This window comes from Aeromonas sp. SER (genome assembly GCF_038739615.1).
GTDB lineage: Bacteria > Pseudomonadota > Gammaproteobacteria > Enterobacterales > Aeromonadaceae > Aeromonas > Aeromonas jandaei.
Genome location: NZ_JBCGFC010000008.1, coordinates 170,120 through 225,183 on the forward strand (window position 1 = coordinate 170,120; position 55,064 = coordinate 225,183).

Annotated in this window: 49 protein-coding genes, 6 tRNA genes, 2 rRNA genes, 1 pseudogene and 1 riboswitch (1 of these 59 cut by a window edge); of the genes and pseudogenes, 26 read left to right on the forward strand and 32 right to left on the reverse strand. The window is 60.2% G+C overall.

Going from position 1 to position 55,064, the window contains the following annotated elements:
• Window positions 1–116, forward strand: the 3' portion of a protein-coding gene (locus tag AAHA41_RS13800; protein WP_323070141.1) for a hypothetical protein. The gene continues 118 nt to the left of window position 1, outside the view; the window shows 116 of its 234 coding nt (coding positions 119–234); the start codon falls outside the window, past its left edge; it ends in the stop codon at window positions 114–116.
• 145 nt (window positions 117–261) lie between these two features.
• On the opposite strand, the gene AAHA41_RS13805 is transcribed toward AAHA41_RS13800, so the two are convergent.
• From AAHA41_RS13805 to AAHA41_RS13825, 5 genes are all read right to left on the reverse strand, one after another.
• Window positions 262–576, reverse strand: coding sequence for a hypothetical protein (locus tag AAHA41_RS13805; protein ID WP_323070143.1), 315 nt, complete (start codon window positions 574–576; stop codon window positions 262–264).
• The gene (gene pgaC / locus AAHA41_RS13810; RefSeq protein ID WP_323070144.1) at window positions 563–1,813 is read right to left on the reverse strand and encodes a poly-beta-1,6-N-acetyl-D-glucosamine synthase; all 1,251 of its coding nucleotides are present in this window, start codon (window positions 1,811–1,813) and stop codon (window positions 563–565) included. Before pgaC ends, AAHA41_RS13805 begins: the two co-directional genes overlap by 14 nt.
• Window positions 1,810–3,768: a poly-beta-1,6-N-acetyl-D-glucosamine N-deacetylase PgaB gene (pgaB, locus tag AAHA41_RS13815; RefSeq protein WP_323070145.1), complete on the reverse strand. Its 1,959-nt coding sequence runs from the start codon at window positions 3,766–3,768 to the stop codon at window positions 1,810–1,812. The genes pgaC and pgaB overlap by 4 nt, the downstream gene beginning before the upstream one ends.
• A complete protein-coding gene (gene pgaA, locus AAHA41_RS13820) occupies window positions 3,768–6,152 on the reverse strand; it encodes a poly-beta-1,6 N-acetyl-D-glucosamine export porin PgaA (RefSeq protein WP_323070146.1) in 2,385 nt (794 codons plus the stop codon). The genes pgaB and pgaA overlap by 1 nt, the downstream gene beginning before the upstream one ends.
• Before the next feature lie 569 nt (window positions 6,153–6,721).
• Window positions 6,722–8,566: a M3 family metallopeptidase gene (locus AAHA41_RS13825; protein WP_323070147.1), complete on the reverse strand. Its 1,845-nt coding sequence runs from the start codon at window positions 8,564–8,566 to the stop codon at window positions 6,722–6,724.
• Window positions 8,567–8,855: 289 nt separating this feature from the next.
• Here AAHA41_RS13825 and AAHA41_RS13830 point away from each other — a divergent pair, with 289 nt between their 5' ends.
• Window positions 8,856–10,538 carry a methyl-accepting chemotaxis protein gene (locus tag AAHA41_RS13830; RefSeq protein WP_323070148.1) on the forward strand — a complete coding sequence of 561 codons (1,683 nt, stop codon included), beginning with the start codon at window positions 8,856–8,858 and terminating at the stop codon, window positions 10,536–10,538.
• Between the two features lie 264 nt (window positions 10,539–10,802).
• Window positions 10,803–10,888, forward strand: a riboswitch (cyclic di-GMP riboswitch).
• Between the two features lie 65 nt (window positions 10,889–10,953).
• Window positions 10,954–12,375 carry an N-acetylglucosamine-binding protein GbpA gene (gene gbpA, locus AAHA41_RS13835; protein ID WP_323070150.1) on the forward strand — a complete coding sequence of 474 codons (1,422 nt, stop codon included), beginning with the start codon at window positions 10,954–10,956 and terminating at the stop codon, window positions 12,373–12,375.
• 151 nt (window positions 12,376–12,526) lie between these two features.
• Here the strand turns inward: gbpA and AAHA41_RS13840 are convergent, their stop codons facing one another.
• From AAHA41_RS13840 to AAHA41_RS13890, 11 genes are all read right to left on the reverse strand, one after another.
• Window positions 12,527–13,363, reverse strand: coding sequence for a transporter substrate-binding domain-containing protein (locus tag AAHA41_RS13840; protein WP_040067363.1), 837 nt, complete (start codon window positions 13,361–13,363; stop codon window positions 12,527–12,529).
• Entirely contained in the window at window positions 13,360–14,121 is a 762-nt protein-coding gene (locus AAHA41_RS13845) for an amino acid ABC transporter ATP-binding protein (protein WP_040067361.1), read from the reverse strand. Before AAHA41_RS13845 ends, AAHA41_RS13840 begins: the two co-directional genes overlap by 4 nt.
• Complete coding sequence (locus tag AAHA41_RS13850; protein ID WP_323070152.1) at window positions 14,118–14,780, reverse strand: amino acid ABC transporter permease; 663 nt, start codon at window positions 14,778–14,780, stop codon at window positions 14,118–14,120. The genes AAHA41_RS13845 and AAHA41_RS13850 overlap by 4 nt, the downstream gene beginning before the upstream one ends.
• Window positions 14,781–14,872: 92 nt before the next feature.
• Entirely contained in the window at window positions 14,873–15,538 is a 666-nt protein-coding gene (locus tag AAHA41_RS13855; protein ID WP_323070154.1) for an amino acid ABC transporter permease, read from the reverse strand.
• Complete coding sequence (locus AAHA41_RS13860; RefSeq protein WP_323070156.1) at window positions 15,535–16,746, reverse strand: threonine synthase; 1,212 nt, start codon at window positions 16,744–16,746, stop codon at window positions 15,535–15,537. Before AAHA41_RS13860 ends, AAHA41_RS13855 begins: the two co-directional genes overlap by 4 nt.
• A 194-nt stretch (window positions 16,747–16,940) precedes the next feature.
• On the reverse strand, window positions 16,941–17,888 hold the full coding sequence (gene cbl, locus AAHA41_RS13865; RefSeq protein ID WP_124242953.1) for an HTH-type transcriptional regulator Cbl: 948 nt from the start codon (window positions 17,886–17,888) through the stop codon (window positions 16,941–16,943).
• Window positions 17,889–18,011: 123 nt separating this feature from the next.
• Complete coding sequence (locus AAHA41_RS13870) at window positions 18,012–19,079, reverse strand: sulfate ABC transporter ATP-binding protein (RefSeq protein WP_323070158.1); 1,068 nt, start codon at window positions 19,077–19,079, stop codon at window positions 18,012–18,014.
• 22 nt (window positions 19,080–19,101) lie between these two features.
• The gene (gene cysW, locus AAHA41_RS13875) at window positions 19,102–19,992 is read right to left on the reverse strand and encodes a sulfate ABC transporter permease subunit CysW (RefSeq protein ID WP_043850030.1); all 891 of its coding nucleotides are present in this window, start codon (window positions 19,990–19,992) and stop codon (window positions 19,102–19,104) included.
• Entirely contained in the window at window positions 19,989–20,828 is an 840-nt protein-coding gene (gene cysT / locus AAHA41_RS13880) for a sulfate ABC transporter permease subunit CysT (protein WP_041209035.1), read from the reverse strand. Before cysT ends, cysW begins: the two co-directional genes overlap by 4 nt.
• Before the next feature lie 252 nt (window positions 20,829–21,080).
• A complete protein-coding gene (locus tag AAHA41_RS13885; RefSeq protein ID WP_268018188.1) occupies window positions 21,081–21,662 on the reverse strand; it encodes an alpha/beta hydrolase in 582 nt (193 codons plus the stop codon).
• A gap of 62 nt (window positions 21,663–21,724) precedes the next feature.
• Window positions 21,725–22,726, reverse strand: coding sequence for a sulfate ABC transporter substrate-binding protein (locus AAHA41_RS13890; RefSeq protein ID WP_042030331.1), 1,002 nt, complete (start codon window positions 22,724–22,726; stop codon window positions 21,725–21,727).
• 215 nt (window positions 22,727–22,941) lie between these two features.
• On the opposite strand from AAHA41_RS13890, the gene AAHA41_RS13895 reads away from it, so the two are divergent.
• The 4 genes from AAHA41_RS13895 (at window position 22,942) to AAHA41_RS13910 (ending at window position 25,543) form a co-directional block, all read left to right on the forward strand.
• On the forward strand, window positions 22,942–24,204 hold the full coding sequence (locus AAHA41_RS13895) for a DUF4010 domain-containing protein (protein ID WP_139442954.1): 1,263 nt from the start codon (window positions 22,942–22,944) through the stop codon (window positions 24,202–24,204).
• An 86-nt stretch (window positions 24,205–24,290) separates the two neighbouring features.
• Window positions 24,291–24,881 (forward strand): sugar O-acetyltransferase, encoded by a 591-nt coding sequence (locus AAHA41_RS13900; RefSeq protein WP_042658060.1) that lies wholly within the window; start codon window positions 24,291–24,293, stop codon window positions 24,879–24,881.
• Window positions 24,878–25,216 carry a DUF1294 domain-containing protein gene (locus AAHA41_RS13905; RefSeq protein ID WP_043850033.1) on the forward strand — a complete coding sequence of 113 codons (339 nt, stop codon included), beginning with the start codon at window positions 24,878–24,880 and terminating at the stop codon, window positions 25,214–25,216. The genes AAHA41_RS13900 and AAHA41_RS13905 overlap by 4 nt, the downstream gene beginning before the upstream one ends.
• A 114-nt stretch (window positions 25,217–25,330) precedes the next feature.
• Entirely contained in the window at window positions 25,331–25,543 is a 213-nt protein-coding gene (locus AAHA41_RS13910) for a hypothetical protein (RefSeq protein ID WP_041209029.1), read from the forward strand.
• A gap of 67 nt (window positions 25,544–25,610) precedes the next feature.
• On the opposite strand, the gene yrfG is transcribed toward AAHA41_RS13910, so the two are convergent.
• Window positions 25,611–26,291, reverse strand: a complete 681-nt coding sequence (gene yrfG / locus AAHA41_RS13915) for a GMP/IMP nucleotidase (protein ID WP_323070161.1) — start codon at window positions 26,289–26,291, stop codon at window positions 25,611–25,613.
• A gap of 143 nt (window positions 26,292–26,434) precedes the next feature.
• On the opposite strand from yrfG, the gene nudE reads away from it, so the two are divergent.
• From nudE to AAHA41_RS13930, 3 genes are all read left to right on the forward strand, one after another.
• Window positions 26,435–27,043, forward strand: a complete 609-nt coding sequence (gene nudE / locus AAHA41_RS13920) for an ADP compounds hydrolase NudE (protein WP_323070162.1) — start codon at window positions 26,435–26,437, stop codon at window positions 27,041–27,043.
• Between the two features lie 37 nt (window positions 27,044–27,080).
• Window positions 27,081–27,893: a 3'(2'),5'-bisphosphate nucleotidase CysQ gene (cysQ, locus tag AAHA41_RS13925; RefSeq protein ID WP_005343054.1), complete on the forward strand. Its 813-nt coding sequence runs from the start codon at window positions 27,081–27,083 to the stop codon at window positions 27,891–27,893.
• Window positions 27,894–28,330: 437 nt separating this feature from the next.
• Complete coding sequence (locus tag AAHA41_RS13930) at window positions 28,331–29,602, forward strand: aromatic amino acid transport family protein (RefSeq protein WP_043850037.1); 1,272 nt, start codon at window positions 28,331–28,333, stop codon at window positions 29,600–29,602.
• A gap of 72 nt (window positions 29,603–29,674) precedes the next feature.
• On the opposite strand, the gene AAHA41_RS13935 is transcribed toward AAHA41_RS13930, so the two are convergent.
• The 3 genes from AAHA41_RS13935 to metJ form a co-directional block, all read right to left on the reverse strand.
• A complete protein-coding gene (locus tag AAHA41_RS13935) occupies window positions 29,675–30,013 on the reverse strand; it encodes a tRNA-binding protein (RefSeq protein ID WP_033113988.1) in 339 nt (112 codons plus the stop codon).
• A gap of 84 nt (window positions 30,014–30,097) precedes the next feature.
• Window positions 30,098–30,820 carry an AraC family transcriptional regulator gene (locus AAHA41_RS13940; protein ID WP_323070163.1) on the reverse strand — a complete coding sequence of 241 codons (723 nt, stop codon included), beginning with the start codon at window positions 30,818–30,820 and terminating at the stop codon, window positions 30,098–30,100.
• Between the two features lie 41 nt (window positions 30,821–30,861).
• Window positions 30,862–31,185, reverse strand: a complete 324-nt coding sequence (gene metJ / locus AAHA41_RS13945) for a met regulon transcriptional regulator MetJ (RefSeq protein ID WP_005343046.1) — start codon at window positions 31,183–31,185, stop codon at window positions 30,862–30,864.
• A 220-nt stretch (window positions 31,186–31,405) separates the two neighbouring features.
• Between metJ and metB the strand changes: the two genes are divergently transcribed.
• Both metB and AAHA41_RS13955 read left to right on the forward strand, forming a co-directional pair.
• Window positions 31,406–32,578: a cystathionine gamma-synthase gene (gene metB / locus AAHA41_RS13950; RefSeq protein WP_323070165.1), complete on the forward strand. Its 1,173-nt coding sequence runs from the start codon at window positions 31,406–31,408 to the stop codon at window positions 32,576–32,578.
• Window positions 32,578–35,034, forward strand: a complete 2,457-nt coding sequence (locus AAHA41_RS13955) for a bifunctional aspartate kinase/homoserine dehydrogenase II (RefSeq protein ID WP_323070166.1) — start codon at window positions 32,578–32,580, stop codon at window positions 35,032–35,034. Before metB ends, AAHA41_RS13955 begins: the two co-directional genes overlap by 1 nt.
• 70 nt (window positions 35,035–35,104) lie before the next feature.
• On the opposite strand, the gene AAHA41_RS13960 is transcribed toward AAHA41_RS13955, so the two are convergent.
• Both AAHA41_RS13960 and AAHA41_RS13965 read right to left on the reverse strand, forming a co-directional pair.
• A complete protein-coding gene (locus AAHA41_RS13960) occupies window positions 35,105–36,370 on the reverse strand; it encodes an inorganic phosphate transporter (protein ID WP_041209023.1) in 1,266 nt (421 codons plus the stop codon).
• A 25-nt stretch (window positions 36,371–36,395) separates the two neighbouring features.
• Complete coding sequence (locus AAHA41_RS13965) at window positions 36,396–37,076, reverse strand: TIGR00153 family protein (protein ID WP_033113984.1); 681 nt, start codon at window positions 37,074–37,076, stop codon at window positions 36,396–36,398.
• Window positions 37,077–37,245: 169 nt separating this feature from the next.
• Between AAHA41_RS13965 and AAHA41_RS13970 the strand changes: the two genes are divergently transcribed.
• On the forward strand, window positions 37,246–38,214 hold the full coding sequence (locus tag AAHA41_RS13970) for a CYTH domain-containing protein (protein ID WP_323070168.1): 969 nt from the start codon (window positions 37,246–37,248) through the stop codon (window positions 38,212–38,214).
• Window positions 38,215–38,270: 56 nt separating this feature from the next.
• Here AAHA41_RS13970 and dapA read toward each other — a convergent pair whose 3' ends face one another.
• On the reverse strand, window positions 38,271–39,143 hold the full coding sequence (gene dapA, locus AAHA41_RS13975) for a 4-hydroxy-tetrahydrodipicolinate synthase (protein WP_323070170.1): 873 nt from the start codon (window positions 39,141–39,143) through the stop codon (window positions 38,271–38,273).
• Between the two features lie 280 nt (window positions 39,144–39,423).
• Between dapA and rsmC the strand changes: the two genes are divergently transcribed.
• The 8 genes from rsmC to AAHA41_RS14015 all read left to right on the forward strand — a co-directional run bounded on the left by rsmC (window position 39,424) and on the right by AAHA41_RS14015 (window position 44,295).
• On the forward strand, window positions 39,424–40,452 hold the full coding sequence (rsmC, locus tag AAHA41_RS13980) for a 16S rRNA (guanine(1207)-N(2))-methyltransferase RsmC (protein ID WP_323070171.1): 1,029 nt from the start codon (window positions 39,424–39,426) through the stop codon (window positions 40,450–40,452).
• 151 nt (window positions 40,453–40,603) lie between these two features.
• Window positions 40,604–41,821 (forward strand): glucose-1-phosphate adenylyltransferase, encoded by a 1,218-nt coding sequence (gene glgC / locus AAHA41_RS13985; protein WP_033113980.1) that lies wholly within the window; start codon window positions 40,604–40,606, stop codon window positions 41,819–41,821.
• The gene (glgA, locus tag AAHA41_RS13990; RefSeq protein WP_043850045.1) at window positions 41,811–43,271 is read left to right on the forward strand and encodes a glycogen synthase GlgA; all 1,461 of its coding nucleotides are present in this window, start codon (window positions 41,811–41,813) and stop codon (window positions 43,269–43,271) included. Before glgC ends, glgA begins: the two co-directional genes overlap by 11 nt.
• 128 nt (window positions 43,272–43,399) lie before the next feature.
• Window positions 43,400–43,485 (forward strand) — tRNA-Leu (locus AAHA41_RS13995).
• Window positions 43,486–43,539: 54 nt separating this feature from the next.
• Window positions 43,540–43,625: transfer RNA gene (locus tag AAHA41_RS14000), tRNA-Leu, on the forward strand.
• Window positions 43,626–43,670: 45 nt separating this feature from the next.
• Window positions 43,671–43,756: transfer RNA gene (locus AAHA41_RS14005), tRNA-Leu, on the forward strand.
• A 71-nt stretch (window positions 43,757–43,827) separates the two neighbouring features.
• Window positions 43,828–43,913: transfer RNA gene (locus AAHA41_RS14010), tRNA-Leu, on the forward strand.
• A gap of 109 nt (window positions 43,914–44,022) precedes the next feature.
• Window positions 44,023–44,295, forward strand: coding sequence for a late competence development ComFB family protein (locus AAHA41_RS14015; RefSeq protein WP_033113978.1), 273 nt, complete (start codon window positions 44,023–44,025; stop codon window positions 44,293–44,295).
• 6 nt (window positions 44,296–44,301) lie between these two features.
• On the opposite strand, the gene AAHA41_RS14020 is transcribed toward AAHA41_RS14015, so the two are convergent.
• Window positions 44,302–44,508, reverse strand: a complete 207-nt coding sequence (locus AAHA41_RS14020; protein WP_033114083.1) for a hypothetical protein — start codon at window positions 44,506–44,508, stop codon at window positions 44,302–44,304.
• 303 nt (window positions 44,509–44,811) lie between these two features.
• Here AAHA41_RS14020 and nhaC point away from each other — a divergent pair, with 303 nt between their 5' ends.
• On the forward strand, window positions 44,812–46,221 hold the full coding sequence (nhaC, locus tag AAHA41_RS14025) for a Na+/H+ antiporter NhaC (RefSeq protein ID WP_323070173.1): 1,410 nt from the start codon (window positions 44,812–44,814) through the stop codon (window positions 46,219–46,221).
• 114 nt (window positions 46,222–46,335) lie between these two features.
• Here nhaC and erpA read toward each other — a convergent pair whose 3' ends face one another.
• The 3 genes from erpA to clcA form a co-directional block, all read right to left on the reverse strand.
• Window positions 46,336–46,686: an iron-sulfur cluster insertion protein ErpA gene (gene erpA, locus AAHA41_RS14030; protein WP_005340225.1), complete on the reverse strand. Its 351-nt coding sequence runs from the start codon at window positions 46,684–46,686 to the stop codon at window positions 46,336–46,338.
• Window positions 46,687–46,773: 87 nt separating this feature from the next.
• A complete protein-coding gene (locus AAHA41_RS14035; RefSeq protein WP_042030308.1) occupies window positions 46,774–47,469 on the reverse strand; it encodes a DUF6776 family protein in 696 nt (231 codons plus the stop codon).
• A gap of 93 nt (window positions 47,470–47,562) precedes the next feature.
• The gene (gene clcA / locus AAHA41_RS14040; RefSeq protein WP_041210899.1) at window positions 47,563–48,954 is read right to left on the reverse strand and encodes a H(+)/Cl(-) exchange transporter ClcA; all 1,392 of its coding nucleotides are present in this window, start codon (window positions 48,952–48,954) and stop codon (window positions 47,563–47,565) included.
• 244 nt (window positions 48,955–49,198) lie between these two features.
• Between clcA and hemL the strand changes: the two genes are divergently transcribed.
• Window positions 49,199–50,485: a glutamate-1-semialdehyde 2,1-aminomutase gene (gene hemL / locus AAHA41_RS14045; RefSeq protein ID WP_323070175.1), complete on the forward strand. Its 1,287-nt coding sequence runs from the start codon at window positions 49,199–49,201 to the stop codon at window positions 50,483–50,485.
• Between the two features lie 196 nt (window positions 50,486–50,681).
• On the forward strand, window positions 50,682–51,497 hold the full coding sequence (locus AAHA41_RS14050; protein WP_323070177.1) for a hypothetical protein: 816 nt from the start codon (window positions 50,682–50,684) through the stop codon (window positions 51,495–51,497).
• Here the strand turns inward: AAHA41_RS14050 and AAHA41_RS14055 are convergent.
• Window positions 51,412–52,314, reverse strand: a complete 903-nt coding sequence (locus AAHA41_RS14055) for a sulfite exporter TauE/SafE family protein (protein WP_041210896.1) — start codon at window positions 52,312–52,314, stop codon at window positions 51,412–51,414. The genes AAHA41_RS14050 and AAHA41_RS14055 overlap by 86 nt on opposite strands.
• A 276-nt stretch (window positions 52,315–52,590) precedes the next feature.
• Window positions 52,591–53,340, reverse strand: a complete 750-nt coding sequence (locus tag AAHA41_RS14060) for a DsbA family protein (protein WP_185227835.1) — start codon at window positions 53,338–53,340, stop codon at window positions 52,591–52,593.
• A 197-nt stretch (window positions 53,341–53,537) separates the two neighbouring features.
• On the opposite strand from AAHA41_RS14060, the gene AAHA41_RS14065 reads away from it, so the two are divergent.
• A tRNA-Ser gene (locus AAHA41_RS14065) sits at window positions 53,538–53,625 on the forward strand.
• Between the two features lie 168 nt (window positions 53,626–53,793).
• Window positions 53,794–53,991 (forward strand): annotated as a pseudogene (locus AAHA41_RS14070) (hypothetical protein); the annotation flags it as partial.
• A gap of 272 nt (window positions 53,992–54,263) precedes the next feature.
• On the opposite strand, the gene AAHA41_RS14075 reads toward AAHA41_RS14070, so the two are convergent.
• The 3 genes from AAHA41_RS14075 to AAHA41_RS14085 all read right to left on the reverse strand — a co-directional run.
• Window positions 54,264–54,340 (reverse strand) — tRNA-Asp (locus AAHA41_RS14075).
• 29 nt (window positions 54,341–54,369) lie between these two features.
• Window positions 54,370–54,484, reverse strand: a 5S ribosomal RNA gene (rrf, locus tag AAHA41_RS14080).
• An 82-nt stretch (window positions 54,485–54,566) separates the two neighbouring features.
• A 23S ribosomal RNA gene (locus AAHA41_RS14085) occupies window positions 54,567–55,064 on the reverse strand; the annotation flags it as partial.

Genomic DNA, 55,064 nt, shown 5'->3' on the forward strand with positions numbered 1-55,064 from the left:
CCTTTATCAAGGACTTCATTACCGGCTGGGCCGCCGGCCCCTTTCTGGCCAACATGGATCGCTTTGAACGCCATATCATCTGTGAAAATTGTGGAAATAAAGTCATTGATGAATGAAGAATAAGGAGCAAAACGACTGGTTTTTTGAGAGGGCGGCGACATCAGGATGACAAACCGGCCCGGAAAAATGCTCAGGATACTCCGCCCGCTTCGCAGCCCGTGACCGGTGATGAAAAGTGAGGGGCCGACTGGCCCCTCATGCTCACGGCGATTTCGGGGCTGCTTGCTTGCCCACCAGCCGGTGCAGCAGCTTGTTGTATTTTGCCCAGGAGTGGATCAGCAGGAAGATACCGAACAACAGGGCCAGAAACAGTTGCCCCACCTCGATGGCATCCAGCGAACCGATAAAGCTCTCATCCTCCTCCGTCTCCAGATAGTTGAGCCAGGGTTGCAGCGCCAGAAACAACCAGCCCCCCCAGGTCACCAGCAGGATCAGCAGATCCCGCAGCCGGTACTTCCAGCTGCGCCGGGCGCCGTTGCTGATGATCATCTCGTTCGCCAGCTTATGTTTTGTCACGGAACGACTCTCCCCTATCAGGACTCTCCCACACCGCCAGCTGGCCACGACGACGCAGGATCGCCTTGGGCACCGCCACCACCACGGTCACCAGATTGAGCAACCAGTAGATAAGCGGATACCAGACACACCAGATAAAGCTGCGGGCCATGCGCTTGTCGTAATGGTTGTCGATAAGGATGCTGACCCCGAACTGCACCAGACAAATCGCGGTCATCATCACCCCGCTCCACTGGAACAGGTGGCCCACCGCCAGCCCGCTCACATCAGGCTCAATCAGCCAGATCAGCGCCAGCAGCAACATGCTGTAGCACCAGGCAACACTGGAGAGATACTCCAGCAGCAGCAGCCAGAAGCGGCGGTTGCGCCAGCGCATCGCCTGCAACCCGTAGCGCAGAAACACCTCGGCGCCACCCTGCGCCCAGCGCAGCCGCTGCTTGTAGAGACCGCGCACCGTCTCCGGCATCAGCACCCAGCAGAGCGCCTGCGGCTGATAGTGGATGAGCCAGCCGGCCAGCTGCAGCTTCCAGCTGATGTCGATGTCCTCGGTCACCATGTCATTGCTCCAACCGCCGACCGCCTCGACCGCCTGCTTGCGAAAGGCCACCACCACCCCGGAGACGGTGAAGACAGTGCCGTAGATCCGCTGGGCCCGCTTGATGAGGCCGATGATGGAGCTGAACTCGCCGGTCTGGATCTTGCCGATGATGGTGGAGCGGGTGCGTACCCGCGGATTGCCGGTGACCGCCCCGACCCTCGGGCTCTCGATGAAGTGCTTCACCATCCAGCGCACCGCGTCATAGTCCAGCACCGCATCCCCGTCGATGCCGACCAGGATCTCCCCGCTGGCCACGGCCAGCCCGTTGTTGAGCGCCATCGCCTTGCCCTGATTGTGCTGGTGGAGCACGGTCAGGCGCGGATCCTGCTGCGCCAGCCGATCCAGCCGCGCACCTGTGTCATCCTTGCTGCCGTCGTTGATGGCCAGCACCTCGAAATCGGGATAGCGCTGGCGCAACAGGTGGCCGATGGTCTCCTCGACATTGGCCCCCTCGTTGTAGCAAGGCACCATCAAGGTCACTTTGGGGTAATAGGGGAGCTCCAGCCCCCGCCTGGCCAGCGCGATATCCCGCCGCTCCCACTGGAAGTAGTAATAGAGACCGCCACAAACCCACACCATGGCCATCAGACTGGGATAGGCCAGGGTAAAGATGGCGATCCCTTCCAGAAGCGCCGTCACCGCATCGCCTCCCCGTGGGTGGCCGCAGCGCCGCTGACAGCAACCGGCGTCGCCGGCAGCTGGGCCGGCTGAGGCTGGGTCTGCACCGAGAAGACCGGTTTGAGCACCGCCGGATCCGGCTGGTTGTTGTGAAAATCGTCCGGGTAGTAGCCAAAGTTGGTCACCCCCTTGCGCTGGATGATCTGCATCCAGCGCGCCAGCTCGGCATCGGGGATGGGCTGGTCGGTACGCCAGTTGCGGCTCTGCAGCTCGAACACCAGCCGATTGGCCGGCACCTGTGCCAGTGAATCTTCCGCCAGCCTGGCCAGCCACTCATCGGGGTTTTCTGCCTGCTCCATATAGGGCATCGCCATCACGGCGGTGTAGTCATAGGCCTTGGCAAACGCCGCCATGCTCTGGGCAAACCACTGCTGGGATTGCGGCTCGGTCACCAGCGCCGCATAGATGTTGCGGGCAGTTTTGAGGCCGTCGGATCCCCCCTGACGGTAACGGGCAGCAGCATCGCGCAGCGCCATGGTGAAATCGATCAGCAGATCGGTCTTCTGCTCCCCCTGCGCCTGCAGTGCATCCGGGGTGCGAGCCAGCGGCATCGGCCCCTCGTAATCGCTGAGGAAGGCATCGTCATGGAACAGCAGGCCATCGAACTTGGTGTAAAAACCGAGATCCTCGTAGATATCCAAAAGGATTTGACGGCTGGCAGGATCCCAGGGCGAGAGGCGCAGATACTGCCCCTTGGCCGGAGTGCCGGTACGGCTGTCGGTGACATAGGCATGGTTCGGCCCCATGTCGTAGGCCATCACCGGCATCCAGGCGAACACCTTGACCCCGGCCCGGGTCTTAAGCTGCCACGCGACCCGATTGAAGAGATCTGCTTTGACCGGCATATGACGGTTGGGGAAGTAGAGCGCCTCCGCTACCCCGTCGCCGTTGTCATCGGCATAGGCCTGCAGATAGACGGTGGTGATGCCGTAACCCTTGATCCGGTCCAGCAGCATGTCGATGTTCTTGTTCATCTGCTGCGGATCCTTGTCATAGACATAGTCCAGATCCACGTGCACCAACCGCTCCACCTGCCGCTCCCAGGTATTGCCCCCCATGATCTCGTCCAGAGTTTCGAGGCTGGTGTCCTCCTCCAGCAGATAGCGGCGCACCGTGCTGCCCGAGTCACTCAGCTTGTTGAGCCCTTCCGCCAGGGTGAAGGTGTAGGGCATCCCCGCCGCACGGGCGAGATCCAGCGCAGTCTGATTGAAGGCGCCGTAGGGCCAGACCAGGATCCGTGGTGCCCGACCGGTCTGCTCCCTGAGCTGACTGGCCGATGCGTCGAAGTCGGCTTTTATCCGGGCCCGATAGTCGGCCATGCTCTCGTAGCCATTCTGGCTCCAGCCTGCGGTGGTAACCGCCGGTTGCACGTTGCCCTGCGGGTTGGCGAGCAGCCCGTAGTGGGAGGTAAAAGTGTGGGAGGCCAGCTCCACCAGTCCGGAGTCCTGCATCTCGCGGATCTGCGGCCAGCCGACGAAGTAGCTGCGCGGCAGTTTGTCATTGCCGTACGGGACCATCTTGTCATCGGCCACATCCAGCCAGCTGCCCACCAGCGCAAAGACCGCCGGATAGTTGTAGAGCTTGAGCAGCGGATAGACCAGCCGGTAGAAGCTCTCGTAGCCATCATCGAAGCTGAGCAGGATCGCCTTCTCCGGCAGCGGTGCCTTACCCGCTTTGGCATCCAGGATCTGCTGGAAGCTGACCGGGTGATAGCCCTGCTGCTTGATCCAGTTGAAGTGGCGGATCAGGGTGTCGCGCCGGATGGTCTGGGGATAGAGCTTGAGGTTGGGGGTCAATTTCAGATCGACGATATCGTGGTAGCAGAGCACCACGTAGTCATCGGGTTGCCGGGCCGCCTGCGTCAGCGAAGGCAGCAGTGCAAGCAGCAAAACGAAAGGAGCAAGCCAGCGTTTCATCACATGAAACTCCATTGCAGATTGGCGAAGATGAAATTTCCGAACTCGGGGTTGCCGTCATAGATGGCCTGACGGCGGCCCAGGCCATAGCCCAGGCTGAGAGCAGGAGAGAGGATCCAGTCATGGCGATAGCTGAGCTGCCACCCCTGATCGCTGCCATAGCCCTGCTGCCAGTAGTGATTGCCACTCATGGTCAGGCTCTGCAGCAAAGAGCGACGCCCGTCCAGCGGCAGTCGATAGCGCCCCGCCAGCTCCAGCTCCAGATTGCGATCCTGCAGGGGGTTGAAGTAGTCGACCTCCACCGCCTCGTTGCGTGAGGTGGCGCCGCGCAAGGTGGTATCAAACCACCAGCGATCCCGGCGCCAGAGATCCTGACGCAGCCAGCCGGAGGCCGTCAGCCGCCGGTTGCCATCGCTGATATCCATCCGCTCCAGCCGCAGTGCCCCCTCGCGGGTCTCATCCTGACGCCAGCCCAGATCGAGCTGGTATTGATCGGCGTAGTTGCCGCGCGCCAATGCCCGCAGCGGGGTGTCGGCACTGTTGAGGTTGATGGCCGAGCCCAGCGTCCAGTGATCATCCAGCCGCCAGTCGAGGCGACTCCACAGATAGCCTTTGTGGTTGAGCTCACTGCCCGCCCCCCCCTCCAGCGTCAGCTGCAGCGGGTAGAAAGAAAGCTCGGCCCCCAGCCCGGTATAGGCGGCGCGTTCGGGCTGCTGGTCGAACTCGCCAAAGCTGCCCTGACGACGGACAAACAGCCGATCACCGCCATCGCTGCGAGCGCTGTAGAGGCGGCTGTCGTAGCTCCAGTCACGGCTGGCCTGCACCGAGCCCCCTTCGTTGCGGCCATGGGTCAGGTCGGTGACAAATTTCGGGGCCTGCTCCAGAGCCAGCCGCTGCTGCAACTCCTGACGATCCCGGGTCAGGTTGCCAAGGGTGCGCACGGCCTGCGGCGTGCCCTGCCAGTCCCCCTTGTCGAGCTGGGCATTGAGGCGACCCGGCTCGGCCAGCACGGTGCGACCTGCTGGCAGCCAGCGCACGGCCTGCCGATATGCCTGCTCGGCCCCGTCGGGATGGCCCCGCCAGCGGCGAATATCCCCCAGTTGCAGCCAGAGCCAGGGATTGGCTGGTGCGGTTTGCAGCCACGCTTCCAACTGAGCCTCTGCGGCGCCCGCCTGACCACGCCAGGCCTGCAGCAAGGTTTTCAGCTGCAATACCTTCTCGTAGTCGTCGTTGGCCATCCGCATGTTGCCGGTGAAATCCCAGCGAGTCGGTGGCTCCTGCCAACCGGCCAGCAGACCCTGTGCCGCACCATAGCGCTCGCCATCCGAATAGGCATAGAAGCGCTTCTCCAGCAGGCGCTTGTCTTTGGCCCGTGCCGGCGTCGCCAGTTGCTGGTAAATCACGGAAGCCTCATCCACCCGTCCCAGCCCGGCCAGCGCATCGGCGCGTGCCTCCAGCACATAGTCAGGTAATGGTCCTTCGGCCTGCAGCGTAGCGGACTCCCGTTCGGCCCGAGCAAAATCGCCAAGGGCCACCAGGGTCACCACTACATCGCGACGGGCACTGATATAGAGCACATGATCGTGGGGGGCGCGGGCCAGGATCCGCTCTTGCAGCGCCAGCGTGCGGGTAAGGGAGCGGCGGGCCAGCGCCGGATCCTCGGTCTGAGCCGAGATCCGCAGCAGATTGACCGCCTGGTAGTAGTCGAGCCAGAGCCGGTCGACCGGTTTGAACAGCTTGGGGTAACGGCCCATCAGATCCGCAGCGGCAGGCCCCGCTCCCAGGCTCACGGCTACCCGATAGAGTGCCAGCACCTGTTCGTGGTTATCCGGCTCCAGCTCCAGCCACTGCTGGCGGGCCAACAGCTCGCCCATGGGATCCTCACCCTGACGGGCGGCATAGATGCGGGCTTCGAGGATCGCCTGATCGCGGCCAAAGTTGGCCTCATATTTACCCGCAGCGTGGCGGGCCAGCTCGCGGTTGCCCTGATCACTGGCGGTGAGAAACAGCCCGCGCCAGCCATTGCGGTTGGCGGGATCGCGTCTCTGCAGGATGCGGTAATAGCTGATCGCCTCGGAGTAGCGCTTCTCGTCGCGGGCGGCACGGGCCACCCCTTCCAGCGTACTGTTGCTGATGGGGCTGATCTCGCACGGCTCACAGGCGGCCAGTGCCCCCTTGCGATCACCCCGCCACAACTGCACGGCAATCAGGTCATCGAGCACCTTGCCATCACCACTTTGTCGATAGAGAGCATCCAGCCCGTGCGCTGCCGCATCCAGCTCTCCCGCCCGGGCCTTGATCACCCAGGCTTCACGCACTCTGTCCACCTCACTGGCACACACCAGCAGGGGCAGCAGCGCCAACATCAAAAAGATGCGATTCATTCGCAACATACCACCCATAACAAACGCTGGTCGTATCGTCCCTGCACGGCCATGCGGATATACACACCCGTCCGCTCCTGCCTGACGAGCAAGAGGGCTTCCTGACTTGTGTGCTGATTTCGAGGGTGAAAGGCGGGCAGTGGGCCAGCACCTTTCCTATGTGCGGCCCAGCCATCTCCGGGCGGAGATCTGAGGCTTTCCGAACCCGATTCACATCGGGGGTGGCAAGGAGGGCGATTCTGCGACTGTGGACAATTTAGTCAACACAAGCAGATGGGAATGGTTCTCAAGCGGGTGAATAGAACAATCTTTATGCACAAAGATAACTACAGAAAACACTATTAACAAAATAAACAAAAACCCGAGGCGATAAGGTTCCATGAGCTTATGGCCTGCTCCGCACAGGCCTATTCATATGAATACATATTTAATCTGAAATCCGCATACCAAAAGCATTATGCGACAGTCTGTGTCGTCAACATTTCTGAAGCTGTACCAGCCATAGCCGCGAACATACATCAGAACCACGCCAAGAGTGCCCCCAGCTCAAGAACCGGGAGCATTCCAGCTTACGCAACAGAAGCTCGTGCGCTGTGGCTCAGGATCCACGCCTCGAAATCGGCCAGCATGCGGGTTTCCGACTCGCTGTTGTCGGCGATAAGCTCGGCGCCGTGTACCACCCGGATATGGGCGTCGAGCGGGCTTCCCTCACCCGCCGCGGGGCGCTGCTGCGCGGCGACCATGCAGGCTTGCGCCAGTTGCCACGCCTCAGCGGCGCTCAGGTTGCACGCCTCGGCCAGCGGCACGGCACTGAAGCCTTCACCGGTCAGGCTGCGCAATGTCTCATCGTGAGTCATGCCGTTGCCCGGCCCCCAGTAGTGGGCAGCCAGATCCGGCCCGATGCGCGGGTTGTCGGTGAGGTAGCCATCACGCTTGAGGAAGTAAGCGCGGGTCTGCTCCACCGCCATCAGCGCCAGCAGGTAGCCGTGATAGGCGCAAGCCGACTCCTGATTAAGAAGGTGCGGAATGGCCAGCAACGGGCGCGGGCTCTCGACCCCTAGGATCTTGCGCTCCCACTTGCGGGCCAGTGCCAGCACAACCTCGGGAGTGCGCTCGCTCTCATCCATGGCGTAGAGATCCCGCTCGAAGTAGGCCACCAGCGCGATCTGGCGTTCGTTAAAAGCGCGAAACGGCTGACGCGCTTCGATCATCTCCTTGATAAGCGCATCGGGGATCGCCTCTCCTGCCGCGTTTCTGGCGTAGCGTTTGAGCCAGTCGGCATCGTCCAGCAGGCTGTCGCAGAACATCGACTGGGTCTCGGCATAAGCCATGGAGGTGGGCGGGAACTCCTGAGAGAAGCAGGGGGCGTTGCCGGTGACATTGGCAAAGTGCGCAGCGTGGCCACCCTCGTGGAACAGGGTATTGAGGCCGTTCCAGCCGCTGCCCACCTGCGCTGGATCGGCCAGGCTGGTGAAGTTGACCACCGCAGGTATCCACTCACCCTGCTGGAAGAAGCTCGGTACCGGGCCGTGGCAGAAGCCGTTCTCGTATTTCCCCTCCCGGGTCAGCAAGTCCAGGGTGAGGGTCGCACCGCGATACTGGATGCCGAGCCTGCGGAAACTCTCGACCCAGTCCCGCAGCGCCCTCGAGAAGGGCACATAGGGGTCGAGCTGGCGGGTCACGTCGCCACTGACGAAGTAACGCAGGTTGTGGGACAACAGGGCCGCCTCCCCTTTGGCCGCTGTCAGTTCGACCAGACTCTGCTGCAGCCGGGCGTCGGTACGGGCGATGAAGTCATCGAGGATGGCGAACAGCTGATCCGGGCTCATCTGTTCGTTCTTGCGCACCTTATAGGCGAAGTAGTCGCGATAGCCCATGGCGCGGGCAAAGCGGTTGCGCAGCGCCACCACCTCGAGAAAGCCGTTGCCGACCACCCACTGCTCCAGGGTGTGGAACATGGCGATGGCGCTTTGTCGCACCGCCTCGTTCGAGCTGGCGGCCAGCGAGGTGCTGGCGGCGGGCAGGCTGCCAACCACCTGCTGGCCCTGCTCATCCAGCAGGGTCAGTTTCAGCCCTTTGCGGCGGGCAAACAGATCCGCCTCGGCAGCCACCAGCTTATCCATCAGGGCGGCGGCAGCGGGATCCTCGATGACGTTGCACTCGAAAAAGGCGATCCAGCCCGCCAGACCCCGTTTTAACTCCTCATCTTCGGCAAGGGCGTGCATCTTGCGCAGTTCCGGCAACCGCTCCGGATTGGCGCAAAAGGCCTTGTAGGCCTGCTCGGCTGCGGTAAATCCGGCCTGATCGTCGCTGGTGCCCATATAGGTGGCCCAGAACAGATCCTCCTTGCGTCTGTGAACCTGCAGATAGTCGCGATTGAGCTGGTCAAAATACTCTCTGGCAATCGAACTCATAAATTCCCTCTTGTCGCAGGAGCGCTCCGGATGGCCCCTGTTCTGGTTGGTGAAATGCCAAGCTATTCACATTTTTCGGCAAATCGTGCGAAGAAACCCTTTTCAACATGCTACCCGAAAGCGGGCTGTAACCTCTGCTGACTATACTGATGTTAAAACGCTCATTTAAACAGGCTCGCCAAGCCTCTGAAAGTAAATGAATTGTTAAATGAGACATTCAGCAAGTAGAGATAGAGGCTACCGCTGTATCGAGCCACCATAACATCAACGGGATAACGAGGGGTTAGTCATGTTCAAGCTCGGTGATATCACCGTGAGCCGCAAATTGATCTTGCTGCTCACGGTTGCGTTTGTCGGTTTCGTGTCACTGCTGCTCATCTCCGCCAACGCACTCCAGCGCAATCTGATGAGTGAACGGGAAGCACGACTCAATGCCGTGCTGGGACAGGCCATGAGCCAGATCCAGTTTCTGGCCAGCACCCTGCCGGCAGAGCAGGCGCAGCAGGAGGCACGCAAGCTGCTGACCCACATGCGCTTTGATGGCAACAACTATTTGTTCGTCATCGACGAGAGCCGCAAGATGCTGGTACATCCCATCCGGCCCGAACTGGTCGGCCAGACCATGGGAGAGGGTTCGGGTGCCACCGCAGGGCAGTTCTGGTTCCAGATGGTCGACATCGCCCGTGGAGGCAAGCAGGGAACCCTGCAATACATCTGGACCGGCCCGTCTGGGGAAACCGCTGACAAGCTCTCCATGGTCTCTGGCTATCAACCCTGGGGCTGGATCCTCGGCACCGGTATGCTGCTGCAGGACATCCACCAGACCATCTGGGCCCAATACATGAAGATGGGCAGTGCCACCGCCATCGTCATTGTGCTGATGGGGCTGCTGGGCTGGCGCATCACCCACTCCATCGTCTCCCCGCTCAACCAGATCAACCACGCCATGCAGCGAGTCGCCAGGGGCGATCTGGTGGTCACTATTCCGGTGCAGGGCAAGGATGAGCTGGGCATGGTGGCCAGCTGCACCAACCAGAGTCTCGATGCCATCCGCCACGCGCTGCTGGAGGCAAGTCAGGGGGCCCGCAACGTGGCCGATGCCGCCCTGCGCATCGCCGCCTCCGCCGAGCAGACCAATCAGGCGGTCACCAACCAGCGGGATCAGCTGGCCCAACTCGCTACCGCCATGAACGAGATGAGTACCACCATCTCTGACGTAGCGGGTCATGCCGAGAACACTGCGCGCGATACCCAGGAGGCGACCGGTGAGGCCGGCCTCGGCAACCAGGATGTGCACGCCAGCGTGAACGGCATCAAGGCGCTCGCCAGCGAAGTGGAACAGGCGACCCAACAGGTCAATCAGCTCAAAGAGGGGGTCATGCAGATCGGCGAGGTGACGGCGGTCATCAGTGCCATCTCGGATCAGACCAACCTGCTGGCCCTCAACGCCGCCATCGAGGCAGCCCGAGCCGGCGAGCAGGGCCGTGGCTTTGCCGTGGTGGCCGACGAGGTGCGCCAACTGGCCAGCCGCACCCGCCAGTCCACCGAGGAGATCCAGAGCACCATTGCCCAGCTGCAACAACGGGCCGTCAGTGCAGCCAATGCTATGGATGCCAGCCGCAAGCTGGCGGAGAGCAGCGTCGATCAATCCCAGCAGGCGGGCCAGGATCTCACCCTGATCGTCAACCACATCCAGCATGTGAGCGACATGGCGACCCAGATCGCCACCGCCGCCGAGCAGCAGAGCATGGTGGCCGAGGACATGAACCGCAACGTCAGCGGCATCAACGACTCGGCGCTGGAGATGTCCCAGTCCGCCTCGCAACTGGCGCAGGAGAGTGAACTGCTGGCCGGTCTCTCCCGCAGCCTGGATGAGCGGCTTGCGGTGTTCAAACTGGGCAAGGAGCCCTCCACTGCGCCAATGATGGCTCCTGTGTCTCCCCCCTCCGGAGAGCAGCGCGCCCGTCATTGATGGCGTCAACCCGTGTCGCTTTGTCACCCGACCTGCCAGCCAAGCTGGCAGGTTTTTTTACGCCGCCAACACGCAATCGGCATGCACCTTATCGGCATATTCAACGGCATTCGACGCCATTCACAAATTAGAGAACAATTTAAAAACAGTCAGTTAGAATGATTTGTGCGTCGCTGAACGATGTATTTAAACATTTAACTTCAAATAATTAATCAATGCAGTGCACAATGGTGATGGCCGAACATTTGGCCCATCACTAACCATCTAGTCATTTGGCAAACTGACCGAAAGGTCGGGACGCAAAGCCTCCGGTCTACAGACGTTTTGTCCAGGATAGCGGGGTTGCCACACGCAAGTGTGCATCGGGGAACTCCCCGGCCAACTGACTGCCCACATCTATCGAACAGAGGAATGTATGGCAGCAAAAATCCAACTCAATCACATCGCAACGGTGCTGGCCCTGCTGGCCAGCGGCAGCGCCCTGGCTCACGGCTACATCAGCCAGCCCGAGAGCCGCAACTACCTGTGCAAAACCGGTGGCAACAGCCAGTGTGGCGGCGTGCAGTGGGAGCCCCAGAGCGTGGAGGGGCCATCAGGCTTCCCGCAGAGCGGCCCGCAGGATGGTCAAATCGCCTCGGCGGGCAGCCCGCGCTGGAGCGAGCTCAACATCCAGACCAGCGACCGCTGGACCAAGCGTGAAGTACAGCCCGGCCCCTTCGCCATAAGCTGGACCTTCACTGCCAACCACGTCACCCGTAACTGGCGCTACTACCTCACCAAGCAGGACTGGAACCCCAACCAGCCGCTCACCCGCGCCTCGTTCGACCTGACCCCCTTCTGCGTCATCGACGGCAATATGGTGCAGCCGCCCAAGCAGGTGACCCATAACTGCATCCTGCCGGAGCGCACCGGTTATCAGGTGATCCTCGGCGTGTGGGAAGTGGGCGACACCAGCAACAGCTTCTACAACGTCATCGACGCCAAATTCAAAGATGGCAGCCAGCCGCCGCTGGAGTGGAGTCAGGCAGGCACCATCTACCCCTCCATCGATCTCGCAGTGGGTGACAAGGCGATGACCCGGGTATTCGATGCCAACGGCGAGCGCCCCGAGCTGCAGACCGTACTGACCATCACCACCGCCGAACAGGGCCAGAAGAACAACTGGCCCCATGCCCTCGCCAGCAAGATCAACGCAGAGCAGAGCCAGATCCGCGCCGGTCAGCAAGGAGCCGATGGCCAGTTCAATCCGGTCTACGGTATGAACCCCGTCTATCTGCATCGAGACAGCAAACTGGATCGAGTCGAGATTGATCTGCAACAGCTGCAGCCGCCGGTAGTGGACAGCATCAGCGTCAGAGGTCTGGCCAGCGACTATGTGCTGGACAACGGCAAGGCAACCCTCGATTTCACCGTCACCGCACAGGGAGATCTGGCCGTCACCAACACCCTCTATGACCACGGCGGCGTCGCCAAGGGTGAAAGCAGTGCCGACATCAGGGACAGCAGCCACACCTTCACAATGGCGCTGGAAGGGCTCAAGGCAGGTCACCACCAGCTGGTGATCAAGGCCACCCCGAAAGCGGGTGGCGAGACCATCCAGCAGACCATGGACCTGATGTTCAAGGAGCAGAGCAGTGGCGAATACGACTTCGTCTTCCCGAACTCGCTCAAATCCTATGCCGCCGGCACCAAGGTGCAGCAGCCAAAAAATGGCAAGGTCTATCAGTGCAAGCCCTTCCCCTACAGCGGCTACTGCCAGCAGTGGACCACCACAGCCACCCAGTACGAGCCGGGCATCGGCTCCCACTGGCAGATGGCGTGGGATGAAGTGCACTAACCCACGCTTGGCCACATAAAAAAAGGGCGTCCTCTCTAGCAGGGGACGCCCGGAAAAATCAAACCTTGCGGTTTGCATACCAACGGAACCAAGACCTCACTCTTCACTTACTTCACACACTCAACACACTCTTCAAAACAGGGTTTGTCCATTAACCCTGCCATTTTCCTCCTTCGACAATCACATCATTCGGATCGGTATCAGGGCTCAGCTTGTCACGCACATACTGGTCATAGAGTTTCAGCAGGTACTTCTCCTCACCCAGCTTGGCGAGACGGTCGTTGACCCAGTCACGCAGCTCGATATTGCCCTTCTTCACCGCCGGGGCGATGGGATCTTCCGAGCCCAGTTTTTCGGGCAGTACCCGATAGCCCGGGTTCTCCTTGGCCCAGCTGAACAGCACCAGGTTGTCCTGGGCATAGGCGTCGCCACGGCCCTGGGCCAGCGCTTGCAAGGATTCGGTATTCTTCTCGAACTTGAGCACCTTCCACTCCGGGTGGTTGCGGGTCAGCCAGATGTCGGCCGTAGTGCCGGTGGTCACGATCAGGGTCTTGCTGGCCAGATCATCGAGTTTCTTGGCAGGGCTCCCTTCCGGCACCAGCACCTGTACCGCCACTCGCAGGTTCGGGTTGGTGAAATCCACCACCTCGCGCCGCTCCGGCGTCACCGTCATATTGGCGAGGATCAGATCCACCTTGTCGCTCTGCAGGAAGGGGATGCGGCTGGCAGGCTCCACCGCCACGAACTCGATCTTGTTCTCGTCCCCCAGCAGATCCTTGGCGAAGCGGCGGCCGAGATCGGTGTCAAAACCGACGTAGTTCCCCTTCTCGTCCACGTAGCCAAACGGCGGCTTGTCGGTGAATACGCCGACGATGAGCTTGTCCCGCGCCTTGATCTTGTCGAGGGAACCGTCCGCCGCATGGGCAGCGCCGCTGGCGATACCCAGTCCCAATAAGGCACTAAGCAGAACCGAGGTGATTTTTTTCATGCTGACTCCTTTCGTTTGATGACATTTGTATAAGAAAACTTGGCGAGGAACTGGCGCGCACGCTGGCTCCTGGGATTGTCGAAAAATTGGTGGGGGGCGGCCTGCTCCAGAATGTGGCCGCCATCCATGAAGACGATGCGATCCGCCACAGCCCGGGCGAAGGCCAGCTCGTGGGTGACGATAAGCAGGGTCATGCCGCTGCCGGCGAGATCGCGGATCACCTCCAGCACCTCCTGCACCATCTCGGGGTCGAGGGCGGCGGTTACCTCGTCAAACAGCATCACCTGCGGGTTCATGCACAGCGCCCGCACGATGGCGATGCGCTGCTGCTGACCGCCGGAGAGCTGGCGCGGATAGTCATGGCGCCGCTCCCACAGGCCGATGCGGGTCAGCAACTGCTCGGCTTGCAGCAGCGCCTCTGCCCGCTCCCGCTTTTGCACCTGCAGGGGGCCGAGCAGCACGTTCTCCAGAACCGTCAGGTTGGGGAAGAGGTGATAGCTCTGGAACACCATGCCGATCCGCTGGCGCACTCGTTGCCAGTCGGTGGCACCATCCAGCAACACACCATCGAAGCGGATCTCGCCCCCCTGAATGGGCTCGAGCCCGTTGAGAGTGCGCAGCAGTGTGCTCTTGCCACAACCACTTGGCCCCAGAATGACGATCACCTCCCCGGCGCGCACGCTGAGGCTGATCCGATCCAGCACCAGATTCGGACCGAACTGTTTACTGACAGAACCGAGTTCAAGCAGAGGTGTCATACCGCATTACCCCATTGTTGCTCCAGCCGGCGCGAGGCGAGCGAGAGCGGATAGCAGACCAGAAAAAAGAACAGAAACAGCAGACCGTAAATAAGTAGCGAGCCATAGGTGCGCTCGATGATCTGCTGGCCCACCTTGATCACTTCCACCACCCCGATCAGCACCGCCAGCGAACTGGTCTTGATGATGCGGGTGTAGATGTTGATGGTCGGCGGCGTCAGCCGCTGCAACGCCTGTGGCAGCAACACATGGCGATAGAGCTGCCAGGTCGAGAGCCCGAGCGCCAAGCCGGCCTCCTGCTGACCACGGGCGAGGGAGTTGAGGCCACCGCGCACCACCTCTCCCACCTCGCTGGCGCCCCAGAGGGCAAGAACCAGCACGGCGCACCAGAAGGCCGGAATATCGAGGCCGAAAAAGATCGGCAACCCGAAGAAAAATAGATAGAGCCACACCAGTACCGGCACCACCCGAAACAGCTCGAGATAGCTGCGCAGCAGCCCCCGTACCAACCGGCCGCCCTGTTGTGCCAACACGCCGTAAGCGACACCGCCGAGGGTGGCAAACAGGATAGCCAGCAGCGAGATAGCGAGGGTCTGACCCGCGCCCACCGCCAGCAGTGGCAGCGCCTGCGTCAGCTGCTCAGTAACGGAATTGACCATATTGAGCCCTCCTTTCCTGCTTCTTGGTGACGAGAGAGGGTGGCAGCTGGAAGATAAGTGCCCACATCGGGCTCCTCGCCTGCATTAGCGATTCAGTGACCGAACTGACCATGTTGCAGCCTCCTTTCAACGAGTCGCAGAGCGAGGGAAAGCGGCAAAAAGATCAGCACGCACATCAAGGTCAGCACCGCCAGCATCTCGTAGGTCTTGTAGTAGAGGGCGATGTAATTCTTGGTGGTGTAGAGCAGCTCTGGCACCGCCACCGCCGAAGCCACGGTCGTCTCCTTGAGCAGGAAGATGAAGTTGGCAAACAGCGCGGGCAGGCTGGCGAGCCAGGCCTGGGGCAACTGCACGTGGCGCAGCAGTTGCCAGCGAGAAAGCCCGATAGCCCGACCAGCCTCCAGCTGACTGGCGGGCACCGCCTGAATGCCTGCACGCAGCGCCTCGGTCAGATAACCACCGCCGAGGAAGGTCATGGCAATCACCGCAGTGGTAAAACCCGACAGCGACAAACCGAGCGCAGGCAGCCCGAAATAGAGGAAGAAGAGCTGGATAAGCAGCGGCGTGTTGCGGGCCAGCTCGACATACCCGCGGATCAGCGCGCTGAGCGGCCGCTTGTGCAGGCTCAACAAGGCTACGTTGAGCAGGGCGACCGCCAGCGAAGTGAGGATCACTATGGCTCCCAGCTGCAAGGTGACCCAGACCGCCTTGCCGAAGGCGGGCAGCGTCGTAAGGATAAAGGGCAGATCCAGATTCATGCCGGGATCCTCCCGTCACGCTGCAGACGCTGGGGCAGCACAGTGATCGCATCCGGGTACTTGATGCCTGCACCGGTATTGAGCACGACAACCTGCTCCTGCTCCCGGATCCAGCCCGCCTCGCGCAGTTGACGAGCGGCAGCAAACGCGGCGGCCCCTTCCGGGCAGACAAAGCTCCCTTCGCGAGAAGCAAGCAAGCGGATCTCGCTCTGGATCGCCTTGTCATCCACCGCGATGGCGCAACCCTCGGTGCGATAGAGGGCGTCCAGCACCAGAAAATCCCCCAGCGCCTTGGGCACATTGATGCCGAATGCCAGCGTCCGGGAGTCGGGCCAGAAGCTCGACTCGGCGGCTCTCTGTTGCCACGCCTCTACGATGGGCGCGCAACCGCTCGCCTGCACGGCCACCAGCCGGGGCAGCTCCCCCTTGACCCAGCCCAGCTCCTGCAGCTCGCGCAGCCCCTTGTAGATACCGATAAGGCCGACCCCGCCACCGGTGGGATAGATGATCACATCCGGCAGGGTCCAGCCCAGCTGTTCGGCAATCTCCAGCCCCATGGTCTTCTTGCCCTCAATCCGGTAGGGCTCCTTCAGGGTTGAGGCATCAAACAGGGAGTGCTCCGCCACCGCCTGCGCCACCTGACGACCGGCATCGCTGATCAGGCCATCCACCAGATAGAGACGGGAGCCGGCGAGGGAGGTCTCCAGTCGGGTGATGGCGGGAGCTGCCTGCGGCATAACGATGGTGCTACGCAGTCCGGCGCGGGCACCGTAGAGCGCCCATGCAGCCCCTGCGTTGCCGTTGGTCGGCATGGCGAAGTGGGTGACGCCGAGTTCACGCGCGCGGGAGATGCCCACCGCTGCACCACGAGCCTTGAAGGAGCCGGTGGGGATGACGCTCTCGTCCTTCATCCAGAGATCCGGAATACCGATCTGCTTGCCCAGCGTGGGCAGCCGTAGCAACGGGGTAAGCCCCTCACCCAACGTCACAACGTGGGCGGGATCCCGCACCGGCAGCAACTCGTGATAACGCCACAGGCTGGCCGGGCGACCCGACAATGCCGCCGGGTGCCAGGCTCGCTTCAACGCATCGAGATCGTAGCTGGCCAGCAGTGGTGCACCTACCCGGCTCAGTTGCCAGGGCTGGTCGGCATCATGGATCTCGCCACTCTTGCTGCAACGCAGATGTGATAGGTAGCTATACGGCATGCTTTATCCTGAATGGATCGACTTTGGTCAGTCACTTATTCCATCCTGCAATCCAAGTGCCGGATAACAAACAAAATTAACTGGCAAACCTAAGTGAAAAAATTCATATGAAGCCGTCTTTTTTGCTGGCAATCTCATCTGCCAGCAATAAAGAAGGGGAGCCATTGGCTCCCCTTCTGCTCTTCTCTTCCGATTCAAATCTGGAAGTCGATGGCAGGCTCGCTGCCCATGGCGCGGGCCTGGATATCCGCCAGCGCCAGCTCGGGGTTGCAGAGCTGGATAAACTGCCAGGCAAAGTTGTGCTGGAACTGCCCCTGCTTGAGGCCAATCCAGGCGGTGTGGGGGGCAAACAGATGGCTGCCGTCGAGCTGTACCAGCCCCTGATCACGCTGGCCGTCGAACGCCATGTCGGCCAGTATGCCGACCCCCATCTCCAGCTCGACATAGGTCTTGATGACATCGGAGTCCTGCGCCGTCAGCAGGATCTGCGGTTCAATGCCAGCCGCAGCAAAGGCTTCATCCACCCGCACCCGCCCGGTCAACCCGGCTTGATAGGTGACGATGGGCCAGTTGGCCAGCGCCGCCAGCGTCAGATCCCGCTCGCCTGCCAGCGGATGTTGCTCGGGCACCACGATGTTGTGGTGCCAGCGGTAGTAGGGGAATGCCACCACCCCTTCGCTCTTGTCGAGCTGCTCGCTGCTGATGCCGATATCCACCTCGCCGGTCTGCACCAACCGCACTATCTCCTCCGGGCTGCCCTGACGCAGCTCCAGCTGTACCAGCGGGAACTGCTCGCGAAACGCCTTTACCACCCGCGGCAAGGCATAGCGCGCCTGGGTATGGGTGGTCGCCACCAGCAAACGGCCCGAGTCACGGTTGGCAAAGGTGCTGGCCAGTTTGCGGATGTTGTTGGCGTCATTGAGAATGCGCTCGGCAATCACCAGCAGCTCCTTGCCAGGCTCGGTCATACCGAGCAGCCGCTTGCCGTAGCGGATAAAGAGCTCGATACCGAGCTCCTCTTCCAGCTCGCGGATATGGCGACTCACCCCGGATTGCGAGGTAAAAAGGGCGTTGGCCACCTCGGTCAGGTTGTAATCCCGCCGCGCTGCCTCCCGGATAATTCGTAACTGCTGAAAATTCACCTTGTCGCCTCCTGCGAAGAGTGGGTGACACAAGCTGGTCACCCCCTCATTTTTGTTATTTGGCCGGATCATGCCCCGGCAGAGCGCCTGAACCCGGGCAGCCATGCCACCCGCAACAAAACATCAAATCTGGTAATCGGGATAGAACTGCGCCTGTCTGGCCACCAGCCGTACTCCCTGCCCCGGGGCAAACTGCTTGGCCGCCTCCTTGCTCAGCTCCGCCTCGTAGTGGGCCCCTTTGGTCTCGCCATCGCCACGCAGCTCCACCCGAATGCGTGGCCCCATGGGCAGCAAACGGGTGATGGTGGCACGGATCCCGCCCGGCGCATCGGCTGGCAGAATCTCCAGTTCATGGGGACGAACATAGGCGATGGCGGCACTGCCGTGGGCCAGATGAGAAGCCGACGGCCCGCCGAGCAGCTGCTCGCCGACACCGAATCCCTGCTCCGCTACCCGGCCGCGGAACTGGTTCACGCTGCCAAGAAAGCTGTGGACGAAGGAGCTGGCGGGCTGGTCGTAGACCTCGGCCGGGGTGCCGATCTGCTCGACCCGTCCGGCGTTCATCAGCACCACCCGATCCGCTACCTCCAGCGCCTCCTCCTGATCGTGGGTGACGAACAGGCTGGTGACATGCAGCTCGTCGTGCAGCTCGCGCAGCCAGCGGCGCAGCTCCTTGCGCACCTGCGCATCGAGGGCGCCGAAGGGCTCGTCCAAGAGCAGTACCTTGGGCTGAACCGCCAGCGCGCGGGCCAGCGCGACCCGCTGACGCTGACCGCCGGAGAGCTGGGTCGGGTAGCGCTCGGCCACGTGGCTGAGCTGCACCAGATCCAGCAGCTCCTTGACCCGGGCACGAATGGCCGCCTCGGCCGGGCGTTCACTGCGCGGTTTGACCCTAAGGCCAAACGCTACGTTCTCGAACACCGTCATGTGGCGAAACAGAGCGTAGTGCTGGAACACGAAGCCGACGTTGCGCTCACGCACATGGAGATCCGAGGCGTCCTCACCGCGGATGATGACGCAGCCACTGTCGGCCTGCTCCAGCCCGGCGATGATCCGCAGCAACGTGGTCTTGCCACAGCCGGAGGGGCCGAGCAGCGCCACCAGCTCACCGTCGTGAAAGTCGAGGTTGATGTCTGCCAGCGCCGCGTACTGATTGAAATGCTTGTTGAGTTGTTGAACCTGAATGCTCATGGCTGCCTCTTTAAAACGGTGATCAGTGAGATTTGGTGGGCTGGGCACGCAGCCGGGCCAACAGGGTTTCCCCCAGCAGGGTGAAGATCCCGAACAGAGCCAATAGGCTTGCCACTGCAAAGGCGGCGCCGGTCTGGTACTCGTTGTAGAGGATCTCGATATGCAGCGGCAGGGTATTGGTCTGGCCGCGAATATGACCGGAAACCACCGACACCGCGCCAAACTCCCCGACCGCACGGGCGGTACAGAGCAGCAGACCGTACATCAGGCTCCAGCGAATGCCGGGCAGGGTGACGCGCCAGAACATCTGCAGACCGCTCGCCCCCAGCATGATGGCCGCCTCCTCCTCTTCCGGGCCACGCGCCTCCATCTGGGGCAGCAGCTCGCGCACCACGAAGGGTACGGTAATGAAGGTGGTGGCCAAGATGATCCCCGGGGTGGCGAAGATGATCTTGATGTCGTGTTCGCTCAGCCAGTCACCGAACCAGCCGCGGCTGCCGAACATCAACACCAGCATCAGACCGGCGATCACCGGCGACACCGAGAAGGGCAGATCGATGATGGTGATGAGCAGCTGCCGACCGGGGAAGCGGAAACGGGCGATGGCCCAGGCCGCCGCGATCCCGAACAGCAGATTGAGTGGAACGGCGCAGAACGTCACCAGTGCGGTGAGACCGAGGGCGCTCAGGGCATCCGGCTCGCTGATGGCGTGCCAGAAGAAGGCCAGCCCGGGGCTCAGCGCCTGAATAAAGACGGTGGCCAACGGCAGCAGCAACAGGGCGGCAAACCAGCCGAGACCCACCGTGATGAGCAGCCATTTGACCCACTGGGGTTCGCGGATCACTGGAGGTGCCTTGCGCACGGGAGCAACCTCCACAGGGGCGACTTCAAGGGCGAGTGTCGATGCGTTCATATCCGGCTCCCTCCGATACGAGACCAGCTCCAGGCCTGCAACTTGTTGATTAGCAGTAACAAAATGAATGAGATCAGCAGCATCACCACGGCAATGGCAGAGGCGCCGGCATAGTCGTACTCCTCCAGATGGCTCATGATCATCAGCGGTGCGATTTCCGAGACCATCGGCAGGTTGCCGGCGATAAAGATGACGGAGCCGTACTCCCCCACAGCACGGGCAAACGCCAACGCAAAGCCGGTGAGCAGGGCCGGGATCAGGGTCGGCCAGAGCACGTGGATAAAGGTCTGCCAGCGATCGGCGCCGAGGCTGGCGGCGGCCTCCTCCTGCTCGCTCTCAGCCTCTCGCAGCACCGGCTGCAGGGTGCGCACCACAAAAGGCAGCCCGATAAAGGTGAGGGCGATAACGACGCCGATGGGGTTGTAGGCGAGCTGGATGCCGAGCGGCGCCAGCAGATGGCCGATCCAGCCGTTGGGGGCGAAAATGGCGCACAGGGCGATGCCGGATACAGCGGTCGGCATGGCAAATGGCAGGTCGATCAACGCATCCACCAGTCGACGACCGGGGAAGGTGTAACGCACCAGGATCCAGGCCAGGATCAGGCCAAACAGGCTGTTGAGCAGCGCCGCGACAAAGGCCGCCCCGAAGCTCAGGCGAAAGGAGGCGAGCACCCGGGGTGAACCTATCACCTGCCAGAACTCGGCAGCGGTGAGGTTGTTCGCGGCAAACAGCACCAAGGCCGAGAGCGGCAACAGCACCAGCAGCCCCAGATAGAGCAAAGTAAAGCCGAGGGTCGGGCCAAATCCCGGCAGGACTGAGTAAGAACCAAATCGCATAACGATTCCATTTGTTATGAAAAACATCAGATGTAGCGATTCTGCTTACTCTCCTTTTAAGCAACAAACACCATTTGCGACTTTGCTAATTACTTTTTTGTCTAACAACGGTGCGACAAGGCTTTTAGAGCGATCCAAATAAAAAAAGGTCTTTTATATAAATAAAAGACCTAAGAAATGGAGCAATACGGAGCGCAACATTCAAAGAGCAGGGTTCGCAACAGCTCACCCGATAACATATCCCGCCATTGGTTAAGGGCCGATGGCAGAGACAACAACAGTTCTGATAGCCGAAGCCGCTTGCGGAGCAACCACCAGCTCGGCCCGGCGATAGAGTGAGCCAAGCAGCTCCAACCCCTGATGCCAGTCGCCATGGCCGGACTGGGCATTGATATGGCCCACGTTGCCGGCGTCGAACAGAGGCACCTGCCACTGGCGACTCCAGTATTCGGCCCGCTCGAAGCTCATCCAGGGATCGTTGCGACTGGCCACCAGCTGGGCGGAGACTTGCAACGGCCCTTCCAGCCGCTCATCGACAATCCCGAAACGGGCCGGGTCAGCCGGTGCCACCAGAAAGAGCGAGGCGACCTTCTCCGGCTGCAATCTGGCTGCCGCGATGGCAGTCAGGGCACCGAAAGAGTGGGCCACCAGATGGACCCGACTGCGACGACTTCTCAACTTGCTCGCCAGCTTGGCACTCCAGACCGTGAGATCCGGTTTCTCCCATGGCAGACCCGTCATCCGTTGCCAGTAGGGAAAATGCTCGTGCCAGCGACTTTGCCAGTGATCCGGCCCACTGTTGTGCAGACCGGGAACCAGGAGGATCTTGTTCATCTTGGTGCTCCTATCGGCTGGCACAGGGGCCAGTTCAAAGGGGTTATACGGAGTTACCTGCCTCAGCCACCGGGTTGGTAGATCTGGTCAAACAGACCGCCCTGCGCGAAGTGTTTCTTCTGGGCTTTATCCCAATTCCCCTCGATATCCTTGACTGTAAAGAGTGCAAGCTTGGGGAACTGATCTGCGGTCTCTTTCAGGATCGCCGGATTGCTGGGGCGGTAGTGATACTTGGCAACTATGTGCTGTCCCTCGTCGGAGTAGAGGTAGTCTAGGTAGGCCTTGGCCACCGTTTCGGTGCCGTGCTTCTTGGCAACCTTGTCCACCACCGCGACCGGCGGCTCAGCCAGTATGGAGACCGATGGCACCACCAGCTCGAACTTGTCGCTGGCACCGGGCTGACCCAGTACCAGCAGGGCTTCGTTCTCCCATGCCAGCAGCACATCGCCAAGACCACGCTCGATAAAGCTGGTGGTGGCACCGCGGGCGCCGGAGTCCAGCACCTTCACATTCTTGTAGAGATCGCCGACAAACTGTTTGGCCCCCTCTTCATTGCCACTCTTTTTCAGGGCATAACCCCAGGCGGCCAGATAGTTCCAGCGGGCACCGCCGGAGGTCTTGGGATTGGGGGTCACGATGGCCACATCCTTGCGCACCAGGTCGCCCCAATCCTTGATCTGCTTGGGATTGCCCTTGCGTACCAAGAAGACGATGGTCGAGGTGTAGGGCGCTGCATTATTGGCCAGACGGTTCTGCCAATCCGCTGCGATAAGACCTTGCTTGGCAACGGCGTTGACGTCGTAGGCCAGCGCCAGCGAGACCACGTCAGCTTCCAGCCCGTCCACTACGGCGCGAGCCTGCTTGCCGGAACCACCGTGAGACTGGCTCACCACCACGTCGTCACCGGTTTTGGCCTTCCACTCCTTGGCAAAGGCAGAGTTGTACTCCTGAAACAGCTCGCGGGTCGGATCGTAGGAGACGTTGAGCAGGTGCACTTCCGCAGCGTAGGCTTGGCCAAAGGCCAGCACGGAGAAGAGGGAGAGAGCGGTCATTCGCAGTTTCATGGTGATACTCCATATCGTTGGGTTGAGAGCAGCATGCCGCGGAGTTGTTATGCCGAGAAGAAAGAAATAACTCTTTGCTTATCTCTTTTGCTCATATCAGGCAGCCACACGCCACAAGGAGCCAGACGCAGACTCTGTGAGCCATGCCCCTCTGTGACCTCAAGCGCTGTGCCATCATGGGAACAAAGCAGGCAGATGACGAAAAGGAAGTCGTTATGTGGATCAATGCAGAACCCGTCAACGGTGCCCTGGTCTCGCTGGCCATCGGCCTCATCATCGGACTTGAGCGGGGCTGGCAGGTACGCCAACTGGGGGATAACCAGCGCATCGCCGGGATGCGTACCTACGGCCTCATCGGCCTGCTCGGCGGGGTCTGCGGCTTGCTGCTGCCGACCCTGGGCCCCTGGCTGCCGCTGCTCGGCCTGCTGGCGGTGGTGATCGGTTGCGGCCTCTCGGTCTGGCTGGCCCAGCGCTGGCAGGGAGAGTTCGGTCTCACCAGCTCGGTGGCCATGCTGCTCACCTATCTGCTGGGGCTGATGTCGGTACTGCTGAGCCCGAGCGAGGCGGTGGCCTGCGCCGTGCTGGCCGCCCTGCTGATGGGGCTCAAGGGCAAGATCCAGCAGGGGATGCTGTTTCTCAGCGAAACCGAATTCCACGCCACCCTGCGCTTTCTGCTCATCTCGCTGGTGCTGCTGCCGGTACTGCCCAACGAGGAGATGGGGCCCCTCGACGCCTTCAACCCCTTCAAGATCTGGCTGATGGTGGTGGTGATCGCCGGCATCTCCTTTTGTGGCCACTTCGCGGTACGCCTACTCGGTACCCGCGCCGGACTGGTGCTCACCAGCATACTGGCGGGATTGGCCTCCTCCACCGCCCTCACCCTGCAGTTCGCCCGCCTCAACAAGGAACAAGGGGGGCTGGAGCGGCTGCTGGCCACCGGCATCCTGCTGGCAGGGGCCACCATGTGGCTGCGGCTGCTGGTACTGGTACTGCTGATTCACAGCGAGCTGGCGATGCGCCTCGCTGCCCCGCTCGTGCTGCTGGCGACCACGGTGTACGGCTTTGCCTTCTGGTTCTGGCGCCAGCGCGAGGAGCTGACTGACGGCCCGGTACAGCCGGAAACCAGCAACCCGCTCGATCTGGCCACCGCCATCAAGTTCGGCCTGCTGCTGGCGCTGATCGGCTTTATGGCAACTCTGCTGCAAGACAAGGTGGGCAACTCGGGGGTCTATCTGCTGTCGCTGGTGTCGGGGATCACCGACGTGGACGCCATCACCTTGTCGCTTTCCCAGCTATCCCACAAGGAGCTGGCACTGGAGGTGGCGGCCCGCGGCATCCTGCTCGCCGGTTTGATCAACTCGCTGGTGAAGGGGTTGCTGGCGCTTGGCATCGGCGGTCGCAGTCTGGGGCTGCGGGTGCTGCTCCCCTACTTCATCTCGGCGCTGCTGATCCTGCCCCTCGTCTGGCCAGCAGGATGACGGGAATCACCTGCCAGAAGTGACAGACTGACGCCTTTCGCGCTTGTCACGTATACTGCCCCCTCTTGCAGCATGAGGAGGTAGCAATGGCGAGCGACTGGGACAAGGTACTGGCAGGCGGGGCGCTGGACAGCCAGAGCGAGGAGATAGCCAACGACCGGATCCGCGGTCAGGCGCTGCTGGCCCGGCTCAATGGTTCATCGGCGGGCGATGGCCCTCTGCGCCAGCAGATTTGCCGCGAGCTGTTCGGCCACTGCCCCGACTCCTGCTGGATCAGCACGCCGTTCACCTGCGAGTTTGGCCGCAACATTCATATCGGCGAGAAGACCTTCTTCAACTTCAACGTCACCATTCTCGACGTGGGCGAGGTACACATCGGCAGCCATGTGCTGCTGGCCCCCAACGTGCAGATCTACACCGCCACCCACACCATGAACTATCTGGAACGACGCAACTGGACTGCCTACAACAAGCCGGTACGGATCGGCGATGACTGCTGGATCGGCGGCGGCGCCATCATCTGCCCCGGCGTCACCATAGGGCCGCGATCCATCATTGGCGCTGGCGCCGTGGTCACCCGCGACATCCCCGCCGACTCGGTGGCAGTGGGCAATCCGGCCAGGGTGATCCGCACTCTCAAGCAGGATGAGGAGCGCTGCTGGGAGCTGGCCCAATGATGGCGCTGGCACTGCTGCCACTGGGCTGGACCCTCTGGCTCGGCCTCGACAGCCAGCAGTGGTGGCCACTGGCCGCACTGCTGACCATGAGTCTGCTGACGCTGGCGGCCTACGCCTGGGACAAGCGGCAGGCGGTGCGGGGCGAGTGGCGCATTCCCGAATCGAGGCTCCATCTGCTGGAGCTGTGCGGCGGCTGGCCGGGCGCTCTGGTGGCCCGCCAGTGGCTGCGTCACAAGACCCAGAAGCGCAGCTACCGGCTGGTCTTCTGGTTTATCGTGCTGCTGCACCTCACCCTGTGGGCGCTCTGGGTCGGGCGGCCACTCTGGCAGCAATAGCTGTCTGCGTCACAAAGGGACAATGGGCCCCATTGCGGCCGCCCGGCGGCTGTGAGAAAACAGAGCAGATCTCATCAGCGTTTTCGCCGTCTATAGACGACAAGGAGTCGTGACATGACCATGTGGACAGGCATAGTCCTGATCGTATTTATCAGCGTATTGTTCGGATATCTCGGCAAGCGGGCCCGCTATCAGATGGGGGATGCCCGCATCACCGACCGCCTCGGCAGGCAGGATATGATCATCAGAGAGTTGCAGGAGCGGATCGCCAATCTGGAGGCGATCGTCATCGAAGAGGAGAAACGGCGCCCGTTCCGGGAGCTGTGATCTTTCACCGCCAGGTTTCAGATACAGAGAGGGCTGCATGATGCAGCCCTCTATCGTTTCAGCAAATTCAGATTGCCAGCGGCAGCAACTCGGCATAGTCGCGGATCGCCGGAAAAGTGGTGATGCTCTGCTCCGGCTTGCAGCTGTCCGGATTCTGGATCGCCAGCTGATAGCCGATGCCATAGTCGGCGGCGGCCCGCAGGATCCGCTCGCTATCATCCACAAACAGGGTGCGGGCCGGATCGAACGCCAGCCGCTCGGCCAGAGCCTGCCAGCAGAGCTGGCTCTCCTTCGACCAGCCCAGCTCATGGGTACTCACCATCAGATCCAGATGTTTGCTTAGTCCCAACTGCGCATCCTTCACCGACAGACTGGCAGGGTGGGCATTGGTGAAAAGCACCAGCTGCTTGCCCGCGGCGCGCAGCGCGGCCAGAAAGGGGATGGCGTGGGGACGCCACTGGATCTTCGCCAGCAGCTCCTGCTTGAGGGCACGAATATCGAGCCCCAGGGTCTCGCTCCAGTAATCCACGCAGTACCAGTTGAGGGTGCCGTTGACGGCGTGATAGTGGACATCGATCTGCGCTTTGGCTTCATCCAGCGGCAGACCAAGCCGCTCGGCGTAACGCTCCGGCACCAGCTGCTGCCAGAGGTGGTTGTCAAAATGCAGATCGATCAGGGTGCCATCCATATCGAGCAAGACGGTATCTATCTGGTGCCATGGCAAGGTGTTTGAGCGGGAGTGTGGCATCGGGCCTCTTGATCGCGGATCTCGGAAAACGGGGCGGCAGTATAACGGATTTTTCCTCCCCCTTTCCCCTCCCTGCCCCGTGGTGTTCGGTGTGCGAGTCGTTTACTCTTGAAGCACGATTTTTTAACGAGCTGTCACCCCTGATGAGTGAGCACCACAAAAGCCCCCCCGAACAGATTTCGATCGACCAGCTGGAGCAGGAGAAGAGCAAACCGGAGATCCTCAAGGCCGAGATCGTGGCCGAGAGCCGGCTGTTCAGAGTGGAATCCCTCCACCTCAAATTCTCCAACGGTGAGGAGCGGGTCTACGAGCGGATGCGCGGCGGCAATCGTGGTGCCGTCATGGTGGTGCCGCTGTTCGATGAGCAGACCCTGCTGCTGGTGCGCGAATATGCCGCCGGCACCCACTCCTACGAGCTGGGCTTTCCCAAGGGGCTGATTGACCCGGGCGAAGATGCCTTCGAGGCAGGCAACCGGGAGCTGATGGAAGAAGCGGGCTTTGGCGCCAACAGCCTGACCCTGCTCAAACAGGTGTCGCTGGCGCCGGGGTACTTCTCCAGCCGGATGGACATTTTGCTGGCCCAGGATCTCTTCCCCGAACAGCGGATCGGCGACGAGCCCGAACCGCTGGAGGTGATCCCCTGGCCGCTGAACCGGATCGACGAATTGCTGGCGCGGCCCGACTTCACCGAGTCGCGCAGCATCAGTGCCCTGCTCTTGGCCCAAAAGTGGCTGACGGAGCAGACAAAGTAGCCCGCAGACGGGCAGTTAACAGACAGAGGATAACGAGATGCAGGAGTTGTTGGCCTGGGTGCCGGGGGTCAAGGAGATTGCCCGCGAAGCCGGAAGGATCCTTCACGACATCTATCACGGCGGTCAGTTCGAGCGTCAGCTGAAGGAGGATGCGACCCCGGTCACCAGTGCCGATCTTGCTGCCGATGCCTACCTCAAACAGGCGCTCTCGGCGCTCACCCCCCATGTGCCGGTGCTGACCGAAGAGGCGGCCGACATCCCCTTCAGCCAGCGATCCAACTGGCGGCAATACTGGCTGGTGGATCCCCTCGACGGCACTGGCGAATTTATCGCGGGCAGCGGCGACTTCGCCACCCTGATCGCCCTGGTGCGGGACAATGTGCCGGTGCTCGGGGTCATCTATGCTCCCGAGTCCAACGTGCTCTACTGGGCGGTGCGCGGCTACGGCGCCTTCAAGGAGGTGAATGGCGAGGTGTTGCCCATCAGCGCCATGCACCACGAGCATGACCAGCCTGACTCGCTGGTGGTGGCCATCAGCCGCCGCCAGAAGCTGGAGAAGCTCACCCGCCGTCTCAACCCGGCCATCAACTACGAGCTGATCCCGCTCGGCTCCAGCTCCCTCAAATCCTGTCTGGTGGCGGAAGGGGCGGCCGATTGCTACGTGCGGCTCGGCCCCACCGGCGAGTGGGACACTGCCGCCGCCCAGTGCATCGTCGAGGCGGCTGGTGGCCGCATCCTCAGCCTGGCGTTGCAGCCACTCAGCTACAACGAAACCGAGTCGCTGGAGAACCCGGACTTTATCGTGATGGGGGATCCGGATCTCGCCTGGGGCAACATTCTGGCCCACTAGGCCGATAGCGATATCATCACACCAGACAAGCAGGCGGCCCGATGGCCGCCTGCTTTTTCAGAGAAGTTACCCCGGGTAATGGCCGGAGTGATCCGCTGGTCAAGGCGCTCTTGAACAGCGTTATACGCTGGCAAAGCGGCAAAATGATAGTGAAACATCACAATCGGTCGGCGAGAAATGGTGCGATTTTTCACGTAATTCTGAAAACACCTGATTAGCCAAAATAAAAAAACGAGTGAAGATCAAATTTTGGTTTTATATTTCACAAAAATAACCATTGTCAGTTTTGTTGCATTCTGTGATCCAGATTCCATTCCCAATCTCGCTGGCTAAACCCCGCAATGGCAGTGATATGTTTCAGTCTCGCCTTTTGAGAATTAAATCCCGATAAACCACAATGAACTCAGATTAAAACACTAACAAAAAGTGAATTAGTAATGAGTTTATCTGTAGAGGCTACCAAGGAGCTATCCGGTTCCTGCTCCACCACTGCCAGCACCACCCGCTGGCGCCGTCACGACACCCACTGGGTTATCAGCCTGTTTGGCACCGCCGTTGGCGCCGGTATCCTGTTCCTGCCCATCAATCTGGGTCTGGGCGGCATCTGGCCCCTCGTTATCGTCGCGGTACTGGCAGGCCCCATGACCTTCCTCGCCCACCGCGGGCTGGCGCGCTTCGTGCTCTCCTCGTCACGCCCCCACGCCGACTTTACCGAAGTCGCGGAGGAGCATTTCGGCAAGATGGCCGGTCGCCTCATCTCGGCGCTCTATTTCCTCTCCATCTTCCCGATCCTGCTCATCTACGGGGTCGGGCTGACCAACACGGTGGAGAGCTTTATGGTCAACCAGCTCGGCATGGCAACCCCGGATCGGGTGATGCTCTCCGGCGTACTGGTATTCGCCATGATCGCCGTGATGCTGGCGGGTGAGAAAGCGATGCTGCGCGCCTTCGCCTTTATGGTCTATCCGCTGGCGGCCATTCTGGCGGCCCTCTCCTGCTATCTGATCCCTCAGTGGCAATGGCCGGAAGTGACCGCGTTTGAAGGGGTCAGCTTCCTCAACACCGTCTGGCTGGCGCTGCCGGTCACCGTGTTCGCCTTCAGCCACGCCGCCGCCATCTCCGGCTTTGCCAACGTGCAGCGCCGTGAATATGGCGAGCAGGCCGAAGCCAAGAGCGGCCTGATCCTGCGCAACACCACAGTGATGCTGGTGGGCTTCGTGCTGTTCTTCGTCTTCTCCTGCGTGCTGAGCCTCTCGCCAGCCCAGCTGGCCGAAGCCAAGGCCCAGAACGTCTCTGTGCTCTCCTATCTCGCCAACATCACCGATAACCCGGTGATCGTGACTCTGGGGCCGCTCATCGCCTTTATCGCCATCAGCTCCTCCTTCCTCGGCCACTTCCTCGGTGCCCGCGAAAGCCTCAAAAGCCTGATCGCCAAGCCCACCGGCCTGCCGCAGGCCAAGGCGGACAAGGTCGGCATCGCCCTGATGTTCTTCTCTATCTGGGGTGCAGCTGTCATCAACCCGGGCATTCTGGGGCTGATGGAAACCCTCTCCGGCCCGGTCATCGCCATGATCCTGTTTATCATGCCGGTCATTGCCATCTACAAGGTGGAGGCGCTGGCCCGCTTCCGTCACGGCTGGACCAACGGCTTTATCCTGCTGACCGGCTCGCTGGCAGTATCGGCGCTGATCTTCAGCCTGTTGAAGTAACGACTCGCAGCAGAAAACAAAAAAGAGAGGCGACCCTGGGGTCGCCTCTCTTGTCTCTGTTCGGGTGTGCGCTCAGCCCAGCTTGGCACCGTTCTCCACCGCCTGCTCGGGGATAGCCATCACTACGGCGCCATCCGGCCGGTAGAAACCGGTCAGCAGAAATTCAGACTGAAACGGGCCGATCTGCTTGGTCGGGAAGTTGACTACGGCGATGATCTGGCGGCCCACCAGCTGCTCTGGCTGGTAGAGAGCGGTGATCTGGGCGCTGCTCTTGCGTATCCCCAGTTCGGGGCCAAAATCCGCCCACACTTTGTAGGCCGGTTTACGCGCCTCGGGGAACGGCTCGACCCGCACCAGAGTACCCACCCTCAGCTCCACCATCTCGAAATCCTGCCAGCTAATCGTCTCCATTTCGGCTCCAGTTTATCGTGCACCTTGCATGACCCGCAGCATGGCCCAAAGAGAGCATCCCGTCTTCGGCGATCAGCCGTTTCGTTACGGCAGGCGGCCGTTTTGTTGGCGCCAGAGGGATGGTGTGAGCCCGGTCTCGGCCAGGAAGCGCTCGCTGAAGGCCCCCTGATTCTGGTAACCACAACGGCTGGCAATCTCGCCGACGGGCAGCTGCGTGCTGGCAAGCAGGGTACACGCCAGCGCCATGCGCCGACTGCGAATGTAGTGGGAGACGCTCACCCCCAACTGCTGGCGAAAGGCGAGCTTGAACTGGCTCTGGCCAAGGCAGGCGATGGCGGCGAGTTGCTGATTGGTCAGCGGGGCAGCGAGGTTGGCATCGATATGGCGTTGCACCTTGAGGATGCGGGCGGCAAGGCGTGGAATGGCTGCGCTCTGCATCCCCTGCCCTTCCGCCAGCAGGGAGAGCCACACCTGCTCCATGCCCGCCACCTGCCGCCCCTCGGCCACCATGCGGTGCAGAAAAGCGAGGTAGTGGCGCTGGGGCTCATCCAGCTCGATAAAGGGGCGGGCCGCCAGATCGCCGGGCAGCCAGTCGCTCTCCTGCACCAGAAACGAAAGCGCCGGATCGGCGGCGTAGTCGTGTCGCTCGCCGGGGGCGATGACGCATGCAGAACCGGGGGCAAGCCGACGCCCATGGCCCTGCACCTCGATCTCGAGGGGACCGTCCAGGGGGATCACCAGCTGGGCAAAGTCGTGGCTATGGCTGCAGACGTGGTGGTGATAGTGGCGCAGGCTGAAGCGGGACATGACAGATAGCAATGACGCGGCCAGGGCCGCGTCATTGGGGGTTATTCCTTGTCGAAATCTTCGATCTCTTTGCCCAGCGCTTCCATGATGGCGCGCGCTTCGGCAGGGACACTGTCCGGATGATCCTTGCGCAAGTCTTCGTCGCAAGGGAGCGGCTGGCCGGTGAAAGCGTGCAGGAAGGCTTCACAGAGCAGCTCGCTGTTGGTCGCATGACGCAGGTTGTTCACCTGACGGCGGGTGCGCTCATCGGTCAACACTTTCAACACCTTGAGCGGGATCGAGACGGTAATCTTCTTGACCTGTTCGCTCTTCTTACCGTGTTCCGCGTAGGGGCTGACGTAGTCGCCGTTCCACTCTGTTCCCATGACTCACCTGTTCTCATTTAGCCGTGAGCGCGGATTTTAACCCTTAAGGAAATTAATGGCAATCCAACAGCAAAGCCATTTAGACGTCTGGAAGTGTTGACGGCCTTTTTAAGCTGGCGTAGTGTGGTTCATCATAATGCCAGCATTGGCACGATTGCGTGTGGCAAAAGCAGCGTGGCAGGAAGAGCGGCCACCGTCCAGAGAGATCAAGGAGAGAAACATGACCCACAAGGCCACCCTGGCGGTTCGCACCGGGATTGAGACAGACCAGCAACACGGTGCCGTGGTGCCGCCTATCTACCTCTCCAGCAACTACACCTTTGCCGACGTTGGCGAACCCCGTCAATACGATTATGCCCGTTCCGGCAACCCGACCCGTACCAATCTGGCGGACGCGCTGGCGGCACTGGAAGGGGGCGCAGGCGCCGTGGTCACCGGCACCGGCATGGGGGCTATCCATCTGGTCACCACCGCCCTGCTCAAGGCGGGGGATCTGCTGATCGCTCCCCACGACTGCTACGGTGGCACCTGGCGCCTGTTCGAGTATCTGGCGGCCAAGGGCCACTACCGGGTGCAGTTTGTCGATCAGGGGGATGAGGCCGCTCTGGCCGCCGCGCTGGCCCAGAAGCCTGCGCTGGTATGGGTCGAGACCCCCTCCAACCCGCTGCTGCGGGTGGTGGATATCAGCGCCATCGCCAGCGCCGCCCACGAGGTGGGTGCACAGGTAGTGGTGGACAACACCTTCCTCTCCCCCTTGTTGCAACAGCCGTTGGCCCTCGGTGCCGATGTGGTGGTGCACTCCACTACCAAGTACATCAACGGCCACTCCGACGTGGTGGGCGGAGTGGCGATTGCCAAGGAGGCCACACTGGCCGAGTCGCTGGTGTGGTGGGCCAACTGTCTGGGGCTCACCTCCGGGGCGTTCGACTCCTACCTCACCCTGCGCGGCCTGCGCACTCTGGCCCCCAGATTGCGCACCCATCAGGAGAACACCGATCGCATCCTCGCCTTCCTGCAACAACAGCCGCTGGTGAAACGCATCTATCATCCCAGCCTACCGAGCCATCCGGGCCACGATATTGCGCGCCGTCAACAGTCCGGCTTCGGCGCCATGCTAAGTTTTGAACTCGATTGCAGCGAGGCGGGCATTCGCGCCTTCCTCGCGGCCCTCACCCTCTTCTCGGTAGCCGAGTCCCTCGGCGGAGTGGAGAGTCTGGTGGCCCATCCGGCCAGCATGACTCACAGGGCCATGACCCCGGCGGCGCAGCAGGCAGCTGGCATCAGCGCCCAGCTGCTGCGGTTGTCGGTCGGTATTGAACACGGTGAAGATCTGGTGGCCGATCTGGCCCAGGCTTTTGCACAGGCGCAGCAGGCAGAACAGGTAGCGAAGTAATGGAACAGCAGCAACAAGGAGAGATCGCGGTGGCAACAGAAACAGGCTTGAAGCGACGTCACGTCCACAAATTCGGTGGCAGCAGTCTGGCGGATCCGGTCTGTTATCGCCGGGTCGCCAGCATCGTTGAACAACAGGTGGGTGGGGATGAACTGATCGTGGTCTCCGCCGCCGGCAAGACCACCAACCGGCTGATCCAGCTGGTGGAGCTGGCCGAAGCGGGGGATGAAGCCGCTGGTGAAGCCATCTCCGCCCTCCACGCCTATCAACAGGGACTGATCGACGGCCTGCTGGAAGGCGAGCTGCAGCTCGACCTGAGCAAGCAGCTGGCCGACGACATGCAGCTCATCGCCAAGACGCTTGAGGGGCAATTTGACCGCTTCGCCCGCAACGGCCTGCTCGCCTTTGGCGAAGTGTGGTCGGCGCGCCTGCTGGCTGCCCTGCTCACCAGCCGCGGCGACAAGGCCATCTGGCTCGATGCCCGCAGCTTCCTGCGTGCCGAGGATGGCGCTCTGGTCAAGGTGGATACTGCGCTCTCCAGCGAACTGCTCAAGGCGCGACTGGCGGAGCATGCCGGTCGCATCGTGGTGACCGGCTTTATCGCCGCCGACATGGAAGGCCGCTCCCTGCTGCTCGGCCGCAACGGTTCCGACTACAGCGCCAGCCTGTTGGCGCTGCTGGCAGACGGCGAATCCACCACCATCTGGAGCGACGTGGCCGGTGTCTACAGCGCCGACCCGCGTCGGGTGAAGGAGGCTCGCCTGCTGGAGCGCCTGAGCCTCGCCGAAGCCAACGAGCTGGCCCGCCTCGGCTCCTCGGTCCTGCACTCCCGTACCCTGCAACCGGTGGCCGACAGTCGTCAGCGCCTCACCCTGCGCTGCAGCTACAACCCGGACGAGGGCTGCACCCACATCCTGCGCCGCGCCCCCCGCTCCGGCGGAGCCCGCATCGTCTCCTCGGTGGATCAGATCGCCCTCATCGAGCTGAAGGTGCTGCCACAGACCAACTATGAGCAGACGGTAGCCACCATCGAGGCCCATCTGGCCCGTCACCGCCTCAATCCGCTTACCCTGCAGCGCCAGCCGGATCGCCGGGTATTGCGCCTCGCCTATACCCTCGAAGTGGCACAAGGGGCCTTCGAGCTGTTGCGGGACTTCCAGCTGCAAGGGAGCTTCACCGGCCTCATCCAGAAAGAGGGATACAGTCTGGTAGCGCTGGTAGGGGCTGGCGTCACCGACAATGCCGAGCAGTGCCACCGCTTCTACCAGCTGCTGGCGGATCAGCCGCTGGAGTTCGTCCAGGTAGCCAAAGATGGCCTGAGTCTGGTGGCCGTGCTACGTCAGGTGGTACTGGAACCCCTGCTCATCGCCATGCACAGCGCCCTGTTCAGCCGCCCGAATCGGGTCGGACTGGTGGTGTTCGGCAAGGGCAATATCGGCGGCCACTGGCTGAGCCTCTATGCCCGCGAAAAGGCACGGCTCGAACATGAACTCAATCTGGCGCTCACCCTCTACGGCGTATTCAGCTCGGAAGGGGGCCTGCTCGATGAAGAGGGACTGGATCCGCTCAAGGTGCAGGACAACTTTGCCCCCAAAGCACTGATCTGGCCCGAACTGCTGGCCCAGCTGGAACAACACAGCTTCGACACCCTGATCGCCATCGATTTGACCGCCAGCGAAACGGTGAGCCGCTACTACCCCGACTTCGCCCAGCTCGGCATTCACATCATCGCCGCCAACAAGTTTGCCGGCGCCGCCGACAGCGAGTTCTACCAGCGCATCAAACAGACCTGCCGCGACCATCAGGTGCAGTGGCGCTACAACGCCACCGTGGGCGCCGGACTGCCAATTCAGTCCAGCATCCAGATGCTGCGCCAGAGCGGCGACCGTATTCAGGGAGTCTCCGGCATCTTCTCCGGCACCCTCTCCTGGCTGTTCCAGCAGTATGACAGCACCCGCCCCTTCTCCGAGCTGGTGGACGAGGCGTGGCAGCACGGTCTGACCGAACCGGACCCCCGCGAAGATCTCTCCGGTCAGGATGTACGCCGCAAGCTGCTTATTCTGGCGCGGGAGGCGGGCTTCGAGCTCGACTCCGCCGATATCGAGCTGGAGAATCTGGTGCCCGTCCCGCTGCGCAAGGTGAGCACAGATCAGTTCATGGACCGGCTGAAAGAGCTGGATGGCCCGATCCAGACAGCCTTCGAGGGAGCCAAACGGCTTGGCAAGGTGCTGCGCTACGTGGCTCGTTTTGAACATGACGGCAAGGCGCGAGTCGGGCTGGAGGCGCTGGAGCCTCACCACCCGTTTGCCAACCTGTTGCCGTGCGACAACATCTTCGCCATCGAGAGCGACAGCTACCGCACCAACCCTCTGGTGATTCAGGGGCCGGGAGCAGGTCGGGAAGTGACGGCCGCAGCCATCCAGTACGACCTCTGGCAAATCTGCGCGTCGCTCTAAGCGCAGGAAATAGCGGCAATAAAAAAGCCCGAGTCGATGACTCGGGCTTTTTGTTGCTGAGGGCAGCTTCTTAGGAGAAGCAGGCCTGCAGCACGTAGAAGATACCGATGGCCAGAATGGCACCTGCCGGCAGGGTGATGACCCAGGAGACCACGATGTTGCGCAGCACACCCAGGTTCAGCGCCGCGATACCGCGCGCCAGACCCACGCCCATGACCGCCCCCACCAGAGTCTGGGTGGTGGAGATGGGCAGACCGGTACCGGAGGCGATTACCACGGTCGCGGCAGTGGCCAGCTGGGCGGCGAAGCCACGGCTCGGGGTCAGGTGAGTGATACCGGTGCCAACAGTCGCCATCACCTTCTCGCCCATGGTGGCCAGACCGATCACGATACCGATACCGCCGAGCGGCAGGATCCACCAGGCAATAGCGGCCTGACCGGAAATCTCGCCACCGGAAGCCACGATAGAGGCCACCGCAGAGAGCGGGCCGATGGCATTGGCCACATCGTTGGAGCCGTGGGCAAACGCCATGGCACAGGCGGTAATGACCATCAGGATGCCGAACACCTTCTCCACGTTGGCGAAGTGCATCTTGCTGTCATCCTGCGGGTTGTACTTCTGTCCGCGAATATAGATCCAGCCAGCAAACGCTACGGCGATGGAGATGGCCACGGAGAGCATGACGCCTTCGCCATCGGTCAGGTGCAGACCAACGTGAGTCAGACCCTTCTTGATGGTCACCAGGCAGATGACCAGCGAGGTCAGGAACATGTAGAAGGGGACGTAGCGCTTGGCGTTGTTCAGGGGATCATCGGTGTTGAAGATGAGCTTCTGCACGCTGATGAACATGAAGTAGGCGATGACACCGGAGATGGCGGGGGTGATGACCCAGGAGCCGACGATGCCGCCAAACTTGTTCCACTGCACCGCTTCCGGGCCAATACTCACCACGGCGAAACCGACGATGGCGCCGATGATGGAGTGAGTGGTGGAGACAGGCCAGCCGAAGTAGGAGGCGAGGATCAACCAGGCACCGGCAGCCAGCAGGGAGGCGATCATGCCGAGCACCAGCAGATCCGGGCTATCGACAAAGGCATTGCTGTCGATGATACCGCTACGGATGGTGGCGGTTACTTCACCACCGGCCAGATAGGCACCGGCAAATTCGAAGATCATGGCGATGATAATCGCCTGACGAATGGTCAGGGATTTGGTACCAACCGATGTGCCCATGGCGTTGGCTACGTCATTCGCGCCAATGCCCCAGGCCATCAAAAAGCCGAACAAGGCCGCCACGAGCACCAGAGTGGTGCCGTAATTCGCAATAATGTCCATTGATAGTGTTTACCCAGTCAGTCGATTACGAACGAGCCAGCATCAGCTCAAGACGGGCGCCTACGCGCTCGGCCTGATCAGCCAGGTCACCTACCCATTCGAGGATCTTGTAGAGGAACATCACGTCGATCGGGTTGTAGTTCTGCTCAACCGCTTGCAGCTGTTGGCGCAGACCGATCTGCATGGTGTCTGTATCGTCCTCGATCAGATCCAGCTGGTGGATCATCTCGGCAACCATTTCCACTTCCCGTCCTTTGAAGCCGGTCTCGAGCAGCTCGTCGAGCTCCCCGATCGCTTTCTCGGCCTGAGCGGTCGCATCAATACAACGTTTGAGGTAAGCCATGAAGCCTTCCCGCATTTCGGAAGGGAACTCCATGCGACGTCCAAGCATGCGGCCGGAGATATCCTTGGCACGGTTGGCAATCTTGTCTTGCTGGGTCAACAGCTCCAGCAGGTCGGTGCGTGCAACCGGCAGGAACAGACCGCGGGGCAGTTTCAGACGAATTTCACGCTTGAGGATATCCGCCTCTTTTTCCAGCTGGGAGATCTGCTGCCGGATCTTCTCGGCATCTTCCCAACGGTCTTCGGCAACGGCATCAAAGAAGGGAACCAGCTGCTGGGAGCACTGGTGAACCTTGACGATATGCTTCTGCAGCGGCTTGATGGGGGACTTGGCAAAAAGCCCCAAAATAGTATTTACTGGCATGGCCAAACCTGTGTCGGTGAAAAAACACTCGATACGATTTTATGAGGCGCGCATGTTAACCGAACTGCGCCCTCAATTAAACCGCGAATTAATCTAGTCGTTTCGCGGGCATTATATCCCCGCGACCCGATTCCTGCCCCCCAAAGTTGCCTGCCAGCCCGGAATGAGTATGCAAACTGAGATCGAGATAAAGTTTTTTGTCGCCCGCGACATTGCGGCAGATTTATCCAACCTGTTGAATTCTTTTGAGATTAAAGAATCATCACAACAGCAGCTTGGCAACGTCTATTTTGACACGCCGACCCTCGACCTGCGTCGCCTGGACATGGGGTTGCGCATTCGCCGCTGCGACGCCTACGCCGAACAGACCATCAAATGCCGCGGCCAGGCGGTGGGTGGCCTGCATGCCAGACCCGAATACAATGCGCCGATTGGTGGCGATCTGCCGACATTGAACGCCTTTCCCGCAGAAATCTGGCCCGATGTGACAGAACGTGACCACATCCAGCAGCAGCTGGTCGCACAATTCAGTACCGACTTCCTGCGCCGCCACTGGCTCATCGCGTTCGAGGGTGCCGAGATTGAACTGGCCTGGGATCAGGGGGAGATAGTCGGCAGTCAGGGGCACACGGCGATCAATGAGCTGGAACTGGAGCTCAAATCGGGCGATACCACAGCGCTGTTTGCACTGGCGCAGCGCCTCGCCCGGCTGGGTGGCGTGCGTCTGGGGGCGCAATCCAAGGCGCAGCGCGGTTATCGGCTGGCCGGGCTCGGCAAGCCACTGGCCCTGCAATCTCTGGCCACCAGCGAAGCCATGGATGTGGCAACCGCCATCGCCGCCGGCCTGAGTCACTGGCAGCATCACGAGCAGCTCTGGCTGGAAAATCCGCAGAATGAAACCATTCGACAGCAAGCATTCGCCGCCCTGTGTGAAGGGATTGCGCTGATTGAACGTCGGGCGGCCGAGCTGACGCAGCCGACCCCTTGGGGTTCAGAGCTGGCAAGCCTGCTGGCACATCTGCAAGCCGCGCCGACCTCTGATCGGCAGTGGCCCGCCGAGCTGGCTGACCTCTTCCTCTCAGCGGATTATGTCGCACTGCAGCTGGCTATCGCCGACTGGCTGCACAGCACACGCTGAGCGGCCCATCTGATACAGAAAACAAAACGGGTGAGCCTTGGCTCACCCGTTTTGCATTACAGCAGGTTGAGCTGCTGCATGGCGCTGCGAATGCGCTCGCGAGTCGCTTCCGACAGTGGCATCACCGGCAGGCGGCACTCTTCACTACAGAAACCGAGCAGGGAAGCGGCATATTTGGCACCAGCCGGGCTCGGCTCGGCAAACATCGCCTGATGGAGCGGAATCAGCTTGTCTTGCAGTTCACGCGCTTCTTGCCACTTGCCGGCCAGCGCCAGATTTTGCACCTCGGCCACCAGCTTGGGGGCCACGTTGGCGGTCACCGAGATACAGCCCTGACCACCGCCGATGTTGTAGGCAACAGCGGTGGCATCCTCACCGGAGAGCCAGGCAAAGGGCTTTTTGATCAGCTGGCGTTCGGTCCAGGGGCGCGCCAGATCGCCAGTCGCGTCTTTCACCCCGGCAATCCGTGGCAGCTCGGCCAGACGGGCCAGAGTGGCGGGCTGCACGTCAACGATGGCGCGCGGCGGAATGTTATAGACGATGATGGGTTTGGTGGTTGCGTCGTGCACTGCCTTGAAGTGGTGGTAGAGCCCCTCCTGATTGGGGCGGTTGTAGTAACCGGCCACATGCAGGGTGGCATCTGCACCGACCCGCTCGGCATACTGGGTATATTCGATCGCCTCGACCGGATTGTTGGAGCCGGCTCCGGCAATTACCGGAATGCGACCAGCGACCTGTTTGACCACCAGCTCCACCACCCGGCAGTGCTCGTCGTGGGTCAGGGTCGGGCTCTCACCCGTGGTACCGACCGGCACAATGCCGTGAGTACCCTGCTCGATCTGCCACTCCACCAGACGCAGCAGCGCCTCTTCATCCAGCTTTCCCTGTCGAAACGGGGTAATCAACGCAACGATTGAACCTTGAAACATGGGATCTCCTTCTCCGGTTTGACGCTCATATGGCAATAAAAAACCCCGGTTCGATGTGCGCAACCGGGGTTTGAATCTTCTCAGGGATGAGAGGTTACGCGCGAACGTCAGCAGGCCCGAATTTCAGGCTTTTTTTATGCTTTCGTTTCAACCCGTTGAACCGCATTGACTCATCTCTGCTCAAAAAATGGTGTCTGGGCATATTTCGGGAACACGGCATAAATGTCAAGGCGAAAGGGGCTATGTATAATGGCCGCCCAAAATTGCGTGGAGAGACCCGATGAGCAGCCCAATCAGTGCCGTCAGCCAGATGCTGGAACGAAACCAAGCCCTCTTTGTCGGCAAGCGGCTACTTGTCTGTGGCGCACTGGAGGATGACTACCCCCGCCAGCTGGCCACTCTGGCCCAGACCCTGACCGTCTTTACCACCGATTACTGCTACTACCGCAGCCAGCAGGCGGCCCTCGGCAAGGCTATCCTGTTCGACCACCAGCTGGGCGGAGCTCCCCGCTTCGATGCTCTGTTACTGCTGATGCCCAAGGCCAAGGCCGAGGCGCAATATCTACTGGCCATGATGACCCCCCTGCTGGAGGCGGGCGCCGACCTGTTCCTCGCCGGCGAAAACCGTGGCGGCATCAATGGCGCTGACAAGCTGCTGGCCCCTTATGGCGACAAACCGATCAAGCGTGATTCGGCGCGCCGCTGCTCTCTCTATCATGGCGAGCTCTGCAAACCGGTCGCCCCGTTCGATCTGGATAGCTGGTTTGGCCGCTATCAGTGCAAAGCGGGTGATACCGAGCTGACCGTGCTGGCGCTGCCCGGCGTTTTCAGCGCCGCCGAGCTGGACCTCGGCACCCAGATGTTGCTGGCCACCGTGCCGGCCATGAAGGGTTCACTGCTCGATTTCGGTTGCGGTGCCGGGGTGATTGGCTCCGTGCTGGCCAAACGCAATCCCGGACTCAAGGTCACCATGGTAGACATCAATGCGCTGGCGCTGGAGTCAAGCCGCCGCACCCTGGCCATCAACGGTTTGCAAGGGGAGGTTCATGCCTCTGACGTCTACTCCGACATTACGGGAAGCTTCGATCAGATTGTCTCCAATCCCCCTTTCCATGCCGGGCTCAAGACCTTCTACGCGGCGACCGAAACCTTCCTCGCCAGGGCGCCTGAATTTTTGCGTCCTCATGGCAGCCTGACCATAGTTGCCAACGCATTCCTGCGCTATCAGCCTATACTGGAAGCACACTTCAAACGGACGGAAGTGAGCAACAGCGACGCCAAATTCAAGGTCTATCTGAGCAAAGTGTAAATAAGTGTAAGCAGTACAATAAAACCGCTAGAGAGCGCCATCCGGAATCTGATAAGGTACTAGAAGCACAGCAAAAACACCCCTTTAGGGGTGTTTTTATGCCGAAGGTTGAAAACCTTTTCATACATGTTTATTCAGGGAGAGAAATACGATGGCTGGCATTTTGACCATGATCCTGGCCGGAGGTGAAGGTACTCGCCTGCAGCCTTTGACAACCACCCGCAGCAAGCCGTCGGTCCCCTTTGGTGGCAGCTACCGGCTAATCGACTTTGTCCTCAACAATTTCGTCAACGCAGACTTTCTGCGCATCTACGTCCTCACCCAGTTCAAATCCCAGTCCCTCTATCTGCACATGAAGAAGGGCTGGAATATCGTCGGCATCACTGACCGCTTTATCGATCCCATTCCGGCCCAGATGCGGATGGGCAAGCGCTGGTATGACGGCACCGCCGACGCCATTTACCAGAACCTCGGCTTTATCGAGCGGGCCGAACCGGATCATGTCTGCATCTTCGGCTCCGACCACATCTACAAGATGGATGTGAGCCAGATGGTGAGCTTCCACAAGCAGAAGAATGCCGCCATGACAGTGGCTGCCCTGCGCATGCCGATTGCAGAAGCCAGCTCGTTCGGGGTGATCGAGGTGGATGCCGAAGGGCGGATGATCGGCTTTCAGGAGAAACCGAAACAGCCGAAACACATTCCCGGCGATCCCACCCAGGCACTGGTCTCCATGGGCAACTACATCTTCGAGACCGAAGCGCTCTGCCGCGAGCTGAAACGGGATGCCGCAGAGGAGAACTCCAGCCATGACTTTGGCAAGGATGTGATCCCCAGCCTCTACCCAAGGGCGCCGGTCTATGTCTACGACTACAGTACCAACGTGATCCCGGGCGAAAAACCCAACGTCTACTGGCGCGATGTGGGCACTCTGGACTCCTACTGGCAGGCACACATGGATTTGGTGGCCGACAACCCTCTCTTCTCTCTCTACAACCGCAAGTGGCCGCTGCACACCCACTATCCGGCCCTGCCGCCAGCCACCTTCATCGACAGTGACGAGTGCAAGGTGAAGATCGCCAACTCGCTCATCTCCGCCGGTTGCTTCATTCAGGGCAGCCAGATCCAGCGCTCCATCCTCGGTTTTCGCTGCAACATCGGCGCCTGCAGCCACATCAGTGAGTCCGTCCTGCTGGGGGATGTAAAGATTGGCGAAGGGTGCTCCATCCGGCGCGCCATCATTGATAAAAACGTTGAAATTGCGCCAGGCACCGTTATCGGTGAAAATCTCGACCACGATAGAGAACGATTTACCGTATCCGAAGGCGGTATCGTGGTGGTACCTAAGGGAGCAAGAGTTGGCTATTAACCCACTGAAAATCCTGTTTGTTGCCTCGGAGGTCGAGGGGCTGGTCAAGACTGGTGGCCTGGCGGATGTCGCCAGAGCGCTGCCAATGTATCTGGCCCAGAAGGGGCATGATGTCAGGATCATGCTCCCCTTCTACAAGACGATAAAACACCGGGATGAGGCAAAACTGGTGGCATCGCGCTGGCTGCCCACCCACCCGGGTCTGCCGGATATCGGTTATCGCATTTACCAGATGGAGCTGGATGGTGTTTGCATCTATCTCATCGACTGCCCGCAATATTTCGACCGTCCCCAGCTTTATGCAGAAAATAATCAGGCTTATCCGGACAACGGCGAGCGCTTTGCCTTCTTCTCGGCAGCTGCCCTCCATGCCTGCGAGCAACTTGGTTTCGCCCCGGACATCGCCCACTGCAACGACTGGCACACCGGCTTGTTGCCACTGCTGTTGAAAACCCGCCATGCCCACAACCCCTTCTTCCAGCAGACTCGCAGCGTGATCAGTATTCACAACGCGGCGTTTCAGGGGGTATTCGGGCGGGAGCAGTTCTGGGCCATGCCCGAGATCGCCGACTACGAGCGCCGCATCAACTATGACTACGGCCACGTAAACCTGCTCAAGTGCGGGGTTCTGTATGCTGATAAGATCAATGCGGTCAGCCCCAACTATGCCCAGGAGCTGCTGACTCACCTTGGTGCCCACGGCATGGCACACATCTTCCAGCAACGGGCTGCCGACCTTTGCGGCATCCTCAATGGCTGCGACTACAAGGATTGGGATCCCGAGTTCGACGAACTCCTGCCCGCGACCTATAGCGTCGACAATCTGACCGGCAAACAGGTGTGCAAAGAGAGTCTGCAACAAGAGGTTGGTCTGCCAGTCGCAAACCTGCCTATCTATGGCATGGTATGCCGCCTGACCGAACAGAAGGGTGTCCCCCTGCTGATCCCGGCGCTGGAGAAATTTCTCCACCATCAGGTACAAGTGGTGATCGTCGGCTCTGGCGATCCTGCGCTCGCCACGCAACTGCAAACCATGGCCCGGGATTACCCGGACAAGCTCGCCTTCATCAATGCCTATGATGACCGACTGGCCCATCTGGTTGAAGCCGGAGCGGACTTCTTCCTGATGCCCTCTCTGTTCGAACCTTGCGGTCTCAACCAGATGTACAGCCTGGCCTATGGCACCCTGCCACTGGTGCGCGCCGTTGGTGGACTGAAAGATACCGTGGTCGACTGGGATGCCGATCCCGAGCATGCCACCGGCTTCTGCTTCAATGACCCGACCGCCGCCATTTTGCTCGATACCATGCGCCGCAGCCTGCTCTACTTCCTGCAAGACAAGGAGAAATTTGCCAAGGTGCAGCGCAACGCCATGAACACCCGCTTCAACTGGCCCGACTCGGTCACCCAGTACGAACAGATGTATCTGAGCGCATTGGGTCGTCACTGAGCTAGCTACTCGGGCAGATTGCTGAAGTTTTGTCCCTTTGGCATGTCTTTAAGCGTCAACAGCGAAAAAAGTCCCCTTTGGCTGTTGACGCCCCCCCAAAACTCTATAGAATCCCCGTCCGCAGTGATGCGAAGGTGGCGGAATTGGTAGACGCGCTAGCTTCAGGTGTTAGTGTCCCACGGATGTGAGGGTTCGAGTCCCTCTCTTCGCACCATACTGCAGATGCTTTTATCAGACAGCATATAAATCCAGACTGATAACCCGATGTGCGAAGGTGGCGGAATTGGTAGACGCGCTAGCTTCAGGTGTTAGTGCCCCCCGGGTGTGAGGGTTCGAGTCCCTCTCTTCGCACCATGCTTTTATCAGACAGCATGTAAATCCAGACTGATAACCCGATGTGCGAAGGTGGCGGAATTGGTAGACGCGCTAGCTTCAGGTGTTAGTGCCCCCCGGGTGTGAGGGTTCGAGTCCCTCTCTTCGCACCATGATTCTGACATGTAAAAACAGAGCGATGCGCTCCAACCGCATTTAAAAACCAGCTGGAAAAAATCAGTGTGCGAAGGTGGCGGAATTGGTAGACGCGCTAGCTTCAGGTGTTAGTGTCCCACGGATGTGAGGGTTCGAGTCCCTCTCTTCGCACCATTCATTACGCAAAAGGCCCATCACGAAAGTGACGGGCCTTTTGTTTTTACTCCTTGTTATGGCTATGCTTTTGACGACTCACCGCCCATCGTCATGCCAAGGAACGCATATGATACTGGATACCGACATTCACAACTTCTACGAGCATCTGGTGCTCAAGGAGATTGAAAAGCAGGGTCTGCAGCAAAAACTCAGCAGCGACCAGATGGCCGATCTCTGCTGCCTCACTCTCAACCAGCTCCCCTCCCACTATATTCGCCACGATGTCGACATGATCTACTTCCTGACCGATGCCAAACGGAGCGAGATGGAGAAAAACGTCGTTGAATCGCTCAAGCAGGCCCAACAGAAGATCAAGCAGGCCCCCGTCAAACACGCATAACGCCTACTAGCCGGTATGCTGCCAGAGCAGGGCCACCACGCCGGTCAGCCCTGCCACTGGCAACAGGATCAGTGCCGGTTTCAATCTGGGTTCAAGCATCATCCAGGCAGCCAGCAGAAATCCCAGACTCCAGATGCCGTACTCTTTGTCATGGCCCCATCCGAGCACAACCAGTCCAGCTAGCAGCATCACTCCCCGCACCACCCAGTTCATGTTTTGCCTCCCCCAACAGAGATAATGATAATAATTATCATATTCATAAATGAGAGATGCAACCCTCCTCCAGCGCAAGACTCAAAATAGGCTTTTATGCCAATAAAGCGCTCAAAAACGGGTTACGAGATCAACAATTCTGTGATTTTTTCAATCAAAAGTGCAATTTTGCCAATTTGGTTAGGCTTTAACCCTCCCACTTTGTGGTAGATTGCGGCCTCTTTTTGGGTTGGCCCCTCGGGATATGCGTATCCACAGGATGAGAGGAGCCAACCTTGGCGAGCAAGAGTTTAGGAAGTATCTATGCAAAACCAACACAACCACATCCGATTGCCGAGCATGTCGCAGGTGTTTGCCTGTCTGGCCATTTTTCTGGCTCTGGCATTCTCGTTCACCAGCGTGCTCGATCTGCCTATCCAGCTGGCACTGTTCATCGCCTGGTTCGTCATCATGGGGCTTGGCATCAAGCTCGGTCATGACTACAAATCCCTGGAGCAAGCCGCCGTTGATGGGGTATCCAAGGGAATGGGGGCCATCCTGATCCTGGTTTCCGTCGGCGCACTGGTCGGCACCTGGATCGCAGGCGGTATCGTGCCCAGCATCATCTACTTCGGCCTCAAGGTGATTCACCCTTCCATCTTCCTGCTGGCGACCCTGATCATCTGCTCGCTGACCTCGCTGGCCACCGGCACCTCCTGGGGGTCGGCCGCCACCGCTGGTATCGCCATGATGGGGATTGGCCATAGCCTCGGCGTACCTGCGCCTCTGGTTGCCGGTGCCGTGCTCTCCGGCGTCTATTTCGGTGACAAGCTCTCCCCGCTCTCCGACTCCGTGGTGCTGGCATCCACCATGTCCAACGTCGACGTGGTGGAGCATATAAAGGGGATGCTGCCCATCAGCCTGCTCTCCTACATCATTACCGCTGTGCTGTTCACCGTGGTCGGCATGCAGTATTCGGGCAACGTCAGCCTGGAGCAGGTCAATCTGGTAATGGAGGCCCTCGACAAGCAGTTCAACATCACTCCGCTGGCCATAGTGCCGGTAGTGCTGGTGCTTGGCCTGCTGGCCAACCGCAAGCCCGCCTTCCCGGTGATCAGCTTCGGCGCCCTGCTGGGCCTGATCTGGGCCATCCTGTTCCAGGACATGGATCCGGTGAAAGCGATGCACTCTGCCTACAGCCCCTTTGCCATCACCTCCGGCATCGACTTCATCGACAATATCCTCGGTCGTGGCGGTATGGAGTCCATGCTGGGCTCGGTCGCTGTCATCATCTTCGGTCTGGGCTTTGGCGGCCTGCTGGAGAAAGTAGGTATCCTCTCCGTCATCGCCAGCGCCTTCGAGAAGCGCATCAACAGTGCCGGCAGCCTGACAACCCACACCATTGGCACCGCCTTCCTGGCCAACGTGTTCGGCTCCGCCATGTATGTATCGCTGATCCTGACCCCCAAGATCATGGCCAAGAACTACGATCGGCTGGGACTGGCACGCAAGAACCTCTCTCGCAACGCCGAGTTTGGCGGCACCCTTACCTGCGGCATGGTGCCCTGGAGCGACAACGGCATCTTTATGGCCGGGGTACTGGGAGTGGCCACCCTCGACTACCTCCCCTACATGTGGCTGAGCTTCACCTGCATCATTGTGACCATCACCCTCGCCTACATGGGCAAGGCGGTGAGCAGGGTTCCACTGGTAGCGGCAGCAAGCTCCCGCTAACTGTACCAATCAAAAAGGCGCCTCATCGGCGCCTTTTTATTTCCACTCAACCATCTGCACAAGGAAAAACGGCCCTCGTTGCCGAGAGCCGTTGCGTCTGATCGTCGGGAGCGATCAGATGGAGAAGCTGGACCCACAACCACAGGTAGTGGTTGCATTGGGGTTGGTCACGGTAAAGCGTGAACCTTCCAGCCCCTCGGTGTAATCCACACTGCCGCCAACCAGATACTGGAGACTCATCGGATCGATCACCATGGTGACGCCATTCTTCTCGACCACGGTATCGCCGTCGTTGATCTTCTCATCAAAGGTAAAGCCATACTGGAAACCAGAGCAGCCCCCACCCGTGATATAGACCCGCAGCTTGAGCTCCGGATTCTCTTCTTCGGTGATCAGGTTCTTCACCTTGTTGGCCGCCGCATCCGTCATCTGGATGGGCAGCGGGGCTTCTGCTACTGCACTCATTACTGACCTCACAACCATTAGATCCACAAACATGGAAACCGCGAAATTATCCAATACCCGACCATTCAGTTCAAGTATTCACCACGTTTAACCTGCAGCGGGCACCGGAGCAGGCGGTGCGGCGACTAGCGGCTTAAGCGCATCGGCCCACTCAACCAGCAGCTCCTGCGCCGGTTGCCGGCCATCCTTGTTGATGGTGACCCGGATCCGATCCGGCACAAACCCTTCCGGCAGTTGCCAGTTTCCCTCCAGCAACTGGAAATAGCGCAGGGAGTAGCGCCACTCGCTCACCTTCATGCCCAGATCTCGCCCGGACAGCACTTTTGGCTTGTCGCCAAGGCTCCCCTCAACCCGGATCTGCACCTGACCGCGAAACAGCTCGCGCTTCTTGGCGGGCTGGGTCAAAGCCAGTCGATAGTGGTAGCGACCCGGAATGCTGCTCTCCTGCAGGGTCAGGTTGTCGATTACCACCCCAACCTGCTCGCCAGTCGGGCGCATGATCCGCTCGAAAAAGGCCAACTGGCGCTTGAGCTCCTGTACCTGCGCCTCCTGACTCTTCAGGGTGGTCTGCAGCTGCTCGAAGGCGGCTCGCTGGGTGGCGAGCTGGGTATCCTTGAGACCGAGATCCGTCTTGAGCTGGCTGATGGCATTGCTCTGGCGATCCAGAGTCTCCTGCTGAACCCCCAGCAAGCTGCTTTGCGCCAGATCCTGATGGTTGCCGGCAAAATAACCGGCCAGACCACCTACTGCAAACACCACCAATAACTTCAATAGGTTGGACATAGCCCTCTTTCCCGTTATTTGCCTCACAGCGGCAACTGCGACCTCCTTTCACTATACCGCCCTAACCGAAGTCACAGTCGGTGATGGTGAAAATTAACTGGTGGCCACACTGCCATCACCCCGCTTTTGACGCGCGGCAAGCCGTAAAGTTCGCTCAAGGATCTGGGAATAGATAGGACGACCGCCCAGCGCTTGCGCCACAAGAGTGGCTCCCATGGTGGTGATCATCATCGGCAGGATCAGCTGGTAGTTGTCGGTCATCTCGGTGACCAGCACGATACCCGTGATGGGCGCTCGCACCGTCGCGGCAAACAGCGCCCCCATGCCGGCAATGGCAAAGGCACCGGGCTCGATACCAAGCTCCGGAAAAGCCGCGTGGAACAGATGACCAAATACCACGCCAAACAGGGTGCCGAGGGCCAGGGTCGGCGCAAACACCCCGCCGGGCGCGCCGGAGCAGAAGCAGATCAGGGTTGCCACCAGACGGATGGAGAAGATAAGGAACAGGGTCGCCATCGCATACTCGCCCCCCATCAGATGAGGAATGAGCTCAGTACCGCCGCCCGTTACCGAGGGGGCAAATAGAGACAGCACGCCGAAAGTACCGGCAACCAGCATACCGATGGCGACGAAACGGTGGCGCTTGTTCTGGTGCAGCGCCAGATAGCCATCCTGACAGGCCAGCACCAGCTTGTTGAAGACAAAGCCCAATACGCCGAAGGTGGCCCCCATAAAGAGGAACAGCCAGAGCGCCTTGAGGGCTGGCGCATCGTAATGAGGCAAGGTGATCACCGCCCCCTGCCCCTTCATGTTTTGCAGCATCAGGGTCGCCATGATGGCGGAGATGCCCACCGCCTTGATGGCCAGGAAGGAGTAGCGAAACTGCGGCCGCATCTCCTCCATGACGAACAGGATCCCCGCCAGCGGTGCATTGAAGGCCGCAGCCAGCCCGCCCGCCGCACCGGCTGCCAGCAAGGCGTGGCCATGCTCCTTGGGCAACCGGAAGATATCCGCCACCATCTTGCCGAGGTTGCCACCTATCTGCACCGAAGGTCCTTCCCGTCCCAGCACCATGCCGGAGCTCAGGGTACACACACCGCCGAAGAATTTGACCGGCAACACCCGCCACCAACGCACCGGACGCAGGTCCTCCATCGCCCCCTCTATTTCGGGAATGCCGGAGCCACCGGCCTCGGGGGCAAAAGTATGGGTCAGGAAGTAGCCGATACACCCCAGCATGGCGCTGAAGCCAAAGCCAAGCAGGCCGAGCTGCCACCATGGGCGATCAGCCAGCAGGGCGAGCCGCTGCTCTGCCAGCCAGTGCACGCCTGACTCGAACAGGCCGCAGACCAGTCCGGCCAGGGTGCCGACCAGTGCCGCCAGCAGCAGAACCAGCAAGGGCATCCTGTCTTGCCGAATGATTCGGGAAACCGGCCCGCGCGGCGAGGCGGACGGTTCGGAAGAGGAGAGAGCTTGTTGCGCCATCTTGTTACACCAACTTGGAAACACCATATCGTCAGCTAGCTGAGATCAGGATCACCCGGCGCATTGCTCGGCTGCCCAGGGCTGGGGCTTTCTGCTATAGTCGGCCCGTTAAATTTTTGTCACGGGAGCAGACCGAGAGTCCGGGTGGCGAGAGCGCAAAGCATACTCCTGATGCCCCTACCTGCCGAGTCTCGATCGACTGCTTTCTCCTGCGTGACGACCAAAATCCCATTAAGGATGATCCATGTCAAAATCAGATCAGCTGTTTGAACAGGCCCGCCAGACCATTCCGGGTGGCGTCAACTCACCGGTCCGCGCCTTCAATGGGGTCGGCGGTACACCCCGCTTCATCGATCACGCCGATGGCGCCTACCTCTATGACGTGGATGGCCAGGCCTATGTGGATTACATCGGTTCCTGGGGCCCCATGCTGCTGGGCCACAACCACCCGGCCATCAAGGCTGCCGTCATCAATGCGGTGGAAAAAGGGCTGAGCTACGGCGCGCCGACCGAGATCGAAGTGCTGATGGCCGAGAAAGTACGTCAGATCGTCCCCTCCATGGAGCAGGTGCGGATGGTCAACTCCGGCACCGAAGCGACCATGAGCGCCATCCGGCTGGCCCGTGGCTACACCGGCCGCGACAAGATCGTCAAATTCGAAGGCTGCTACCACGGCCACGCCGACTCCCTGCTGGTCAAGGCTGGCTCCGGCGCCCTGACCCTGGGTCAGCCCAACAGCCCGGGCGTGCCGGCCGATTTCGCCAAGCATACCCTGACCTGCGTCTTCAACGATCTGGACTCGGTGCGCGAAGCCTTTACCCAGTACGGCAGCGAGATCGCCTGTATCATCGTCGAGCCGGTCGCAGGCAACATGAACTGCATCCCGCCGGTACCCGGCTTCCTGGAGGGGCTGCGCGCCATCTGTGACGAGTTCGGCGCCCTGCTGATCCTGGACGAGGTGATGACAGGCTTCCGTGTCTCCCTGCGCGGTGCTCAGGGTCACTACAACATCGACCCGGATCTCACCACCCTCGGCAAGATCATCGGTGCCGGCATGCCGGTCGGCGCCTTCGGCGGCAAGAAGAAGGTGATGCAGCACATCGCCCCGACTGGCCCCGTCTATCAGGCTGGTACTCTCTCCGGCAACCCGGTGGCCATGGCTGCCGGCCTCACCATGCTGGATCTGCTGCTGGAGCCGGGCCTCTATGAGCAGCTGAGCGCCAAGACTGCCCGTGTTGCAGAAGGGCTGAAAGCCGCCGCTGCCAAACACGGCATCCCGCTCGCCATTAACTATGTGGGTGGCATGTTCGGCTTCTTCTTCACCGACGAGCCCGAAATTACCCGCTACGAGCAGGTCACTCGCTGCGATATGGAACGCTTCAAGCGCTTCTATCACCTGATGCTGGAAGAAGGCGTCTATCTGGCGCCGAGCGCCTACGAGGCGGGTTTCCTGTCGCTGGCACACGGCGACAAGGAGATTGAACACACTCTGGCTGCCGCCGAACGCAGCTTCGCCAAGCTGGCCGGCTAAATCGCCGCTGCGTGTCGCCAAAGGGCCCGTCACGGGCCCTTTTCCATATCTGCAATCTACGCCCGTTTCTGGTGCACCACGACCTCCTATCCCGCTTATTTGCCACCCTCTGGTGCAACCTCACCCGCTCAGCCTGTCATATATCGGGCCCACTATTTGCACATCCGCTACAGGAGCCCACGTCACCGAGGTCCATATGGCAGAGATGAGCCCCATCGATGTATTGCGACGTTATCAGGAGTATCAGGTCGAGCTGACGCCACTGATCCATGGTTTGCTCGGCGCACCTCTCGCAGCGCTCAAGGAGTATCCCTTTATCATCAGCATCGACCGCTATCAGGGGCCGACTTGCATCCTGTCGCCACGTCCGGGCATGCAGAACCGCTTGCACCTGATCGCTCGCGGAGAGGGACGAGAACTGACCCTCTGCCTCAACCAACTGATCGCCTGGCTGATGGGAGACAGAGAACGGCGCCGCGCCATGCCCTGGTTCAAGGCCATCTATGTGGTACTCAGCATGGCGCTGTTCCTCATCGTTGCGACGCTCATCTGGCACGGACTGGAACAGCTCTATCTGCTGCTATGCGGGGCGCAGCAGAACCGACTGGGGGCACTCAGCGCCATTATCTTTCTGACGCTGGCACTGGCGGTATTCGATCTGGGCAAAACCATTCTGGAGGAGGAGGTGCTGCTGCATAAGGATATCTTCCGCCACAGCGCCATTCGTCGCACCATCACCCGCTTTATCGCCGCCATCCTGATCGCGGTCTCTATCGAAGGGTTGTTGCTGCTATTCAAAGGGTCGCTCGGCCAGAGCGAGCTGCTCTGGCCTGCGATTGGGGTGATGGGGTGCGCGGTGGGATTGCTGCTGGCCCTCGGACTCTATGTCTTTCTCGGGGCCAGAGCGGAAGCGGCACTGGTGCAGGCTAACCAGCGATATCCGCAGCCAGCTGCGCGCTGGGGCGACGAGCAGCCCGCCAGGAGGCGTACATGGTCCAGGAGGTATAGATGACGATAAAGGCAACCAGCCACTTCAGCATCGCCATATCCATCGACTTGACCAGCATGGCTGCCAGCACCACACCAATGGGGCCAAAGATGGCAACCGCCAGCACCGCCTTGGCATCAAATGCCCCCTTGCGGATAAAGGTGCCTGCGGAGAAGACGCTAAGTACCGCGGTAGAGCCCATCATGATGGGGAACGCCGCCAGCGGGTTCATCCCGAGCAGATAGACCAGTGTCATGCAGGGAGCGAACAGACCGATCCCCACATTCATCAGGACACCGAAGATAAAGTTGCCGATCAGGGCGATCACCAGCTTGTAGCCACTGAGCCCCATGGCCTCGCCACCGACCGGGAAGAGGCCGAGCAGGCCGGCAAAAATCAGTCCGGCAACGACCAGCAGGGAGACGGCCATCACCAGCCGGATGGTCTGCCGATCAAACGAGGCGACATGACGCGCCCCCCAGGCAGCACCGGCTGCGGCAGCAATCATCATGCTGATCAGCGTCAGCGGCTCCACCGCTACTGCGCCGACAAAGATCAGCGACTGAGTCACGGTCGGCAACACACACTGGCCGTTGAGAGTCCCCGGCAACAGACGATCATCGATTAGCTTGAACTGCTTGTAGCAGGCTGTTTTGACCGCAAAGCTGCCAACCCCCAGCGTATCGAGAAAGTTGGCAACACCGCCGATCAGCGCCACCGGCCAGAAAGGTGTGGACTCAAAAGTCCCGTTGCATCGTTTTTGCCAGCACGCTTGTACCAGCATAAAGATGAATACCAAACCGCCAGCTATAAAAACAAGCCGCAAAATATCAACTAACATAGGGGTTTTCTCCTGCAAGGGACGCGATTCTAAGGCAGGCAGCAGAAAAAATCCTGACCTGAATTAAGCAACTCTCACAAGCGACTGCGGGACGCTTAAATAAATGCGAATGGAAGTCGAACGACTCTGCTAATACTTGTTACTGAGACCGAGAGGTCGAGTCCTGCGCACGTTGTTATGGTCCTTTCGCGACGACCACCTGTGACTCGGGACATAAAGAAAAGAGGGCCGGTAGCAATACCGACCCTCTTTTTATTCCGTCAGGATACAAGCACGTTACTGGATGCTTTTGCCAGCACGCACGTCCTTGATAAAGCTCTTCAGGCTTGCCAGGTCCCGTGGTGCACCGCGCAGGATCTGGTCACCGATGATAAAGGCGGGAGTACCGGAAATACCGAGCGCTTCAGCCAGAGCCCGGTTGGTGCCCAGATTCTGATCGATGCTGCCATCCTTGATCTTGGCCTCTACCTTGCTCCAATTAACACCGGCCTCTTCTGCCACCTTCTTGACCTGCGCTTCATCGGAGAGCGGGCCCTGATGGGCATAGAGCTTCTCATGGAAAGCCTGGTACTTGTCGGGCTGACCCAACTGAACGGCCAGTGCGGCACGCGCGGCGAAATAGGAGGTTTCGCTCAGGATCGGGAACTGCTTGTAGATGTAGCGAATATCCTTGTCCTCAGCCATCAGCTGCTCGACCAGCGGATGTGCCCGCTTGCAGTAACCGCAGTTGTAATCGAAGAACTCGACAATCGTCAGCGACCCCTTCGGATTGCCCATTTCGGGATCCTTGTTGCTATAAAGCTGTTGGGCATGGGCCTTGATCAGCGCCTTGTCGCTCTCGGCCTGCTGACTCTCCTGCTTGGCACGCAGGGCATTGGACATCTCGACCAGGATCTCGGGGTTCTTGACCAGATAGTCACGAACGATCTGCTCGACATCACTCTTGGTCAGCTCGCTCGCCTGCACCGGCGATGCCAGCAAGGTTACGCCCGCCAGAGCGCAAAACAGGGCATTTTTAATAGTCATAATGTTATCTTGCAGAGGATATGATGGAGGCCACTATAGTGGTGGACTCTCTTTTCAAGTCAAGCAATCAGGCCAAAAAAGCACTCATTCCAACCAGTTTGCCCATTTAATCGGTCATTTCGTGCAATTAACCAGCAATCGAACCAGCCGGGGATTTACAACCCTGATCAGCGTGGTAATATTCGCCGCACTGCTGCGGAGGGGTGGCAGAGCGGCTGAATGCACCGGTCTTGAAAACCGGCGATGGGCGACCATCCGTGGGTTCAAATCCCACCTCCTCCGCCATTTATTCCGAGCCTATGCAACGCAAGTTGCGTGGGCTTTTTGTTGTTATCCCTTCTCTATATCCCATCACTTTATCTTTCATGGCGCTTCATATGCCGCCTCACTGTAATTCACCACTTAAACACTCTGTTTTCTACCTCCACTGCTCTCTGAACTGAAGGAGAGAGGTTAAAACTCGGCAAGCTGATGATGGAAAAGATCATCCGCTACGCCTGCGAACAGGGCATTGACCAGCTCTCCGGCACAACCATGCCGAGCAATCGCGGCATGGTAACACTCGCCAAGCACCTCGGCTTTACCATTGACGTCCAGATGGAGGAGGGAGTGGTCAATATGGCTCTTCCCTGTGGGGCTGTAGCCCAGTGATGGGGATGGGTGGCTGCGAGCAATCCAGTACAAATGGTTGCGAATCATCCGAAAAATGACCGCAATTACACACCAAAAGGAGGGAATCGCGGGCCTGCCAGTGCCCCTCCCTCAGGCAAGAGTTACTGTTCAGTGGTTTCTGGATGTTGAAAATGCCAAAGCCCGGTCTGATAACCGGGCTTTGGTGTCTATTCTGGTGTGCAACGCTGTGGCCAATCGGCAAATCGCCCATAGCAAAAAGGCCTTCCCAATCGGGAAGGCCTTCTATTTAGTGGCGGAGCGGACGGGACTCGAACCCGCGACCCCCGGCGTGACAGGCCGGTATTCTAACCGACTGAACTACCGCTCCGCATTCGGCTAGCTTATTGCTAATTTGGTGCCTGGCAGTGTCCTACTCTCGCATGGCGAATGCCACACTACCATCGGCGCTACCGCGTTTCACTTCTGAGTTCGGCATGGGATCAGGTGGTTCCACGGCGCTATTGCCGCCAGGCAAATTCTTCAATCTGAGAAAGCTGATGTAAGTAGTTCGCTTGGTATTTGCTACAAGCCTTAGAACACTTCTTGGGTGTTGTATGGTTAAGCCTCACGGGTAATTAGTATGGGTTAGCTCAACACGTCACCGCGCTTACACACCCCACCTATCAACGTTGTGGTCTCCAACGGCCCTTTAGGACCCTCAAGGGGTCAGGGATGACTCATCTCAGGGCTCGCTTCCCGCTTAGATGCTTTCAGCGGTTATCGATTCCGAACTTAGCTACCGGGCAGTGCCACTGGCGTGACAACCCGAACACCAGAGGTTCGTTCACTCCGGTCCTCTCGTACTAGGAGCAACTCCCTTCAATCATCCAACGCCCACGGCAGATAGGGACCGAACTGTCTCACGACGTTCTGAACCCAGCTCGCGTACCACTTTAAATGGCGAACAGCCATACCCTTGGGACCGACTTCAGCCCCAGGATGTGATGAGCCGACATCGAGGTGCCAAACACCGCCGTCGATATGAACTCTTGGGCGGTATCAGCCTGTTATCCCCGGAGTACCTTTTATCCGTTGAGCGATGGCCCTTCCAT

Coding starts and splice junctions, on each gene's coding strand:
- pgaB (WP_323070145.1), bottom strand. CDS start 3,768: ATGAAACGCTGGCTTGCTCCTTTCGTTTTGCTGCTTGCACTGCTGCCT.
- pgaA (WP_323070146.1), bottom strand. CDS start 6,152: ATGAATCGCATCTTTTTGATGTTGGCGCTGCTGCCCCTGCTGGTGTGT.
- AAHA41_RS13825 (WP_323070147.1), bottom strand. CDS start 8,566: ATGAGTTCGATTGCCAGAGAGTATTTTGACCAGCTCAATCGCGACTAT.
- AAHA41_RS13830 (WP_323070148.1), top strand. CDS start 8,856: ATGTTCAAGCTCGGTGATATCACCGTGAGCCGCAAATTGATCTTGCTG.
- gbpA (WP_323070150.1), top strand. CDS start 10,954: ATGGCAGCAAAAATCCAACTCAATCACATCGCAACGGTGCTGGCCCTG.
- AAHA41_RS13840 (WP_040067363.1), bottom strand. CDS start 13,363: ATGAAAAAAATCACCTCGGTTCTGCTTAGTGCCTTATTGGGACTGGGT.
- AAHA41_RS13845 (WP_040067361.1), bottom strand. CDS start 14,121: ATGACACCTCTGCTTGAACTCGGTTCTGTCAGTAAACAGTTCGGTCCG.
- AAHA41_RS13850 (WP_323070152.1), bottom strand. CDS start 14,780: ATGGTCAATTCCGTTACTGAGCAGCTGACGCAGGCGCTGCCACTGCTG.
- AAHA41_RS13855 (WP_323070154.1), bottom strand. CDS start 15,538: ATGAATCTGGATCTGCCCTTTATCCTTACGACGCTGCCCGCCTTCGGC.
- AAHA41_RS13860 (WP_323070156.1), bottom strand. CDS start 16,746: ATGCCGTATAGCTACCTATCACATCTGCGTTGCAGCAAGAGTGGCGAG.
- AAHA41_RS13870 (WP_323070158.1), bottom strand. CDS start 19,079: ATGAGCATTCAGGTTCAACAACTCAACAAGCATTTCAATCAGTACGCG.
- cysW (WP_043850030.1), bottom strand. CDS start 19,992: ATGAACGCATCGACACTCGCCCTTGAAGTCGCCCCTGTGGAGGTTGCT.
- cysT (WP_041209035.1), bottom strand. CDS start 20,828: ATGCGATTTGGTTCTTACTCAGTCCTGCCGGGATTTGGCCCGACCCTC.
- AAHA41_RS13885 (WP_268018188.1), bottom strand. CDS start 21,662: ATGAACAAGATCCTCCTGGTTCCCGGTCTGCACAACAGTGGGCCGGAT.
- AAHA41_RS13890 (WP_042030331.1), bottom strand. CDS start 22,726: ATGAAACTGCGAATGACCGCTCTCTCCCTCTTCTCCGTGCTGGCCTTT.
- AAHA41_RS13895 (WP_139442954.1), top strand. CDS start 22,942: ATGTGGATCAATGCAGAACCCGTCAACGGTGCCCTGGTCTCGCTGGCC.
- AAHA41_RS13900 (WP_042658060.1), top strand. CDS start 24,291: ATGGCGAGCGACTGGGACAAGGTACTGGCAGGCGGGGCGCTGGACAGC.
- AAHA41_RS13905 (WP_043850033.1), top strand. CDS start 24,878: ATGATGGCGCTGGCACTGCTGCCACTGGGCTGGACCCTCTGGCTCGGC.
- AAHA41_RS13910 (WP_041209029.1), top strand. CDS start 25,331: ATGACCATGTGGACAGGCATAGTCCTGATCGTATTTATCAGCGTATTG.
- yrfG (WP_323070161.1), bottom strand. CDS start 26,291: ATGCCACACTCCCGCTCAAACACCTTGCCATGGCACCAGATAGATACC.
- nudE (WP_323070162.1), top strand. CDS start 26,435: ATGAGTGAGCACCACAAAAGCCCCCCCGAACAGATTTCGATCGACCAG.
- cysQ (WP_005343054.1), top strand. CDS start 27,081: ATGCAGGAGTTGTTGGCCTGGGTGCCGGGGGTCAAGGAGATTGCCCGC.
- AAHA41_RS13930 (WP_043850037.1), top strand. CDS start 28,331: ATGAGTTTATCTGTAGAGGCTACCAAGGAGCTATCCGGTTCCTGCTCC.
- AAHA41_RS13935 (WP_033113988.1), bottom strand. CDS start 30,013: ATGGAGACGATTAGCTGGCAGGATTTCGAGATGGTGGAGCTGAGGGTG.
- AAHA41_RS13940 (WP_323070163.1), bottom strand. CDS start 30,820: ATGTCCCGCTTCAGCCTGCGCCACTATCACCACCACGTCTGCAGCCAT.
- metJ (WP_005343046.1), bottom strand. CDS start 31,185: ATGGGAACAGAGTGGAACGGCGACTACGTCAGCCCCTACGCGGAACAC.
- metB (WP_323070165.1), top strand. CDS start 31,406: ATGACCCACAAGGCCACCCTGGCGGTTCGCACCGGGATTGAGACAGAC.
- AAHA41_RS13955 (WP_323070166.1), top strand. CDS start 32,578: ATGGAACAGCAGCAACAAGGAGAGATCGCGGTGGCAACAGAAACAGGC.
- AAHA41_RS13960 (WP_041209023.1), bottom strand. CDS start 36,370: ATGGACATTATTGCGAATTACGGCACCACTCTGGTGCTCGTGGCGGCC.
- AAHA41_RS13965 (WP_033113984.1), bottom strand. CDS start 37,076: ATGCCAGTAAATACTATTTTGGGGCTTTTTGCCAAGTCCCCCATCAAG.
- AAHA41_RS13970 (WP_323070168.1), top strand. CDS start 37,246: ATGCAAACTGAGATCGAGATAAAGTTTTTTGTCGCCCGCGACATTGCG.
- dapA (WP_323070170.1), bottom strand. CDS start 39,143: ATGTTTCAAGGTTCAATCGTTGCGTTGATTACCCCGTTTCGACAGGGA.
- rsmC (WP_323070171.1), top strand. CDS start 39,424: ATGAGCAGCCCAATCAGTGCCGTCAGCCAGATGCTGGAACGAAACCAA.
- glgC (WP_033113980.1), top strand. CDS start 40,604: ATGGCTGGCATTTTGACCATGATCCTGGCCGGAGGTGAAGGTACTCGC.
- AAHA41_RS14015 (WP_033113978.1), top strand. CDS start 44,023: ATGATACTGGATACCGACATTCACAACTTCTACGAGCATCTGGTGCTC.
- AAHA41_RS14020 (WP_033114083.1), bottom strand. CDS start 44,508: ATGAACTGGGTGGTGCGGGGAGTGATGCTGCTAGCTGGACTGGTTGTG.
- nhaC (WP_323070173.1), top strand. CDS start 44,812: ATGCAAAACCAACACAACCACATCCGATTGCCGAGCATGTCGCAGGTG.
- erpA (WP_005340225.1), bottom strand. CDS start 46,686: ATGAGTGCAGTAGCAGAAGCCCCGCTGCCCATCCAGATGACGGATGCG.
- AAHA41_RS14035 (WP_042030308.1), bottom strand. CDS start 47,469: ATGTCCAACCTATTGAAGTTATTGGTGGTGTTTGCAGTAGGTGGTCTG.
- clcA (WP_041210899.1), bottom strand. CDS start 48,954: ATGGCGCAACAAGCTCTCTCCTCTTCCGAACCGTCCGCCTCGCCGCGC.
- hemL (WP_323070175.1), top strand. CDS start 49,199: ATGTCAAAATCAGATCAGCTGTTTGAACAGGCCCGCCAGACCATTCCG.
- AAHA41_RS14050 (WP_323070177.1), top strand. CDS start 50,682: ATGGCAGAGATGAGCCCCATCGATGTATTGCGACGTTATCAGGAGTAT.
- AAHA41_RS14055 (WP_041210896.1), bottom strand. CDS start 52,314: ATGTTAGTTGATATTTTGCGGCTTGTTTTTATAGCTGGCGGTTTGGTA.
- AAHA41_RS14060 (WP_185227835.1), bottom strand. CDS start 53,340: ATGACTATTAAAAATGCCCTGTTTTGCGCTCTGGCGGGCGTAACCTTG.